This is a genomic window from Nocardia sputorum (assembly GCF_027924405.1).
GTDB lineage: Bacteria > Actinomycetota > Actinomycetes > Mycobacteriales > Mycobacteriaceae > Nocardia > Nocardia sputorum.
The window spans coordinates 4,862,597-4,920,267 of the sequence record NZ_AP026978.1; the positions used below are offsets into that span (position 1 = coordinate 4,862,597).

The following is a 57,671-nucleotide window of genomic DNA, read 5'->3' on the forward strand; positions in this document are numbered from 1 at the left end:
GCGTGGCTCACGCCCTCGCGGATGCCGCGCTCGGTGACGATGAGGTTGCCGCCGCGCAGGATCGGCGAGCTCATCAGGAACCAGCGCATCGCGTCCGAGCCGTCCCGGTCGAACACCTCGTTGACGTCCGGGTAGTTGCCCTTGGACTTGCTCATCTTCAGGCCGTCGTCACCGAGCACGATGCCGTGCGCGGCGACCGTCTTGAACGCCGGGCTGTCGAAGAGAGCCGTCGCCAGCACGTGCAGCGTGTAGAACCAGCCGCGGGTCTGCCCGTTGTACTCGACGATGAAATCGCCCGGGAAGTGGCTGTCGAACCACTCCTTGTTCTCGAACGGGTAGTGCACCTGGGCGTACGGCATCGAGCCCGACTCGAACCAGCAATCCAGCACCTCCGGCACCCGGCGCATCGTCGACTTGCCGGTCGGGTCGTCGGGATTCGGCCGGGTGAGCTCATCGATCATCGGGCGGTGCAGATCGGCCGGGCGCACGCCGAAATCGCGCTCCAGCTCGTCCAGCGAGCCGTACACGTCGACGCGCGGATAGGCCGGATCGTCGGACACCCACACCGGGATCGGGCTGCCCCAGTACCGGTTGCGGCTGATGTTCCAATCCCGCGCGCCTTCCAGCCACTTGCCGAACTGGCCGTCGCGGATGTGCTCGGGCACCCAGGTGATCTGCTTGTTCAGTTCGACCATGCGGTCGCGGAACTTGGTGACCGCGACGAACCAGGACGGCACGGCCATGTAGATCAGCGGCTGCCCGGAGCGCCAGCTGTGCGGGTAGGAGTGCTCGATCGTCTCGTGCCGCAACAGCTTTCCCGCGGCCTTGAGATCCTTGATGATCACCGGGTTGGCGTCGAACACCATGAGGCCCTCGTAGGGCGGCACCATCGAGGTGAACCGGCCGCCCGCATCCAGCGGCTGCACCAGCTCGATGCCGTGCGCGGAGGCGACGTCCATGTCCTCCTCACCGAAAGCCGGTGCCAGATGCACGATGCCGGTGCCGGAGTCGGTGGTCACGTAGTCGGCGGTGAGCACCCGGTGCGCGTTGTGGTGGCCGGCGAAGAAGTCGAACGGCGGCGCGTAGGACAGCTCGGCCAGCGCGGCGCCGTCGAACTCGGCGAGCACCTCCGGCTCCTCGCCGAACTCCCGCGCGTAGTGCGAGACCCGCTCGGTCGCGAGCACATAGCGTTTGCCGTCGGCGGCGCGCAGGTGCACGTAGCGGACGTCGGGGTGCACCGCGATCGCCAAGTTGGACGGCAGCGTCCACGGCGTGGTGGTCCAGATCAGCGCGTTGGCGCCGTCGAGTTCGTGCAGCGGATGCTCGGCGGGCACGCGCAACGCCATGTCGACGGTCACCGCCGGGTCCTGGCGCATCTTGTAGGCGTCATCGAGGCGGGTTTCCTGATTCGACAACGGCGTCTGCTCGTACCAGCTGTAGGGCAGCACCCGGAAGCCCTGATAGATCAGCCCTTTGTCGTACAGCGACTTGAACGCCCACATCACCGACTCCATGAAGTCGGTGTCCAGCGTCTTGTAATCGTTGTCGAAGTCGACCCAGCGGGCCTGGCGCGTCACGTAGTCGCGCCATTCCCCGGTGTAGCGCAGCACCGACGTTTTGCAGGCCGCGTTGAATTCCGCGAGGCCCATCGCATCGATCTGTGATTTGTCCGTGATACCGAGCTGCTTTTCGGCTTCGATTTCGGCGGGCAATCCGTGGCAGTCCCAGCCGAATCGCCGGTCGACCCGCTTGCCGCGCATGGTTTGGAAACGCGGAACGAGGTCTTTGACGTATCCGGTGAGCAAATGTCCGTAATGCGGCAGACCGTTGGCAAAGGGCGGCCCGTCATAGAAGACGAATTCAGCTGCGCCGGAACGGTTTTCGATGCTCGCGCGGAAGGTGTCGGCGGCCGCCCACGCGTCGAGCACGCGGCGCTCCATCTCGGGGAACGACGCCCCGTTGCCGACGCTCAGGTCGACGCGCGGGTACGCGCTGTTGCTGGAAGTCTGGTCCGCCATGGCGGATACGTCTCCTCGTGCCGAGTCGTTGGCACGGGGACGATGCCGGCGCCCGGTGCGCCGAAACCGCGGTACCACCCCGCTTGTCCGGTGTGGCGGACACCGGACCTCTCATTCGCGAGCTGTGACGGGCTCACCCGTTCGGTTCTACTGAGCGCCCGGCCCGCAGGCCGTGCCGCCGTTCTTCCGAAGGCTCCCCGGTGATAGCCGGATCGACGCCGCATTCATGTTTGATTCTAGCCGGAGCGGTCAACTCACTTTGTGAGGCAGGTCAGCGTTTGGCATGACGACCAGGAGGCGGCGGGGAATCACCATCCGGACTCCGCATGGACAAAGCACTCACCAGCAAGAGCATCGCGCCGATGACGCACACCACGATGCAACCCCACGCCCAGATCACCGATCCGGTGGTGAGCGCGGCCACGAGCAGGGCGAAGCCGATCGCGGCAAGGACGAGTGTCAAGACGAGCATGGTGACCCCCAAGGCATGCCGGGCGGCTCGACAGTTCCTCTAACGGTATGCGAACTGCTGTGCTGGGGCGCGACGCGTTACTTGCCACCCTTGGCGAAGGACGCCGGCGCGAGGTTGTTCGCCGTGTTGGCATCCACGAAGGCGTCGCCGCCGTCGACGGGGACGGCCGAGCCGCGGTTCTCCAGCTCCTCGAGCTGCGACTCCAGGTACGACTTCAAGCGCACCCGGTACTCCCGCTCGAACGTCTTGAGCTGCTCGATCCGGCTCTCCAGCACACTGCGCTGCTGCGTGATGGTCGCCATGATCTCGGTGTGCTTGCGCTCGGCGTCGGCCTGCAGCGCATCGGCCTTCTCCTTGGCCTGGCGCAGCTGGTTGTCCGAGCGGGTCTGCGCGTCCGACAGCATCGCGTCCGACTTCTGGCGGGCGTCGGCGATCATGGCCTCCGACCGTGTCCTGGCGTCTCCGACCAGTCGCTCGGAATTCGCCCGGGCATTCGACAGCAAGCTCTCCGCCTCGGCCTTGGCGTCGCTGGTCAGCCGGTCCGCCATCTCCTGGGCGAGGCTGAGCACCTTGGCGGCCTGCAGGTTGGCGTCCGCGCCGGGCGCGTCCTTGGCCACCGGCGCGGCGGGCATCGGAGCGGGCGGCGCGGCGGGCACCGGGGGCTTGATCGGTTCCGGCGGAGGCGGCGGGGCCTGCGGAATCGGCGCTTTCACGGTGTTCGCCACGGCCGGGCCGCGGTTCTTCTTGGCGTCGGCCAGTTCCGCGTCGAGTTCGGCGACCCGCTGACGCAGATCGGCGTTCTCCTCGATGAGGCGCGAGAGCTCCTGCTCCACGAGATCCAGGAACGCGTCGACTTCGTCCTCGTTGTAGCCACGCTTCCCGATCGGGGGTTTGCTGAACGCGACGTTGTGCACATCGGCTGGGGTCAGCGGCATGGAAGGATCCCTTCACGCGTCTTTTGGAGATCTAGCAGATCTAGCAAGCTGTCTTCACGGCCCATTCTGTCACACCGGAGCTACCGGTTGCCCGAGCCTGCCCACGATCGACATCAGGATGAAGACGATGAAAAGCAGGACCATAATCGACAGATCCAGGCGAATTCCGCCCAGTGACACCGGGGGTATCAACCGCCGCAGCAGTTTCACCGGGGGATCGGTGATCGTGAAGATCACCTCCAGGACGACGACCACGACACCGGTAGGACGCCAGTCTCGGGCAAAGCTACGGATGAACTCGACGATCACCCGGCTGATCAGCAACAGCCAGAAGATGAACAGTACGAAGTACAGCACCGCGAACAAGGCCACCAGTTCACTCTGCCGTAAAAATCGCTTCGCGCAAAATGACCGCGCCGCACAACCGGCGCCAGGTCTGCTCCGCCCCCCAGATCACGACCTTATTTCTGGTTGTAGAAGCCGGTTTCCGCGATGCGCCTGCGTTCTTCCGCTGATACGTCGACATCGGCCGGTGAGAGCAGGAACACTTTCGTCGCGACCTTGTCGAACGATCCGCGCAGCGCGAAGGCGAGACCCGCGGCGAAGTCGACCAGCCGCTTGGCGTCGGCGTTGCTCAGATCCACCAGATCCATGATCACCGGATTGCCCTCACGGAAGCGTTCGCCGATGATCCGAGCCTCGCTGTAGTCGCGCGGGCGCAGCGTCGTGATCTTGGACAAGGGGCCTCCGTCCTCGAAGATCCCGGGCCGCCGCACCGGGGCGGGCTCGGGACGCACGCGCTCCTCCAGCCTGCGCTCCTCGGCGTCGGGATCGACGGCGAGCGCGCCTCGGGTCGCACCGCGCAGCGGCGGCGCGCTCCCGCCCGCCCGGAACCGGCCCGACGGGGCGGACTCGATCCGGGTGGGACGCCGGGGCGCGTCGTAGTCGCCGTAGGGCTCGTCGACGTAGTCGTCGCGGCGCGACACCGAGTAACCCGGCTTGTACGGGGACTTGTAGGCGGGCTCGGGGTAGTCGACATCGTCGAAACGGCCTGCGCCGTATCGATCCTCGCCGTAGCGGTCGACGTAGCCGTCGCGGTCGGAGTAGTCACGGGGCCGGGGCCGGCGAGCACCACGCTCGTCCACGCCTCGGGGGGCGCGATCGTCGACGTAGTCGTCTTCGTAATCCTCGAGCGGAACCATGCCGAAGTACGCCTTGAACTTGTGCAGCGTGCTCATTGGTCGACCTTCCTTCGGCCCCGGTGGCGGCCGGGTGTTGAAGTCTTGCTCAGCCCTCGTCAGATCCCAGCATATGTGTCGAATGTGACTGATGAGGTTTCTTTGCTAGCCCGAGGTTATCGGTCGCATACCCATCAAGGCGGTACCGACACGCACAACCGTCGAACCGTGTTCGATCGCGGATTCCAGATCGCCCGACATTCCCGCGGAAAGCTCTGTCGCGTCCGGATGATCGGCGAGCAACAACGTGTGCAACGTCGCAAGTCGCGCAAATGCGGCATCGGCCTTCGCGTCCAACGGAGGAATGGCCATCAGACCCGACAAACGTAATCCCGGAGCGTCCGCAATCCGTTCGGCGAGCGCGGGAAGATCGCCTGCCGGGACACCGCCTCGGGCGGGGTCGTCATCCAGGCTCACCTGGAGCAACACCCGCAGCGGTTCGGTGCGCTCGCCCGCCTCCAGCGCGGCCACGGCACCGGCGTCCAGAGCGGTTGCCAGACGTTCGCTGTCGACCGAGTGAACGGTGTGCGCCCAGCGGGCGACAGCGCGCGCTTTGTTCCGCTGCAACCGCCCGATCATGTGCCAGCGGATGCCGGTGAGGTCTTGCTCACGCAGGGCCGTCACCTTCGCCGCGGCCTCCTGCTCGCGCGACTCGCCGAACTCCCGCCGGCCCAGCCGGTGCAGGATCGCCACGTCCGAGGCGGGGAAGAACTTCGTCACCGGCAGCAGCCGCACCGAATCCGGCGCGCGCCCGGCCGCGCGACATGCCGCGTCGATGCGAGCGAGCAGCCCCGCCAGGTTGTCCGACAGTTCGGCGGTCCGGGCCGCGAGCGTGCCGTCCACGGCGGTCTCGGCATCGGCGCTCATGCCCGCACCTCGGCGACGCTCCGCGGCATCGGCTCTGCGGCGGCTCGCGCGCTCATGCTGTATCTGTTGTCGGCATGAGCGGGGCCCTGCGTGGTCACGCTGCGCTGCCGCCTCCGGGCCTGACCGCTCATGCCGTATCTGTTGTCGGCATGAGCGGGGCCCTGCGTGGTCACGCTCCGCTGCCGCCTCCGGGCCTGACCGCTCATGCCGTATCTGCTGTCGGCATGAGCGGGGCCCTGCGTGGTCACGCTCCGCCGCCGCCTCCGGGCCTTACCGCTCATGCCGTGGCCTCCATCCAGATCACGCCGCCGATCCGGCCGGTCGGCGCGCCACGGCGATGACTGAACAGGGTGTGGTCCTCGATGGTGCAGCGCGGGTCGACCGCGATCGCCCCGACGCCCGCCTCGGTGAGCTGCCGGGAGATGCCCGCGCGCAGATCCAGCCCGGGGGTGCCGCGGAGCGTGGTGGTCGCGCTGCCGGGCAGGTGGGCTTCGACGTCGGCGCGCATGGCAGCCGGGACCTCGTACTGACGGCCGGAGGCAGCGGGCCCGAGCAGGGCGCCCACCCGATCCAGCCGGGCGCCGGCCGACACCATCGCCTCGAGCACGCGCGGCACGATGCCGATGCGAGCGCCGATCCGCCCGGCGTGCACGGCGGCGATCACGCCCGCCTCGTCGTCGGACAGCAGGATGGGCACGCAGTCGGCGGTGAGCACGACCAGCGCGAGCCCGGGCACGGTGGTCACGAGCGCGTCGGTGGCCGGGACCGGTTCGGCGCGTGGGCCGTCGACGATCTCCACGTTGCGGCCGTGGATCTGTTCCATCCAGACCAGGCGCTCGGGCGGCAGGCCGATGCCCTCGGCCAGCCGGTCGCGGTTGCGCCGCACGGCCGCCGGATCGTCGCCGACGTGGTCACCCAGATTGAACGAGTCGTAGGGGGGCGCCGAGAAGCCTCCGGACCTGGTCGTGGTGACCCGTCGGACAGTGATGGTCGGCGCGATAGTCATGGCGACGAGCGTAGTGGCGCTCCGCGAACAGCGTCGAAATGCCCAGGTAGAAAGCGAATTTTCGCCCGGGGGCGGGACAGTTGCGTCGCATCGGGCGCCCGGAGCCCGGTCCCGGCCGGCCGGCCCCCGCGCCGGCGTCCCCCGTATTCATCGATCGACAGTCGTACTCCGGGACACCACTCCCCCGTGTCCTCCGACGCGTCCCGGCGCGGGCCGGGATCGCTCTTTCCAGCTCGGTCCCGGCCTGCGCCGGAACCGGACTCCAGCGCTCAACCCCTCCGCATGAACGACGGCACGTCCACGTCGTCGTCATCGTCGTCGGCGTCCGGCGGCGTGATGTGCGATCGCGTGTTGCTCGTCACCGTCGGCTCGCCCAGCGTCCGCGGCCGTTCGGTGTCCCGGTAGCTCGGCAGCGCGCCGCGGCCCGCAGTACCGGTAGGAGACGTGCTCGGAGTGCTGTCGCTGCCGCGCGCGGCGATCTCACTGGCTCGGCTCTGCCCGATCTCGCCCGATCTCGCCGTGCCGATGGTGCCGCGGCCCGCGCTCTCGAAGGTGCGCCGGGCCGGGCCGCCGCCGTCGAAGCCCGCCGCGATCACGGTGACCCGCACCTCGTCCCCCAGCGAATCGTCGATCACCGTTCCGAAGATGATGTTGGCCTCGATGTGCGCGGCCTCCTGCACGAGCGAGGCGGCCTCGTTGATCTCGAACAGGCCGAGATCGGATCCGCCCGCGATCGACAGCAGCACGCCGTGCGCGCCGTCCATCGACGCCTCCAGCAGCGGCGAGTTGATCGCCGACTCGGCCGCTTTCACCGAGCGGCCCTCGCCGCGCGCCGAGCCGATGCCCATCAGCGCGCTGCCCGCGCCGGACATCACGCTCTTGACGTCGGCGAAGTCGACGTTGATCAGACCGGGGGTGGTGATCAGGTCGGTGATGCCCTGCACACCGTTGAGCAGCACCTCGTCCGCGGAGCGGAAAGCGTCCATCAAGCTCACCGCCGCGTCGCCGAGCTGCAGCAGCCGGTCGTTCGGGATGACGATCAGCGTGTCGCACGACTCGCGCAGCAGGTTGATGCCGACCTCGGCCTGGTTCCCGCGCCGCTTGCCCTCGAAGGAGAACGGGCGGGTCACCACGCCGATGGTGAGCGCGCCGAGCTTGCGCGCGATCTGCGCGACGACCGGTGCGCCACCGGTGCCGGTGCCGCCGCCCTCACCCGCGGTCACGAAGACCATGTCGGCGCCCTTGAGCACCTCTTCGATCTCGTCCTTGTGGTCCTCGGCGGCCTTGCGCCCCACCTCGGGGTCCGCGCCGGCGCCGAGACCGCGGGTCAGCTCACGGCCGACGTCGAGCTTGACGTCGGCATCGCTCATCAGCAGCGCTTGGGCGTCGGTGTTGACCGCGATGAACTCGACACCTTTGAGTCCCTGCTCGATCATCCGGTTGACGGCATTCACACCGCCGCCGCCGATACCGACGACCTTGATCACCGCAAGGTAGTTGTGCGGGGGCGTCATGGGCTCTCGCCTTCCTTCGATCTAAAGCCTGTCGTTTCCGGATTCTCGGCACACGCTCATGGGCCCGTTCCGGAGTCGGGTCGCTGCGAGGAGCGAACCGCGGCTCGGGCAAACTCTAAAGCTCAACCATAGGGTTAGCGTTATGTCAAGTATCCGACTGGTGCGGAACGCTATTCGCAGCCGACGCGATACGCGCGCAGGCGCGCCGAAACGAGAGCCAGAATCTTGCGTGATCCCGCTCGTCTCGCCGCTCCACACGTCGTATGGTGAACGGTTGCCCCCCGGCCCCCTTCTCCGCGCCGGAACTACTCCCGGACCGCCGAAAAATACCTGGGCGCAATGGGTGTGGATCACTTTACCGTGACCAGATTGGGACTCGACACATCGAACACCGTTCCGGGGCGCGTCAACAACGGCAACACCACCGCCGCCTTTCGTTCGGCGTCGTCGCTCCCGCCCCAGAGTACCGTGCGGCCGTCCTTCAGATTCAGCGAAATGTCCGAAAGGGACCGCGCCGCAACCTCACTCACCTGAACTGCCAGCGCAGGCGGCACGATGGCGAGGATCGCGACCGCCGCCCTGGTCACCGGATCGGCGCCGCCGGGATGATCGGTGATCAACTTCGGCACGCCGATCGGCGCGGGCTCGACGGCGAATTCCACGCCGTCGGCGTCCAGCAGATGCGCGCCCTCCTGGCTGTCGTAGAACAACACCGCCGCACGCTCGACGACGGTCACCCGGATCGTGGACGGGAATATCCGCTGCACCCGCGCCGTGCGCACCTTCGGAATGCTCGCCACCCGCCGGGCCATCGCATCGGTGTCGATCCGCAGAATCGAGCGGCCGGAAGGAATTTCGAGCAGATCCCGCACTTGTTGCTCGGGCACCGCCACCGCCCCGTCGATCCGCACCGTGCGCACCGACAGCGCCGGGGTGAACCAGGCGATGGCGGCGACCACTGCAAGGACGCACACGCCCAGCAATCCCCACAGGCGAATCCGGCGCCATTCGATCTCGCCGAACCGATCGCCCGCGCGACGCCCGGCCGCGCGCGCCGACCCGACTCCGCGCACCCCCGGTCACCGTCCGTGCTGGGGACGCGCCCGTAATCCGTCGAGAATCTGGCTGCCGAGCATCGTCACGTCGCCCGCGCCCATGGTGATCACCACGTCGCCGGGCAACGCCAGCCCGGCGACCTGGCGCCCGACCCGCGACATATCCGGTTGGTAGTGCACCGGCTTCGTCACCGACTGCGCGACCAGCGCTCCGTTCACGCCCGGCAGCGGTTTCTCCCGCGCGCCGTAGACGTCGAGCACGACGACCTCGTCGGCCAGGCTCAGCGCGGCGCCGAAGTCCTGCGCGAAGGTCGCGGTCCGGCTGTAGAGGTGCGGCTGGAAGACCACGATCACCCGGCCCTGCCTGGAGCGGGCGCCGTCGCGGGCCTCCTGCTGGACCAGTTCGGCGGCGGCGCCGAGCACGGCACGTACCTCGGTGGGATGGTGGGCGTAGTCGTCGAACACGCGCACGCCGTTCTCCCGCCCGGCGAACTGGAACCGGCGGTGCACGCCGCCGAACCCTTCCAGGCCCTGGACGATCTCGCCCACGTCGGCACCGGTGGCCCGGGCCGCGAGCAGCGCCCCGAGCGCGTTGAGCGCCATGTGCCTGCCCGGCACCGACAGGCGCAGCGTGCGCGGCGCGGCCTCGTCGGCGAGCTGGAATTGCGCGAGGCCGCCGACGTCCCGCGGCTCCCAGCTGTGCAACCGGGCGCCCACCGGGACCGGCGCGTCCGCGAGGTCGCCGGAGCCGTAGCCGAGGACGCGCACGTTCCGCTCGGCCAAGCGCGCGCCGACCCGCTCGGCCAGCGCCCGCGAGCCCGGATCGTCCAGGCACACCACCAGCAGGCCGCCCGCGGCCAGCCGATCGGCGAAGTCGTCGAAGACCTGCACGTAGGCCTCGTCGGAGCCGAAGAAATCCAGGTGATCGGATTCGATGTTGGTGACCACGGCGACGTCCGGGTCGTACTGCAGCAGCGAGCCGTCGCTCTCGTCGGCCTCCGCCACGAAGATGTCGCCGGTGCCGTGATGCGCGTTGGTGCCCGCCTCGTTCAGCTCGCCACCCACCGCGAAGGACGGATCGAGCCCGCAGTGCTGCAACGACACGATGAGCATCGAGGTGGTGGAGGTCTTGCCGTGCGTGCCGGAGACGAGCAGGGTGCGATGGCCCTGCATGAGCGAGGCCAGCACCGTGGGCCGCAACAACACCGGGATCTCCCGGCGCGCGGCCTCGACCAGTTCCGGATTGGTCTTCGGGATGGCCGCGTACGTGGTGACCACCGCGGTCGGGCCGCCTGGGAGCAGGTCCAAGGCGGTGGCGTCGTGGCCGATCCGCACCTGCGCGCCCCGAGCGCGCAAGGCGAGCACGCCCCGGCTCTCCTTCGCGTCCGAGCCCGACACGGCGCCGCCGCGCGCCAGCAGGATCCGCGCGATGCCGGACATCCCGGCCCCGCCGATGCCGACCATGTGCACACGCTCCAGCTCCGGGGGCAGCCCGGTCCGTTCGGCGCCGGTGTCCGGGGCCACCCGGTCGGCGGTGGTGTCGCTCATCGGCGCGCCACCTCCATCGCGATCCGCGCCACCTCGTCGGCGGCGTCGCGGTGCCCGGCGCCTGCGGCGGCCCGGCCCATCTCGATCAGCCGTTCGGAGTCCATGAGCAGCGGAATCACCTCATCGATCACGTACTTCGGCGTCAACTCGGAATCGGGGACAATTCTGCCACCGCCCTGGCGCACCACGGGCCGGGCGTTGAGTTCCTGCTCCCCGTTGCCGTGCGGCAGCGGCACGTAGAACGCGGGCAGCCCGACCGCGGAGACCTCCGCGACGGTCATCGCGCCCGATCGGCAGACCACCGCGTCGGCGGCGGCGTAGGCGAGGTCCATCCGGGACAGATACGGCACCGCCACGTACCGGGCGCCGTCCCTCTCGGCCTGGTCCACCTCGAGGGTGTTCTTGGGGCCGTGCGCGTGCAACACCGAGATACCCGCGGCGGCGAGCTGCGCGGCGGCGCCGGAAACCGCCTCGTTCAGCGTCCGAGCACCCTGGGAACCACCGAAGACCAGCAGCACCGGCCCGTCGGCCGGGAGGCCGAAGTGCGCACGTGCCTCGGCGCGCAGCGCGGCGCGGTCCAGTGTGGTGATCGAGGCGCGCACCGGGATGCCCACCACCCGCGCGTCCGGCAGACCGGAGTCCGGGACCGCCGCGAGCACCCGCGCGGCGCGGCGAGCGCCGACCTTGTTCGCGATACCGGCCTTCGCGTTCGCCTCGTGCACCACCACCGGGACCGGGCGTCTGCGGCGCAGCACGCCGGCGCCCGCCGCCAGATACGCCGGAAGCGCCACGTAGCCGCCGAAACCGATGATCACGTCGGCCTCCACCGCATCGATGATCGCCCGGGTGGCGGCCACCGAGGCCCGCACCCGGCCGGGCAACCGCAGCAGATCGGCGGTGGGTTTGCGGGGCAACGGGACCGGAGGGATGAGCTCGAGCGGATAGCCGCGTTCCGGGACCAAGCGGGTCTCCAGGCCGCGTTCGGTGCCCAGTGCCGTCACTCGGATGCCATCGTCGAGCCGCCGCAACGCGTCGGCCACCGCCAGCGCCGGTTCGATGTGGCCCGCCGTGCCGCCGCCCGCGACGATTACCGAGATCACCTGGATCTTCCCCGTTCTCTTGCGTGATTGACCGGATAGCTGGGTTCCCAAGCCCGGGTGGCGCGCGCCGAGCTGGTGCCGCGGCTCTCCGGCGAGCGGCGCCGCGCCGGTTCCGCGCCGAACCGGCCGCCCCGCCCCCGCGGGAGCGCCGACGGTCCGCGGTCGGCCTGCCGCGGCGCCCGGCCGCGGCGGGCCGCGCTCGCCCGAGCCGGGGCGTACACCTCGGGTTTGGGCAACCGCAACAGCCTACTGAAACGGCCGTCCTGTCCGGCGTGCAGCGCCGCGACGGCCTCCGGCTCGTGTCGCGCGGCATTGGCGATGAGCCCGAACATGAGCAGGGTGATCGCGAGCGACGAGCCACCGGCCGACACCAAGGGCAGCTGCAACCCGGTGACCGGCAGCAGACCTACCACGTACCCGATGTTGATCATGGCTTGTCCGGCGATCCACGTCGTCGCGGAGGCGGTCAGCAATTGCAGGAACGGATCAGCCGACCGGGCGGCGATGCGCAGTCCGGTGTAGACGAACAACGCGAACAGCCCCAGCACCAGCGCGCAGCCCAGGAAGCCCAGCTCTTCGCCGATGATCGCGAAGATGAAGTCGTTGTGCGCGTTCGGCAGGTAGCTCCACTTGGCTCGGCTCTGTCCCAGCCCTCTGCCCCAGATCCCCCCGTCGGCAAGCGAATACAGGGCTTGTCGCGCTTGGTAATTGTCGCCCTGCGGATCGGAGCCCGGATTGAAGAAGGACCGGACCCGATTCGACCGATAACCGGCCGACATCGCGAGCACGCCCGCGGCCACCACACCGGAGATCGCGATCGTCACGAACAGCCGCACCGGCAGACCGCCGAACCACAGCAGGGCGCCGAGGATGATGCCCACCGCGACCGTGGTGCTGAGATTCGGCTGGACCACGATCAGCAGGCACACCAGCACGCCCGCCGGGACGAGCGGCACCAGGATGTCCCGCAGACTCGAACCGATCGCGCGCCGGGAGACCAGCAGGTGCGCGCCCCAGACGATCAAGGTCACCTTCACGACCTCCGACGGCTGCACCGAGACGGGGCCGAAGATCAACCAGCGACGCGCACCCTGCACCTGCGTGCCGATCCCCGGGATGAGCACCAGGACCAGCGCCAGCACCGACATCGCGAACAGCGGGAACGACGCCTGGCGCAGCAGGCGCAGCGGAACCCGCAGGGCCAGGTAGAACAGGACGGCGCCGATCGCCGCGAACAACGTCTGCTGGATGAACAGGGAGTACGCCGACCCGCCCTCCGCGTACTCAACGACTCCGGATGCCGACAGGACCATGACCAATCCGAGCGCCGTCAGCAGCGTGGCGATCGTCACGACCAGATGGAACGACGCGAGCGGCCGCGCCAGCCACGACGCGGGACCTCGTCCCGCCCCGCCGACGCGCGGCGCTTGCGGGCCGGCTTTTCGCGCGGCCGAGGTCCGGGCCGCCCTACCGGTCCAACGCCTGCCGTTACCCGAAGTCACGAAACGTTCTCCCGCCCTGCCCTCTGTCGTCGCTCTCGGAGGGCGTCCTGGCCGCGGCGACGGCGTGCACCGGTGTGGCTGCCGTCCGATCCCGGGGAGATGACTGGGCCGACCGGGGCGGGCCGCCACACCGCCCCGCCCCGGTCGGCAGTCACCGCAAACCCCCGGCGTCGGTGGTCCCCAGGTCACCGTCTTCCAGGGCGTGCACCGCCGCGGCGAAGCTGCGGCCCCGATGGGTGTAATCCTCGAACATGTCCAGCGACGCGGCGGCGGGGGCCAGCAGCACGGTGTCGCCGCGGCGGGCGAAACCGGCGGCCGCCCGCACCGCACGCGCCATGACCGCGTCGGCCGCGGCGGCTCTCGACGCTTCGTCACCCATCCGTGCATCGTCTCCCGCGATCAGCTCCACCACGGGGACCTCGGGCGCGTGTCGCGCCAGCGCCGCCGCGATCACCGGCGCGTCCGCGCCGAGCAGCACCGCGGCGACCAGCCGGTCGGCGACCTCCTCGACGAGGTCCTCGACGTGCGCGCCCTTGAGCTGGCCACCGGCCACCCAGACCACCTGCTGATGCGCCAGGATCGATGAACGCGCGGCGTGCGGATTGGTGGCCTTGGAGTCGTCGACGAACTCGACGCCGGCCAGCTCGCGCACGAACGCCGACCGGTGCGGGCCCACCTTGTGCTCGATCAACCCTTCCCGGACGAACTGCGGCGCCACATCGATCGCCCTGGTCAACGCGGACGCGGCGAGCGCGTCGGCGACCCCGGCGGGGCCGGGCGGGCTGATGTCGCCGACCTCGGCGAGGATGGCGGCCTTGGTGAACGCGCGGTCGAGCAGTTTGCCGTCCACGACGCCGAGTTCGCCGTCGGCGGGCACACCGACGCGGAAACCCACGGTCCGGCGTGCCTTGGACTTGCGGCCCAGCGAGGCCGCGACCGGATCGTCCAGACCGACCACGCCGACCCGGCCGACCAGCGCCCTGGCCTTGGCCGCGGCGTAGGCGTCCAGGCCGCCGTGCCAATCGAGGTGATCCTCGGCCACGTTGAGCACGACCCCGGCCTCCGGGCGCACCGACGGCGCCCAGTGCAGCTGGAACGACGACAGCTCCACCGCGAGCACCTGCGGACCGGGGTTGCGCCGCAGGGCGTCCAGGATGGGAAGGCCGATGTTGCCGCAGGCGACGCTGGCGATGCCCGCGGCGCGCAGGATCGCGTGGGTCATCTGGGTCGTGGTGGTCTTGCCGTTGGTGCCGGTGACGACCAGCCATTTGCGGACCGGACCGTAGATCCTGGCCTGGTCGACCCACCAGGCGAACTCCACGTCGCCCCACACCGGCGTGCCCTCGGCCACCGCCGACGCCAGCACCGGCGAGTCCGGCCGCCAGCCCGGGCTGGTGATCACCAGCGCGAACCGGCTCCAGTCCGTGTTCTCCAGCTCCGTGGTGGTGGCCACGTCGAGCCCGAGCCCGGCCGCCTCGGCCAGGGCGGCGGCGCCGCCGTCGGTGACCACCGGGCGCGCGCCGATGTCGAGCAGCGGTTCGACCAGCGAGCGTCCCGACACTCCCCAGCCGGCGACCAGGACGTCGCGGCCGCGCAGGAATTCCAGCATCGGCCCCGGTGAGCGCAGGGCGCGCGGCGAATGTTCGACCATCTCGCTCACCCGACCGCGGAGAGGTATTCGCTGTAGAACAGCCCGAGCCCGACGGCGGACGCCATCGCGGCCAGCAGCCAGAACCTGATGATCACCGTCGTCTCGGCCCACTTGCTGAGTTCGAAGTGATGGTGGAACGGCGCCATCTTGAACAACCGGTTGCGCGTCGTGCGGAAGACCGCGACCTGCAACACCACCGACGCGGTCTCGGCGACGAACAGCGCGCCGATCACGATCATCAGCAGTTCGGTCCGGGTGGTGATGGACAGGCCCGCCAGCAGGCCGCCGAGCGCGAGCGAACCGGTGTCGCCCATGAAGATCTTGGCCGGGGCGGCGTTCCACCACAGGAACCCGACGCACGCCGCCGCGCCCGCGGCGCAGACCAGCGCGAGGTCCAGCGGATCGCGCACGTTGTAGCAGCCGGTCTCGGGCTTGGTCTCGCAGGCGTGGTAGTACTGCCAGAACGTGATGATCACGTATCCGCCCAGCACCAGGCTCATCGATCCGGCGGCCAGCCCGTCGAGTCCGTCGGTGAGGTTCACCGCGTTGGACCAGGCGACCACCACGAAGCAGACGAACACCAGGAACACGACCACGCCCATGGTGACCGTGCTGATGTCGCGCACGTAGGACAGGTGCCTGCTGGCGGGGGTCAACCCGCTCCCGCCGCGGAACTGCAGTGCGAGAAAGCCGAAGATCACGGCCGCGGACAGCTGGCCGATGTACTTGCCCGCCGCGGTCAGGCCCAGGTTGCGTTGCTTGCGGATTTTGATGAAGTCGTCGACGAAACCCACCGCGCCCAGAGCCGTGGCCAGTCCGAGCACCAGCAACGCGGACGCCGACGGACCGTCGGCGTCGTAGCCGATGCCGATCAGATGGGAGCCGAGGTAACCGGCCCACATGCCGACCAGGATGGCGACGCCGCCCATCGTGGGTGTACCGCGCTTGGCCTGGTGGCTGGCGGGTCCGTCGACCCGGATCTCCTGCCCGAAGCCCTGCTTGGCGAACAACCGGATCAGCAGCGGGGTGAGCAGGATCGAGACCGTCAGCGCGATCGCCGCGGCGAAGAGAATCTGCCTCATCCTGCTGCCTCCGTGTCCTGTCCCACCCCGCTGTTCGCCGCGCCGCCGCGTGCGGCCGGGTCGGTCAGATGCTCGGCGACCGCCCACAAGCCGACCGACTTCGATGCCTTCACCAGCACCACGTCGCCGGGCGCGACTTCCCGTTCGAGCAGCGCGATCGCCGCGTCGATGTCCGGTACCAGGACCGATTCCTCACCCCATGACCCTTCCATCACCGCGCCCTGGTGCAGCGCGCGGGCGGGCCGCCCGGTGCCGACGACGACCACCCGGCTGACGTCCAACCGCACCGCGAGCCGCCCGATGGCGTCGTGCTCGATGACGGATTCCTCGCCGAGTTCGGCCATTTCGCCGAGCACCGCCCAGCTGCGCCGCGGCGACTCGCCCGCGCGCGCCATACTCACCAGCGCCTTGAGCGCGGCGCGGACCGAATCCGGATTCGCGTTGTAGGAGTCGTTGACGACGGTGACGCCGTCCGCGGTTGTCCGTACGTCCATCCGGCGCGCGGACGCGGCGCGCGCACCCGACAGCGCCGCGATGACGGTGTCCAGATCGGCGCCGCACTCCAGCGCGACCGCGATGGCCGACAGCGCGTTGCCGACCTGGTGCTCGCCGTGCACGGCCAGGCGCACCGGCGCGCTGCCCGCGGGGGTGTGCACCGTGAACGCGGCCCTGGCCTGGTCGTCGAGCCGGATATCGGTGGCCCGCACGTCGGCGGTCGCGGCTTGCCCGACGGTCACCACCCGCGCCGACGTCCGCGCGGCCATCGCGGCGACCTGCGGATCGTCGGCGTTGAGCACGGCGAGCCCGGTGGGCGGCAACGCCTCGACCAGCTCGCCCTTGGTCTTCGCGATGGCCTCGCGGCTGCCGAACTCGCCGAGATGCGCGGTGCCCACGTTGAGCACCACGCCGATGCCCGGGGGCGCCACCTCGGCCAGCGCGGCGATGTGCCCTGGTCCGCGCGCGGACAGCTCCAGCACCAGGAACCGGGTGCCCGCGTCGGCGCGCAACGCCGTCCACGGGTGCCCGAGTTCGTTGTTGAACGATCCCGGCGGGGCCACCACCGTGCCCAGCGGCGCCAGAACGGCGGCCAGCAGGTCCTTGGTGGAGGTCTTGCCGGACGAGCCGGTGACGCCGACGACGGTGAGCCCGCCCGCGGCGACGAGACGCGACACGCTGGCGCGGGCCAGCGCGGCGAGCGCGGTCAGCACCGCGGCGCCGGAACCATCCGAATCATGGCTGAGCGCAACCGACTTCGACGGTACGGCGCCGCGGGTGGGGGTGACCACGATGGCGGGCACGCCGACCGGGCGCGCCGCGAGCACCGCCACCGCACCCGCGGCGATCGCCGCGCCCGCGTAGTCGTGACCGTCGGAGCGCTCGCCCGGCAGCGCCAGGAACAGGTCGCCGGAACCGATTCGGCGCGAATCGAATTCGACCGCGCCGGTCACTCGCACCTCCGGGTCTGCGACGTCGTGCAGCGTGCCGCCGACGACCTCCGCGATCTCCCGCAGTGTCATCTCGATCATGAAACCGTCAAGTCCTCCGCGTGGTTACCTTGCGGACTGCGTCTTTCCAATGCGGCCGCGAGTACGTCGCGGTCGTCGAAGGGGTGCTTCACGCCCTGGATCTCCTGCCCTGCCTCATGTCCTTTGCCCGCGATCAGCACCACGTCACCGGGGCGCGCCCACGCCACCGCCGCCGCGATGGCTTCCGCTCGGTCACCGATCTCCCGCACCTCGCCGCGCTCGGCCTCCGGGACCGCCAGCGCACCGGAGCGCACGGCGGCGCGAATGGCCGCCGGGTCCTCGGTGCGCGGATTGTCGTCGGTGATGACCAGCAGGTCGGCGCCGCGCGCGCTCACGGCGCCCATCAGCGGCCGCTTCGCCGCGTCCCGGTCACCGCCCGCGCCGACCACCACCGCGAGCCGTCCCGCGGTGTCCGCCGCGAGATGCCCGCGCAGCGTGGCGATCACGGACTCCAGCGCCGCGGGCTTGTGCGCGTAGTCGACGATCGCCAGGAAGTCCTGTCCGCGCTCCACCCGCTGCATCCGGCCGGGCACGTCCACGGTCGCCAGCGCGGGCGCCGCGACCGACGGCTCGACGCCCGCCGCCGCGCACACCGCCACCGCCAGCAGGCCGTTGGCGACGTTGTAGTGGCCGGGGAGCCGCAGCCGCACCGGGATCTCCCCGTGCGGACCCGCAGCGGTGAAGTCTTGCTCGCCGCCGTGCGCCGCCACCGGGCCGGTGACGCTCCAGGCGGCGGTCCGGGTGGTCGCCACCGTGACGGGGTTCGGCAGACCGGCGGCCAGCCGCTGCCCCCACTCGTCGTCCACGCAGACCACGGCGGTGCGCGCCGCGACCGGCGAATCAGGTTCGAACAGCTTGCGTTTGGCGGCGAAGTAGTCCTCGAAGTCGGCGTGGAAGTCGAGGTGGTCCTGGGAGAGGTTGGTGAACGCGCCCACCGCGAACCGCACCCCGTCCACCCGGCCCAGCGTCAGCGCGTGGCTGGACACCTCCATCACCACCGCGTCCACGCCCTGCTCGACCATCAGCGCGAACATCGCGTGCAACTGCGGCGCCTCGGGCGTGGTCAGCGCGCTCGGCACCCGCCTGCCGCCGATCCTGGTCTCGATGGTGCCGATCAGCGCGGTGGACAGCCCCGCCGCGGCCAGGCCCGCCTCCACCAGATAGGAGGTCGTGGTCTTCCCCGAGGTGCCGGTGATTCCCACGATGCGCAGCCGCTCCGACGGATTGCCGTAGATCGTCGCCGACAGCTCGCCCAGCACCGCTCTCGGGTTCTCCCGCACCAGCACCGGCACGTCCAGCGGACCGGCCAGCTCCGCGCCCGCCGCGTCGGTCAGCACCGCGACCGCGCCCTGGGCCACCGCGTCCCGCGCGAAGCGCGCACCGTGCGCGCGGGCGCCGGGCAGCGCGGCGAACAGGTCACCGGGCAGCACGGCGTTCGAGCGCTGCTCGATGCCGGTGACCGACACGCCGCGCACAGCCGATTCGGGACTCGTCGCGGCGCCGATGACGGCGGCCAGCGACGCCAGCGGCGTTGACGGCGAATGCTCTGGCCGCAATGCGCGCGGTTGACCGGACTGCACAGAAACCAGGCTCCTTTCGGGGGCGGCGATCGACGTGTCAGGTTACCGGCGACCGGTCACGGCGGGACCATGCGCCCCATCGCAAGGCCGGGGAGGTCGCCCACCGCACCCTACGGGTTCGCCCGCCCGCTCCGGACCGCGCCACGCGGCATCCGCACGCCACCGCTCGAGGACGCGAGGCGCACGGCGGGCCGCCACGCGTCTTCGCCCCCCGAATACCGCACTCACCTGCAATTTCCTCCGCACAGATCCGATGTTCGCTACCGATCGCAGCCCCGGCACGCCGGGCGGGACAGCTCGCTCAGCCCGCCTGCAGGACGAATTGCCGGGACGGCTGCGCGGACGGCGGAATGCGGTCGCGCTGCAAGGCCCACGAGGCGATGTTGTGGAACAGCGGCGCGACCGAACCGCCGCCGGAGCCGTCGGAACTGCGGACGGGCGCGTCGAGCATGAGCCCGATCACGTACCGCGGATTGTCCGCGGGAACCATGCCCGCGAAGGTGATCCAGAACGACGACGTGGAGTAGCACCGGCACGCGCGATCGACCTTCTGCGCGGTACCGGTCTTGCCCGCCACCTGATAGCCGGTGATGGCCGCGGGCCATCCGGTGCCGTTCTGGTTGGCGTTCATCGGGTCACGCTGCACCACGGCCTGGAACATGGTTCGCAACGTGGCGGCGGTCTGCTTGCTCACCACGCGCACGCCGTCCGGTTGGGTCTCCTCGGCGCGCGTGCCGTCGGGCGCGATCTTCGCCCGCACGATCCGGGGCGGAATCCGCACGCCGTCGTTGGCGATCGCCTGGTACATGCTCGCCATCTGCAGCGTCGTCATCGAAAGACCCTGCCCGATCGGGAGATTCGCGAAGGTGCCGCCGGACCACTGCTCCCGGTCCGGCATCAGGCCCGCGCTCTCGCCCGGCAGGCCGATGCCCGTGCGCTGCCCGAGCCCGAACCGGTGCGCCATGTCGGCGAAGCGGTCCTCGCCCACGCGCTGCGCGAGCATCAGCGTGCCCACATTGGAGGACCGGCCGAAAATGCCCGTGGTCGTGTAGGGCTCGACGCCGTGCGACCACGCGTCGTGCACCGTGACGCCCGCCATCTGGATCGCGCCGGGCACCTGATGCACCTCGTCCGGATCGGTCAGGCCGTAGTCGATGGCCGCGGCCGCCGTGACGATCTTGTTCACCGAGCCCGGCTCGAACACGTCCGTGACCGACGGGTTGCTCAATTGGGCATTGGCCCACTTCTGCGGACCCAGGCTGGGGTTGAAGGTGTTGTCGTTGGCCATCGCCAGCACCTGCCCGGTCTTGGCGTCCAGGACGACGGCCGAGGCGCTGCCCGCACCCGACACGTCCTTGGCTTGCTGCACCTGCTGTTGCACGTAGTACTGCAGGTCCGAGTCCAGGGTGAGTTCGACGGAGGCTCCGTTGACCGCGGGCTGCTCGTCGCGCCAGCTGCCAGGGATGACCGCGCCGTCGGAACCGCGATCGTAGGTGTGCGATCCGTCGGTACCCGCCAGCACCGAGTCCAGCGACGACTCGAGCCCGATCTGCCCGTGGCCGTCCCAGCCGACCGCACCGACGACATTCGCCGCCAGCGACCCGCCGGGATACACCCGCGGACTCTGCTGATCGGCGCCGACTTGTGGGAATTTCTCGGTGATCTCGTCGGCGATGCGCGGGTCGACGTTCTGGGCGAGGAACACGAATTGCTCGTCGCTGTTCAGCTTCGCGAGCAGGTCCGATTCCGCGGGCGCGTCTTTGCCGAGCTTCTCGTGGACGGTGCGCGCGATGTCGCGCAGCCGCTGGTCCGGATCCGGCGCCTTGTCGCTCTTGGCCCTGGCGTCCGCCAATTCCTTCCGGACGGCGACCGGCCGGAAGTGCAGCGCCTTGGCCGACACGGTGAACGCCAGCGCCTTGCCGTTGCGGTCGGTGATCGGGCCGCGGGTGGCCGGATCGGGCTGATGGGTGGTGCGCTGGCTGGCCGCCTGCGCGGACAGCCCCGGCGCCGCGACGCTCTGCACCCACAGCAATTGCAGCGCGACCACCGCGAGCGCGACGAGCATGACCACCCGGCCGACGCCGAGGCGCAACCGGAGCGGACCGTCCGGGACAGCCGCCGCCGATGGCCGCGGCCTGCCCGTGGCACGGGGGGCCGCGGGCCCGCGTCGCCGGCGCGGCGCGGGCCCGGGATGGGTCACTGCGGCACTCCCTGGGGCGCCGGCGCGGCTTCCGGATCGGTCGAGGTCGCGTCCGCCGGTGTCTGCGGCGCGGCGGCGGGCGGTGTGGGCGCGGGCAGTCCCGCCTGGGGCGGAACGACCGGCGCGGGCGCTGCCGGGACCTGGCTACCCGGCGGGGGCGACGCGTTCACCTGGGCGTCGGCCGGCGGCCCGGTGTTCGGCCGGCCCGGTACGGGAGCTCCGGGCGTGGTGGTGACCGGAACCACCCGCTCGCCTTGCGGCGAACGCGCCGAGGGCCCGGCGTTCAGCGGCGGCACGGGAGTGCCCTGAGCCGGGGTGGGCTTGCCGATCACGGTGACCGAGCCGTCCGGTCCGATCAGCAGACGGGCCGGGTCCTTGGCGGGGATCATCCCCAGCTCGCGCGCCCGCAGGGCCAGTTCCGGCGCCGAATCGGCGACCTCGACCTCGCGCTGCAGGGCCGCGCGCTCGTCGGCCAGCCGCCGGTTCGTCGCCCGCGCGTCGCCGAGTTGGTAGCTGTCCTCGGCGGCGCGGGTGGTCAGCAGCAAGGTGAGCGCGAGGCCGCATCCGAGCAAGGCGATGATGGCCGTGACGAACGGGATGCGCGTGGCCATCGCCGAGCGCCGCACGGTAGGCAGGAAGGTGCTGTCCGACCCGGTCTCGGCGCGCATCCGCCGCCGCGCGTAGGCGCGCTGCGCCGCGCCCGATTTCACCCGCTCGGCATCCTGGACCCGCCGGGCGACCCGGCCCGGCGCTTCGACGGTCCGCGTCCGCACGCTCATCGATTCCCCTCCTCTGTCCTCCCGGGACGCCGGAGCGGCACAGCGCGCCGCTGTCTCATCCGGCCTCCGCCGGCTGCGCGGGACATCCGCGCGCGGCCGGCGCGGCGAAGCGCCGGGTACTGCTCGCTCACCGCGCCTCCTCGATCCGCTCGGCGGCACGCATGCGTACCGGGGCCGCCCGCGGGTTGTCCTCGATCTCCTGCTCGGTCGCCTTTTCCGCGCCCCGGGTCAGCATCCGGAACTCCGGTCCCATGCCGGGGAGTTCGACCGGCAGGTCCACCGGGGTTCGGGACGCGGTGCGTGCGGCCAACTCCTGCTTGACCACCTTGTCCTCCAGTGATTGGTAGGACATGACGACGATGCGGCCGCCCACGCGCAGCGCGGCCAGCGCGGCGGGCAGTGCGGCTCGCAGGGAGTCGAGCTCCCCGTTGACCTCCACCCGCAGCGCTTGGAAGGTGCGCTTGGCCGGATGCCCGCCGGTGCGGCGCGTCGCCGCGGGGATCGTGGCGTACAGCAGTTCCACCAGTTCGGCGCTGGTACGAAACGGTTTGACCTGGCGACGGCGGATCACCTCCGCGGCGATCCGGCCGGCGAAACGTTCCTCTCCGTAGGTCTTCAGCACCCGGGCGAGGTCGCCGTGGCTGTAGGTGTTGAGTACGTCGGCGGCGGTGAGCCCGCTGGTCGGGTCCATCCGCATGTCCAGGGGGGCGTCGACGGAATAGGCGAAGCCGCGATCGGCCTCGTCCAGCTGCATCGACGACACGCCGAGGTCCATCAGGATCGCCGAGACCGAACCGGTGGCGGGCAGCCCCGCCTCCCGCAGCGCGTCGGCGATGCCGTCATAGCGGGTGTGCACCAGCGTGATTCGGTCCGCGAAGGGTGCGAGCCGCTCGCCGGCCAACCGCAGCGCGGTGGTGTCACGGTCCAGCCCGACCAGATGGAGGCCGGGGTAGCTGCTCAGGAAGTGCTCGGCGTGCCCGCCGAGGCCGAGCGTCGCGTCGACGTAGACCGCGCCGGGCTCGGACAAGGCCGGGCCGAGCAGCGCGTCGGCTCGCTCGAGCAGAACCGGAACATGGCGGGGACCGCGCTGTTCACGGTTCACCTCGACCTCCCGGAGTCTGCCTCGCGTCGTCGCGCACCGCACACGGGTCGCCTTGATACACAGTGCTTTCGATAGAAGTGCGAATGCCCCGTGGTCTCTGACCGAACTTCGGCACCTGGCGTCGGGGAAGTACGTCAGGGTCCGCGTCCGGGCAGAGACCGCGTGGCACTCGCGCGCCCGCGGCTAGAAGATTCCGCCCAGCGACTCGTCTCTGGCTTGCGAGAAGTCCTCCTCGTGCTCGGCGAGGTAGGACTCCCACGCCTGCTTGTCCCAAATCTCCAGGAAGTCGACCGAACCGATCACCACGCAATCCCTTTGCAGGTTGGCGTAGCGACGATGGTCGGCGGACAACACGATCCGGCCCTGCGCGTCCGGACGCTGCTCGTCCGTTCCGGCCGCGAGGGCCCGGACGAACGCACGGGCCTGCGGATTGCTTCGAGACGCGGCCGCGGCCCGCCGGGCGAGCGCGGTGAACTCCTCTTTCGGGTACACGGCAAGGCTGTGGTCCTGCCCCTTCGTGACCATCAACCCTCCCGCCAGATCGTCTCGAAACTTCGCAGGCAACGTGAGTCGCCCCTTGTCGTCCAAGCGAGGTGTGTAGGTACCGAGAAACATCTCGATACCTCCCTAACGATCACCTCGATGGTCGGCCCTTCAGTACTGCGCGCTCCACATTACCCCACTTTCCCCCACTTTCAATCGAAACAAGCGGTGATCTGGCTCCCGACCCAGACGATTCCGCAGGTCATGCCAGCTATCACCGGCGTGGAGAACTTTCGCGAGTTCTGCCGACACGCGCCACCCCTGCGGACAAACGCCCGAAAACACCCAGCAAACTCCTTGGTGCCGGTTGCGCGGGGGCGCGGTGGGGGAACTTCGTGGGGAGGTGTGGGGGAAGGCGGAAGCGCGGCCCGATGATCATCCACGGCGCGGGAGGCCGCATACGCGAACCGGCGACGCCGCACCATCGCGGTGCGGCGTCGCCGGTCGTGCTGAAGTTGTCCGGCTACGGGCGAGCTACTCCTGCTCGAACCGCCGGCGGAAGCGATCCTCCATGCGCTCGGAGAAACCGCCCGATTTCCGCTGGCGACCCCGGCCGCCCGAGCCGCCGGACGCCGCCTGGCCGCCGGACCGATCATTCTTGGCGATGCTCTTGGAGGTGCCGAGCAGCAGCAGCACGCCGGCGCCGAACATCACGATGAACCCGATCAGGCTGATGATCGGGAAGCCGCCGGGCTTCACTGGTGCGGCGATGCCTGCGACGAGGAGAAAGAGGCCGAGGACGAACAACGCCGCGGCCTGGAGTCTGCGACGACTCGAGGTCGAACGTAGCCGTCCGCCGCGGACGGACGAGGCGAACTTGGGATCCTCAGCATAGAGAGCGCTCTCGATCTGTTCGAGCATGCGCTGCTCGTGCTCGGAGAGTGGCACGGTACCTCCCCCGGCACTAGGACGTGGCTGTCGCCTCCGGGTAGACGACAGATAGCCGACCTTGGCGGCCATCTGACACCAATGATACGAGTTCGATCAGGGCCAGACCACCTAATGTGCGCAGTAGGACGTAGTCCGTCTTCAGCCCGTTAACCAATCGGTCATCCCGCCGGACAATCCGGGGGCGGGCCGCAACCGAGCCGATGCCGCGAGGAGATCTTCCACGTCGTGCAGGAATGCCGCGACCCGGGAAGAGAACTCGTCCGCCTCGTGTTCGTCGACGTTCCGGTCCAGTCCCGCCTCCAGCGCCGCCCTGAGCTCCGAGCGCGCGCTGAAGTAATCCGCCCACATCACGAATTCCGGCGCGGCGCGCTGCATCAGCACCCACGCGTTGCGCGAGCGCGCCCGGGGTGCGGCATCGGCGCCCGTGAGCGCGATCACCGCGCCCGCGCCACGCAACGCCGCCAAGTAGGCGGTGCGGAACCGCTCCCGTGGATCCCGTTCCCCCGCCGCCTGCATGAGCAACCCGTCCGCGCGCTCCAGCAGTTTGCCGGCCCGGCCGGGCCGGCCCGGATGTTCCACTCGACCAGACATCGCCGTCCCTCCACCATCGCGTACCTTGGCCCGTATCCGTGCTGGACGCGGCGTGCCCCACCGCTTTCCAGCACCGCCCGGACCGAACAGGTATTCGAACGTTTGAATTGAGCTTCAATATAAAGACGCCCACCGACAAACTTCCGCGTCCGCGCGACCGACGAGAGCCATGACCGCCGTCAAGCCCAATCACACTCCCGCACCCGCCGTCATCGATCTCTCGGTGGCGGCTCTGCGCTCCCGGCTGCACGACGCGCTGGCGGTCTACGTGGCCGCGATGGACTATCCGCGCGGGACCGAGAACCATCGCGCGCCGATGTGGACCGAGCACACCACCCGGCCCGGCTGGCAGGCGGTGGCCGCGGTGCTGCCCGACGACTCCGGCCGGATCGATCTGCGCACCGCGCCGATCGTGGCGATCGCCTACGGCTATCGCGGCGCCGCGCACCAGTGGTGGCACCAGCAGGTGCACAGCGGGATGCGGCGTTCGGGCTGGCCGGAACACTCCGCGCGGGAGCTGCTCTCGGACTACTTCGAGCTCACCGAACTGCACGTGCATCCCGCCGCACAGGGCCGCGGCATCGGCGGCACGCTGCTGGAACGGCTGCTGCGCGATCGCACCGAGCGCGCCGTGCTGCTGTCGACGCCCGAGGTCGCCGGTGAGGACAATCGCGCCTGGCGGCTGTACCGCAGGCAGGGATTCACCGACGTGGTCCGCAATTTCGTCTTCGCGGGCGACAACCGGCCCTTCGCGATCCTCGGCAGGCGGCTGCCGCTGTGAGGGTCACGTGACGGCGGTCGTCGTCGGCTCGGGTCACAACGCCTTGGTCGCAGCGTGCTATCTCGCCCGCGCCGGTCACCAGGTCGAAGTGCTCGAACGCGACGTGGTCCTCGGCGGGGCGGTCTCGACGGTCGAACGGTTCCCCGGCCATCGCGTCGATCGCGGCTCGTCGGCGCACATCATGATCCGCCACACCGGCATCGTCGAGGAGCTGGAACTCGCCCGCTTCGGCCTGCGGTACATCGATTGCGACCCATGGGGTTTCACCCCCGCGCACGGCGGCCGTCCCGCCCTGGTGTTCCAGCGCGACCTGGAAGCGACCTGCGCGTCGATCGCGGCGGCCTGCGGACCACGCGACGCGGACGCCTACCGTCGCTTCGTGCGGGTGTGGGGCCCGCGCAGCGCCCGGGTGATGCGGGCCTTCGGCGGCGGGCCGACGCCGGGCCGGCTGGTGCGGTCGTTCTGGGGTCTGGAGGCGAAGGACGGCGGCAGCGCCCTGTCCCGGGAGTTCCTGCAATCCGGTGACGCGCTGCTGGACGCCTGCTTCGAGGACGAACGGTTGAAGGCGTCACTGGCCTGGTTCGGCGCGCAGTCCGGCCCGCCGATGTCGGAGCCCGGCACGGCGCCGATGGTGGGGTTCGCCGCGCTCATGCACACGCTGCCGCCGGGGCGCGCGGTCGGCGGCAGCGGGGCGCTGACCACGGCGCTGGTGGCGCGGCTGCGCGCCGACGGCGGGGTGGTGACCGCGGGCGACGCGGTGTCCGCGCTGCGCCGCGACGGCGAGCGCTGGCGGGTGCGCACCGCGTCGGGCCGAGAGCTGCGCGCCGACATCGTGATCGCGGGCTGCCATGTGCTGACCACGCTGGAGCTGCTGCGCGACGGCGGCTTCGACGGCGCGCTGCTCGACGGCTGGCGCAGGCGCATCCGCGTGGGGCCCGGAATCGGAATGGTGGTGCGGGCCGCCACCACGGCACTGCCTCGTTATCCCGGCAGCCCGGCCGACCAGTCCGCCCGCGGCCTGCAATTCCTGGTGTCCGACCGCGCGCAGTTGCGGCGAGCGCACGGCGCGGCGCTGGCCGGGGACCTGCCGCCGCGACCGGTCGTCCTGGCCATGAGCTTCAGCGCGCTCGACCCGACCATCGCGCCGCCCGGCGCGCATCAGTTGTCGCTGTGGGCGCAGTGGCATCCCTACCGCCTGTCCTCCGGTGCCGATTGGGCCGATCTCGCGCAGCGCGAAGGCGAGCGGATCATCGCCGAAGTCGACTCGTACGCGCCTGGTTTCGCCGGCACGGTGACGCACACGCACGTGCAGACGCCGGTGGAGTTGGAGCGCGAGCTCGGGCTCATCGGCGGCAACGTCATGCACGTGGAGATGTCGCTGGACCAGATGATGCTGTGGCGCCCGCTGCCCGAGCTGGCGGGCCAGCGGGTGCCCGGCGCGCGGGGGCTGTATCTGACCGGCGCGTCCACCCACCCCGGTGGCGGCGTCTCCGGCGCGAGCGGCCGCACGGCCGCCGCGCTCGCGCTGCGCGACCTGAACCGGCGCGGCCTGTCGCGGTGGCTGCGCCGATGACGGATGCGGGTGACCCGCCGCCGGCCGCCACGAATCGGACGGCACCCGGCCGCCCCGCGGGCCCCGGGTCCCCGTATCGCTCGGCGACCTTCCTCCTACCGCTGGCCCTCGTCGTCCTGACGGTCGCCGCGCAGATCGGATATCCGCTGGCCACGGGCGGCGCGCGGGACCGCGTCACCGTGGCCGTCGTGCTGCTCTCCGCCGCCGCCGCGCTGGCGCACGCGACCGCGACCAGGGGCTTCCGCTACGCCGCCGGCTTCCTGGTCATCGTCTCCGGCGTCGGGCTCACGGCGGAGGTGATCGGCACCGCGACCGGCATTCCGTTCGGCTGTTACCAGTACGCCACCGACCGGCTCGGGCCCGCGTTGCTCGAGGTGCCGCTGCTCGTCCCGCTGGCCTGGACCGGCGGGATGTATCCGGTGTGGGTGGTGGCCGGGATGGTGTCGCGCCGCACGGCCGCCCGGGTCCTGGCGACGGCGGCGGGCGCGGTGGGCTGGGACCTGTTCCTCGATCCGCAGATGGTGGCCGACGGGCAGTGGACCTGGTGCGACACCAGCTCCGGGCTACCCGGGCTGGAGTGGATTCCGGTGACGAACTACCTGGGCTGGTTCGCCGTCGCGCTCCTGATGGGCGGATTGCTCGCGATCTGGGAGCGCGCGGCGCCGGATCCCGTGCCTGCGCGCAGCCGCGCGATCGCGCTCACCGTGCCGGTGGCCTTGTTCTTGTGGACCTGGCTCGGATCGGCGCTGGCCCACGCGGTGTTCCTGGATCTTCCGTCGTCCGCCGGGTACGGCTTCGCCGGCCTGGGCCTGCTGGGCGTCCCGCTGCTGGTCGCCCTGGCTCGCGCGCGCCGCTGACCGAGCCCGCCTTCCCGCGCGTGGCACGCCGACGCGCGCTGCGACTGGCGCGTTTCATTACCGGCGGTTGGCCTGGCACGATGTCACCCGTGCAGCCGAGTCCCGTCACCACGAAATCCGATGCCACGGCCCTCGCGCCGCGGCGGGCCCGACGCCGCGGCGCGCGCGTCGCTTCGGTCCTCCTGCTCGCGGCGATGCTGGTCCCGATGCTCGCCGGCTGCCTGCGGGTGCAGGTCTCGATGGGGGTCTCGTCCAACGACCGGGTGTCCGGACGCATCGTCGCCGCCGTGGTGCCCACCGACCCCGGGGACAAGGGCCCGCAGTTGAAGGCGCCCGAGACGCTGGCGGCCAAGGTGCGGGTGGAGCCGTACGCCCAGGACGGATACGCCGGCAGCCAGGTCTTCTTCGAAGACCTGTCCTTCGGTGACGTGCAGCAGCTCGGGCAGTTGTCCGAGCAGACCCAGGGCATGTTCCAGTTGCAGTTCCAGCGCACCGGCGACCTGGTCAGCCTGAGCGGGCGGGTCGATCTGAAGTCCGTGCCGCCGCACGGCTCGGACGTGCAGTTCACCGTCGCGTTCCCGGCGCGCGTCGCCAAGACCAACGGCAACCGCGAGGGCGACAACGTCGTCTCCTGGAAGCTGCCGTCCGGTGAGGTCTCCAAGCTGCACGCCGAGGTCAGCTACGCCGACCCGAACACCCGCTCGTTCGCGGGCTGGGCGGGCATCGCGGGCGGCATCACGCTGGCGGTGGCCGCCATCGTCGCCGCGATGGCGTACATGGACCGCAATCCCGCGGCGCCCGGCGCGCCGGAAGTCGGCTTCTCGCTGAGCCGCTGGTGGCGCTCGGTGACGCAGAATCGCTGAGCGGCGGGGCGGTGTGCCGGGATAGCGTGACCCCCATGGTGCATGCCGACCTGCCGAAGACGTTGCGTGCGAACTCGATTCTGCCCAGCACCGCCACCGCGGTGGCGGTGCTCGGCGCGGGCCTCGCGCTATACAACCGAATCACCGTGCGGCGGTTGCCGGATACCCCGACGACAGTGATCGAGCCGGTCACCGTCTGCGTTCCCGCGCGGAACGAAGCCGACCGGCTGCCCGATCTGATCGCCGATCTGCGCGCTCAGGTGGGCGTACCCCGCCTGGCGGTGCGCATCCTCGACGACGCCTCCTCCGACGGCACCGGCGCCGCCGCCCGCGCGGCGATCGACGACGACCCGCGCTTCACCCTGCTGCGCACCGAGTCCGACCCCGTCCCCGGCTGGACCGGGAAGGCCGCGGCCTGCGTCCGTCTGGCCGAGGACGTGTTCACGCCGGTGCTGATCTTCTTGGACGCCGACGTGCGGCTGGCGCCGCACGCGCTCGCGGCGGCGGTCGGCGCGCTGCGCGCAGGACGAGCCGCGCTGGTCTCCCCGTGGCCTCTGCAAGTGGCCGCATCCGTGGCGGAGGCCGTCGTGCAGCCCCTGCTGTGCTGGTCGTGGGCCTCGACGTTGCCGATGGCCGTGGCCGACCGGAGCCTGCGGCCCGCGACGGCGGTGGCCTGCGGCCAGTTTCTCGTGTTCGACAACGCCGCCTACCGCGCGGTGGGCGGTCACACGACGGTGGCCGGGAGCGTCACCGAAGACCTCGACATCGCCCGTACGCTGCGGCGAGCCGGTCATTCCACCGTGCTGGCGGCCGCGGGAGGGCTGGCGCGCACCAGGATGTATCGCGGTGCGGCCGAAGTGGACGCGGGCTACACCCGTTGGCTGTGGTCGGCCTACGACGGCACGATTGCGGGTGGAGCGGCGGTGGGACTCGTTGCGGCCATTGCCTATTGGGTGCCGCCCGTGGCGACGGTAGTCGGCCGGGGCGCGGTCCGCCGGATCGGCCTGATCGGCTGGCTCGCCGCCGTCGCCGGGCGGCTGCTGGCCCGCTCGACCGAAACCGGCGGCCCCTTGAGCCGCGCGGATGTCGCGGCCGCCGTGGCGCATCCGGTGTCGGTGGCGGCCTATCTGCTGCTGTGGGCGCGTTCGCATCGGGCCCGCCGCCGCGGCACGGCGCGCTGGAAAGGTCGTTCGCTCACCTGAGCGACCGCGCCGCGGCCGGCGGAACTCACGGCACCGCGGTGATTCCGACCGTCGGCAAGAACATGCACGACTTCGCGCCGTTCTGCACCGTGCCGAAGACCGCGGCGAGAACGGTGCCCTTGCCGGTGTCCACCGGGACCGCGCGCACCCCACCCATCGGGAGGGACGCGACGAGGAAGTCCCGGATGGCCTGCTCGGCCGTGGGCCGCAGGTCCGCGGGAACAGCCGCGGGAATCATCGAGCGGGCGACCTCCGGCAGCGGCCCCATGGCGGCCGTGCCGCCGCGGCCGGTGCTCAGGTTGAGCCAGGCCACCTGCATGCCTCCGGTGTTCGAGCCGTCCGGCCCGAGACCGTAGGGCACGAAGGTGAACATGGCCTGCCCCGCTTTGACGGCGCTGAGATCCTGGCCGGGAATCTGCACGCTGTTCTTCGGCCAGGGCCCCGGAATGGCGCCCGCCACGGCAGGCGCCAGACCGGCCGTGGTGTTGTCGAGACAGAACGCCGACGCGCTCGGATAGGCGAAGGGCTGGATACCGAGCGCGCGCAGCGCGTCGATCGCGGCTTGGTAGGCGCCGAACAGGTCACCTGGGGCGGCGACCGGCACGGAGTGCTCGGAGAACGCGGGAATCGTGGCATCCGGAGCCGCGAACGCGGTGGCCGGGCCGGCGAGCGCGAAGGCGATGGAACTGGTCGCGACAGCGGACAACTGGGTCAGACGGCGCAATATGGTCACGAAACCTCCTCATCGGCGGAACGATCGAGGGGCACAGTACTCCGGCAAACGCCTCCAACAGCCTGGATTGGGCATAGCAATTTCTTGGCGAGTCCTGTTTGCCCGGAACGGACTTCCGCTCGGCCGACCGGCGTTCCCCAGCCCCGGCGATAGCCGTATGCTGCATCGGGCCGCCGGATTCCCGCCGCCGCGCACTCGCCCTCCGCGAGGCGCCCGGGCCCACGCCGCCCACGAGCGAGCAGCGCATCCCTGGTTACTACAAGGATCCGAGGCATCGGCGTCGACAAGGTCTACGCTCACGCTGATTACTTCTCTTGTTCCAGGCTTCCCTTGCTGGGCATCATGATTCGGCTCGCCTCCGACATCCGTCGCCGGGGGTCGGCGCCAACCATCCAGAGCGACCGAGAGACCTGGCTCGTCGACGTCGCAGCAACCCCCCGGTCATCGGGTGCGGGTGCTTCCGCCGGGACCGATGGAGGAACCGAAGTGATCATCGAGGACCCGTCGTGAGTGCGTCCACGGCACCTGACGCCGCCCCCGAAACCGTCACGCACACCGAAGCGGACCCGATCGGCGCCCCCGTCCCCGTGCCCGTGCCCGCCGATTCCGGCGCGACGCCCACCGTGGCCAAGACCCGGCACCCGTGGCGCTGGGTGGTCAGCGCCGTCGCGCTGATCCTGCTCGCCCAGTTCGCGCACGGTCTGGCTACCAATCCCGGCTGGGACTGGCCGACCTTCGCGCAGTACATCACGGCGAGGTCGGTGCTGTCGGCGTTGCGGGTCACCTTGGAGCTGACCGTCTGGGGCACCGCGCTCGGCTTTCTGCTGGGCACCGCCCTGGCGATCGCCCGGTTGTCGAACAATCCCGTGCTGCGCGTGATCTCGTGGGTCTACATCTGGGCGTTCCGTTCGATCCCGCTGATCGTGCAGCTGCTGTTCTGGTTCAACATCGCCTACCTGTATCAGACCCTCTCGATCGGCGTGCCGTTCGGGCCCACGCTGTTCACTTTCGAGGTGAACGGGGTGATCAGCGGTTTCACCGCCGCCGTGATCGGCTTGGCCCTGCACCAGGCGGCCTATTCGGCCGAGATCATCCGGGCCGGATTCATCGCGGTGGACGCCGGCCAGCTGGAAGCCGCCGCCGCGCTGGGGATTACCCGGCTGCGGCAGTTCCGCACGGTGGTGGCGCCGCAGGCCATGCGCTCGATCCTGCCGAACGCGACCAACGAGGTGATCAGCCTGTTCAAGGGCACCTCGATCGTGTCGGTGATGGCGATCGCCGAACTGTTCTACCAGGTCCAGGTGATCTACGGACGCAATGGGCGAGTCGTGCCGCTGCTGATGGTCGCGACGGTCTGGTACATCGTGCTCACCACCGTGCTGTCGGTGGCGCAGCACTACATCGAGCGCCACTACGCCAAGGGGGCGCACCGCACGCCGCCGCCGACTCCGCTGCAACGCGCCTGGCGGAAGCTGCGCGAGGTCGCCGAGGCCGGTCCCGCCGCACCGCGCGGAGCCACCCGATGAGCGCCACACCCGCCGTCGAGGTCCGCGGCGTGCGCAAATCCTACGGCGCGCATCCGGTGCTGCGCGGCATCGATCTCACCGTGCGCTCCGGCGAGGTGGTCGCCGTCATCGGCCCGTCGGGCTCCGGTAAGTCGACGCTGCTGCGCGTGGTGAACCACCTGGAGACCCTCGACGCGGGCACCGTGCACATCGACGGGGAACTGATCGGCTACCGGCTGCGCCGCGACCGCCTGCACGCGCTGCCCGATCGCGAGGTGCGCAAGCAGCGTTCGCGGATCGGCTTCGTCTTCCAGCAGTTCAATCTGTTCCCACACCTGACCGTCCTGGAAAACGTCACGCTGGCCCCGCTTTCCGCGCAACGGCGGGACCGGGCCGAGGTGGAGCGCGAGGCGCACCGCCTGCTGGAGCGGGTCGGCATCGGACAGCTGGCCGGCGCGTATCCGCGCACGCTGTCGGGCGGACAGCAGCAGCGGGTGGCGATCGCCCGCGCGCTGGCGCTGCGGCCGCGCGTGATCCTGTTCGACGAGCCCACCTCCGCCCTGGACCCGGAACTGGTCGGCGAGGTGCTCGACGTGATCCGCGATCTCGCGCACGGCGGCACCGCCCTGGTGATCGTCACCCACGAGATCGGTTTCGCCCGTGAGGTCGCCGACACCGTGGTGTTCCTGGACGAGGGCGTCATCGTCGAGCAGGGGCCGCCCTCGGCCGTCCTCGATCACCCCGAACACCCGCGCACCCGCGCTTTCCTTTCCCGAGTCCGCTGATGAACAGGTTCCCGATGAAGTTCTCCGCCCTGGTCACCGCCGCCGCGACGGCGGTCGCGCTGCTGGCCACCGGCTGCACCGAACCCGAGGCGGACAACGCCGCGCAGCCCGCCGGTTCGATCACCTTCGACCTCTCCCCCGCCCAGTCCGGTCGCGTCCGGGCCGCCGAGGTCGACGCCATCGCCGCCGAAGTGCCGCAGGCGATCCGCGACCGCGGCACGCTGATCGTGACCGGCGCGTCCGGCGCCGCGCCGCCGCTGCGGTTCTACGCCACCGACGACAAGACCGTGGTCGGTTCCGAGGTCGACTTCGCCTCGCTGATCGCCGACATCCTCGGCCTGAAACTGGATGCGCGGGTGGCCGATTGGTCGCAGAACTTCGTGCGGGTGGACTCCGGCGAGGTGGACGCGTTCATCTCCAACGTCACCGTCACCGAGGAACGCAAGGAGAAGTACGACTTCGCGACCTACCGCAGGGACAACGTCGCGCTGGAGGTGCCGATCCAGAGCAAGCTGGAGTACAAGGACCGGAGGAGCCTGGCGGGCAAGCGGATCGGCGTCGGCAGCGGCACCAACCAGGAGCAGCTGCTGGTGAAGTGGAACGAGCAGAACCGGGCCGAGGGCCTGCCGCCGATCGACATCGCCTACTTCCAGCAGGTCACCGACTACTACCTGGCGCTGGCCTCGCAGCGGCTGGACGGCTACCTCGGCCCCAACCCGACCGCGATCTACCACGCGGCCACCGCGAAGCAGACCAGGATCGTGGGCACCTTCTCCGGCGCGGGCGAGGCGTTGCAAGGCGAGATCGCGGTGCTCACCAAGAAGGACAACGGGCTGATCACCGCCGTGCAGCACGCGCTGGCCTACGCCATCGAGCACGGCACCTATCAGCAGGTGATCGACCGCTGGGGCCTGCAGAGCGAGACGGTCACCGAATCGCGGATCAACCCGCCCGGCCTGCCGAAGAAACGGTGAGCCGATGACACCCCGCCCAGGGCGAGCAGTTCGCCCGCCCCGAAGTATCTGGAGTTGCCCCGTGACCCGAACCCGCCACCGAATCGTCGCGCTGGCCGGCGCGCTCGCCGCGGCCACCACTGTGGCCGCCTGCGGCAGTGATTCGGCCGCGCCCGGCGGCGACGCGGGCCCGCCCCAGCCCGGCGGCACCCTGCGGTACGGCCTTTCCCAGGCGCCGACCTGCTCGGATCCCGCCCAGGCGGGCACCAACCAGACGCTGTACGTCGCCCGGCAGATCGTGGATTCGCTGACCGACCAGGACCCGGCCACCGGCGAGCTGAAGCCGTGGCTGGCCCAGAGCTGGGAGGCGAGCCCCGACGCGAAGGTCTTCACCTTCCATCTCGTCGACGGCGTCACCTTCAGCGACGGCACGCCGCTCACCGCCGAATCGGTGCGCAACACCTTCGACTCGGTCGTGAAACTGGGCTCGGGCAAGGCTCCGCTGGGCAGCAGTTATCTCACCGGCTACGTCGGCACCACGGCCGTGGACCGGCTCACCGCCCGGGTCGAGTTCAGCAAGCCCAACGCACCGTTCCTGCAGGCGTCCTCGACCGCCGCGCTCGGTATCCAGGCCGACGTGACCACCGCCAAGCCGGCCGAGCAGCGCTGCCTCGGCGACAACGTGGGCAGCGGACCGTTCACCTACGCGGCCTACCGCCAAGACGCCTCGGCGACGCTGGTCAAGCGCACCGGCTACCACTGGGGTTCGGCGGTGTTCGCCCACCGCGGCGAGGCCTACCTGGACAAGATCGAGTTCACCGTCGTGCCCGAATCCGGAGTGCGCACCGGCAGTCTCGCCTCCGGGCAGCTGGACGCGATCAGTGACGCGCTGCCGCAGGACGCCCCGCAGATCGAGGCGGCGGGCGGCCGGGTGCTCAGCACCGCAAACCCGGGCGTGCCGTTCGGCTTGCAGGTGAACGTCACCCGCGGGCCGCTGCGCGATCCCGCGGTGCGCCAGGCGCTGCTGCCCGCGATCGATCGCAAGCAGCTGGTGGACACCGTCCTCGGCCCGCAGTTCAAGCCCGCCACCAGCACGCTGGCCAGCACCACCCCCGGCTACACCGACCTCTCGGCGCGCCTGGCCTACGACCCGGCGAAGGCGCGCACCATCCTCGACCAGGCCGGGTGGGTCCCAGGCGCGGATGGCATCCGGGCGAAGAACGGCGAGCGGTTGTCGTTCTCGGTGCTGTTCAGCCAGGTGTTCGCGGGCAACCAGGCGATCCTCGAACTGGTGCAGCAGCAGCTGCGGCAGGTCGGCGTCGAGCTGAAGCTGGACCTGGTGTCGGTGGCCGAGACCACGGCGCGGCAGAACAGCAAGGACTTCGACACCTCCTACGGCAACACCACCCGCGCCGACGGTGACATCCTGCGCACCTCCTTCGGTCTCGACGGACGCAATCTCAACGCGCGCGGCCCCGTCCCCGCGCTGGACGACGCGCTGAACGGCCAGGTCAGCACCATCGACACCGTGACACGCAACGGGCTCATCCGTACCGCGCAGGAACAGGTGCTCGACGCCGGACTGCAGATCCCGACCGTCGAGCTGTCCCAGGCGATCGGGGCGGGCGCGAACACGCGGGATCTGAAGTTCGAAGCCTCGGCGCGATTGCAGTTCTTCGACACCTGGCTGAGCGGACGCTAGTCATGGCGCGCTATCTGGCCCTGCGGGCCCTGCAGGCGGTCTGGGTGCTGTGGGCGGCGTTCACGCTGTCGTTCGTGGTGCTGTACCTGCTGCCCGCCGACCCGGTCTCGATCGCGGCCGACGGCGGCGGCGCCGGCACACCGGTGGACAAGGCCGCCATCGCCGAGTTGCAGGCTCGCTACGGGCTGGATCGGCCGCTGTGGGACCAGTATTGGACCGCGCTCGGGCACGCCGTGCGCGGCGATCTCGGGCATTCCATCGCCACCGGGCAGCCGGTCACCGGCGCGATCGGCGACGCGCTGCCCGCCACACTCGCGTTGACCGGCGCGGCGCTGCTCTTCGCGGTCGCCGGAGGCGTGGCGCTGGCGTTCGCGGCCACCCAGACCCGGCGGCCGTGGCTGCGCAACGCCGTGGCCGCGCTGCCGTCGCTGGGCGTCTCGGTGCCGACCTTCTGGACCGGACTGCTACTGCTGCAAGTGTTCTCGTTCCAGTTGCGGCTGGCGCCCGCGTTCGGCGGGCACGGGTTCGCGGGCACGGTGCTGCCCGCCCTCACCCTGGCCCTGCCGATCGGCGCGGTCATCGCGCAGGTGCTCACCGCCGGGCTCGAAGCCACCTGGCGGCAGCCGTTCGTGGACGTGGCGCTGGCCAAGGGCGGATCGCGCTGGTGGGTGCAACGCAGGCACGTGCTACGGCCGGCCAGCGTGCCCGCGTTCACCATCGCGGGAGTCCTGGTCGGCAACATGCTCGCCGGATCGGTGGTGGTGGAAACCGTCTTCGCGCGCCAAGGCGTCGGCCGGCTGACCCAGACCGCGGTGCTCGCGCAGGACATCCCGGTGGTGCAGGGCATCGTGCTGCTCACCTCGGTGGTGTTCGTCAGCGTGAATCTGGCGGTCGACCTGCTGTATCCGCTGCTCGACCCGAGCATCGCCGCCCGCTCCGCGGCCGTGAGCGGCGAGTCGGAGCAGGCCGTCGCCGACGCCGCCGAGGAGGCGATCACCGCCGGATCCTTGCCCGGCGCGCCGTTCGCCGAGGAGGTGCGGACCCGTGGTTGACGTGACCGAGGAACAGCGCCGAGCCGTGCTGCCCGGCCTGCGGCGGCCCACCGTGAGCTGGAAGCGGGTGCGCGGCAACGCGGGCGTGCTGGTCGCGGCCGCCGTCGCACTGCTGGCCCTGGGGTGGGCGCTCGCCCCGTCGGTCTTCGCCGGCGGCGACCCGCTGACCGGCGTGCCCGCGCAGAAGTTGCAGGGTCCCAGCGCCGCACACTGGTTCGGCACCGACAATCTCGGACGCGATCTGTACACCCGGATGGTGCACGGAGCCGGTCTCTCGCTGACCGCCACCCTGGCCGCCGTCGGCATCGCGCTCGTCGCCGGGTCGCTGCTCGGGCTGCTGGCCGGCGCGGTGGGCGGCGTGGTGGACGCCGTCGTCATGCGGCTGGTCGACGTGCTGCTGTCGGTACCCGCGCTGTTGCTGTCGCTCGCGCTGGTCACCGCGCTCGGCTTCGGTACCGGCAACGTGGCGGTCGCGGTGGGCGTTTCGCTGGTGGCCAATTTCGCGCGCGTGATGCGCTCGGAAGTGCTGCGAGTCCGTCAGGCGGTGTACGTGGAGGCGGCCCACGCCGCGGGCGTGCGCTGGTACACGGTGCTCGCCAGGCATGTGCTGCCCAATTCCGTCCAGCCCGTCCTCGCCCTGGCCGCGGTCGAGTTCGGCATGGCGGTGCTGGCCGTGTCGGCGCTGAGCTTCCTCGGTTACGGCGCGAAACCGCCCACGCCCGAGTGGGGCACGCTGATCTCCGAGGGCCGCAACTACCTCGCGACCGCGTGGTGGATGACCACCCTGCCGGGCTTCGTCATCATCGCCGTCGTGCTCGCCGCCCAGCGCCTCGGCCGCGCCATCGGGAACGGAACGCCCGCATGAGCGCCCCGGCGGCACCGCTGCTGCGCGTCGAGGATCTGCGGGTGCGATACCGGTCCGACGCCGGCGCGGTCACCGCGCTCGACGGTGTGTCGCTCACCGTGGCCCGCGGCGAGGTGGTGGCGCTGGTCGGCGAGTCCGGCTCCGGCAAGTCCACGCTCGCCCACGCCGTGATCGGCCTGCTCGGCGCGCATGCCGAGATCACCGGCGGAACCGTGACCTTCGACGGCGCCGTGGTCGACACCGGCTCCGAACGCGCGCTGCGGCGGCTGCGCGGCGCCCGCATCGGATTCGTCCCGCAGGACCCCGGTCTGTCGCTGAACCCCGTCCGGCGCGTCGGCGACCAGGTGGCCGAAGCGCTGCTGGTGCACGGGCTGGCCGACCGCAAGACGGCGCGGGCGCGGGCGATCGAACTGCTGGCCGACGCGGGGCTGGACCGGCCGGAACTGCGCGCCGCCCAGTATCCGCACGAACTGTCCGGCGGGCAGCGCCAGCGGGTGCTCATCGCCGCGGCCCTGGCCTGCGCACCGGACCTGATCATCGCCGACGAGCCGACCAGCGCCCTGGACGCGACCGTCGCGCGCCGGGTGCTGGACCGGCTCGCCGAGCAGATCGCGGCACGCGGCACGGCGGTGCTGTTGATCACCCACGATCTGGCCGTCGCCGCCGAACGCGCGGACCGGCTCGTCGTACTCAACGGCGGCGAGCTGGTGGAGACCGGCCCGACCGCCGAACTGCTGGCCGCGCCGCGGCACCCGTACACCAAGCGGCTGCTCGCCGCCTCGCCGAGCCTCGCCCCGGCGGGCGGTTACCGTGCGCCCAAGCCCCGGGACGGCGAACCGCTACTGGTTCTGCGCGAGGTGCACAAGACATTCCGGGCGCATGGAGGCGACAGCGTGACCGCGGTGGCCGGAGTCGGCTTCGAACTCGGCCGTGGCGAAACCCTCTCGCTGGTCGGCGAATCCGGATCCGGGAAGTCCACCACCGCGCGGATCGCGTTGCGGCTCACCGAACCCGACCGCGGCGAGGTCGTCTTCGACGGGCAGCCGCTGTCGCAGGCCCGGGGGTCGCGACTACGCGCGCTGCGCAAACGCTTCCAGGTGGTGTACCAGAACCCTTACGCCTCTTTGGATCCGCGCTGGCGGGTGGGCGCGATCGTCGAAGAACCGCTGCGCGCGTTCGGCGTCGGAAATCGCGCCCAACGGCGCGACCGGGTGGCGGAGCTGCTCGCGCAGGTCGCGCTTCCGGCGGGGTTCGCTCAGCGCAGGCCGGCGGAGTTGTCCGGCGGACAACGTCAGCGCGTCGCCATCGCCCGCGCGCTGGCGCTGCACCCCGAGCTGCTGGTGCTCGACGAACCGGTCTCCGCGCTGGACGCCTCGGTGCAAGCGCAGATCCTCGAACTCCTGGATCGCCTGCAGGACGAGCTGTCGCTGAGCTATCTGTTCATCTCGCACGACCTGGCGGTGGTGCGCCGCATCAGCGACCACGTCGCGGTGCTGCGGCACGGCCGCATCGTCGAATACGGCCGCACCGCCGCGATCTTCGGCGACCCGCGGCACGAGTACACCCGCGAGCTGTTGTCGGCCATCCCGGCCCCCGCCGTCGCGAAAGGCGTGTCCTGATGCCGAATCCGACCTACCGGCACAGCCGGGTGCTGAACCGGCGGCAGCGCCGGTCCCCGTGCCGTAGCCACCCCGAACCCGTCCCGTCCTCCGCGATCACCCCTCTCCGCTCACCGGAGCCCACCACCGGCCACAAGCCGACCACGTGGTGGCACCGACCGAAAAGGATCGTCCTGATGGTGTACTCCGCCTTCAACCGGAAACCGGCCGCTGACGCCGAACCGTCCTCGGCGCCGGAGGTTCCCGCCGCCCCCGTCGCCTTCGGACCGGACCCGGCCCGATGGTGGCGCACCCGACTGCGCGCCCCGCGCGCCGCCGATACCTCCGGTAACACACGGGTGCACGCCGTCGCCCCAGGCCGCGGCGAGCGCGACCGCCGCGTCATCCGATCCTCGCCCGGCGCGCACGCCGAGCTGTGGCGACAGGCGCTGCTCTTGGCGCCCGACGTCGCCACAGCGGGAACGCACCCAGCGCTGCGGGCGCACATCGATGCTGAGGGAACCGCCTGATGCCGCCCTCCGCCCGCTCGCACGACCACCCCGGCCTGCGCCGTCCCCACCGTCGCACCACCGCCCACGAAGGAGCCCGAGCGTCATGACCACGAGCATCACCAGCGTTTTCGAGACCGAGTGGGCGCACTGGCACCACGCGCGAGAAGACCAGATGCGCGATCCCCTCGGCTTTCTCAGCCTGACCGGGCTGCACTGGCTCACCGACCGCCCCGAGCGGCTGCCGGACGTGCCCGGCACCTGGTGGGTCACCGACGAGAAGGTGTTCATCACCGCCCAGCCCGCCGACCGGCTGGAATTCGACGGGATCGGCATCGCGGGCGTGCAGATCGTCACGCCGGCCGAAGGCGCGCCCGGGCTGCACGTCCGGCAGGAGCGGCGGGTGCTCGAGGTGATCCGCCGCACCGGCCGCTACGCCGTCCGCGTGCACGACCCGGCCGCCCCCGCCCTGCTGACCTTCGACGGCATCCCGGCTTACCGGCCGGACCCGCGCTGGGTGGTCCCCGGGCGGTTCACGCCGTTCGAGCAACAGCAGACCGTGGTCACCGGGGCCGTGCTGGCGGGCCTCGAACACCACCACACTGCCGCGGGCACCATCGAATTCCGTATCGGGGAGGTGACCGAGCGCGTCGTCGCCTTCGGCGAGCGGGACGACCTGCGGGTGCTGTTCACCGACGCGACCAGCGGCGTGACGACCTACCCGGCGGCGCGTTCACTCGCCGTCGGCGCACCGGACGCGGACGGCACGGTGCTGCTCGACTTCAACCGCGCCGCGAATCTGCCCTGCGCCTTCACCGATTTCGCGACCTGCCCGGTGGCGCCCGCGCAGAACCGGCTGCGCGTCGCGATCGAAGCGGGCGAGCAGGATCCGCGGCAGGGGCGGGTGGCATGAGCGGCCGGTCGGTTCCCCTCTCGATTCTGGATCTGTCGCCGATCAGCGCCGGCTCGACGGCGCAGCAGGCCCTGCGCAACACCGTCGACCTGGCCCAGCACGCCGAACAGTGGGGCTACCACCGCTACTGGCTGGCCGAACACCACTTCGTGTCGGTGGCCAGCTCCTCCTCGATCACCCTGATCGGCTTGGTCGCCGCGGCCACCAAGCGCATCCGGGTGGGTTCGGCGGCCGTGCAGGTGGGCCATCACACCTCCGCCTCGATCGTGGAAGCGTTCGGCACCATCGATGCGCTGTACCCGGGCCGGCTCGATCTCGGTCTCGGCCGGTCGGGCCATCGGCGCGGCCAGTTCGGGGCGGAAGCCGCGCGGCCGGAGAGCGGCAAGCCGGTGGCCGACGTGGTGACCGGGCGCACCGAGATCCGGGACGGCGTGGTGGTTCCGCCGCCGTTCGACCCCGGCCGCATCACGGACAAGTCGCGGTTCATCGCCTCGGTGAGCGCGTTGCAGCAGCGCGGCGCGCAGCCACTGGACTTCGCCGAACAGGTCGACGAGGTGCGCGACCTGCTCGCGGGCACCTTCGTCAGCCCGGAAGGCGTTGCGCTGCATGCGGTCCCGGGTGAGGACGCGCAGGTGCGGTTGTGGCTGTTCGGCAGCACCGCGGGCGAGAGCGCGGAGCTGGCCGGACGGCTGGGGCTGCCGTTCGCCGCGGCCTACCACGTCTCGCCCGGCACCGCGCTGGACGCGATCGAGGCGTATCGCGCGGCGTTCCGCCCCTCTGCCGAGCTGGCCGAACCGTACGTGGTGATCTCCGCCGACGTGGTCGTCGGCGCGGACGACGCGACCGCGCGGCGGCTGGCCGCGGGCTACGGTCACTGGGTCTACAGCATCCGCAGCGGCGCGGGCGCGGTCGAGTACCCCGATCCGGCCGCCATCGCTCCACTCACCGCGGAACAGCGGCGACTCGTCGACGATCGCCTGGCCACCCAGTTCGTGGGATCGCCCGGCACCGTCGTGGACCGCCTGGCCGCACTGCAACGCGTCAGCGGGGCGGACGAACTGCTGGTCACCACGATCACCCATCGGCACGCCGACCGCCTGGAATCGCACCGACTGCTCGCCGAGGCGTGGGGGTTGCGCGCCGCCCGCGCGGCCTGACCCGAGTCCGGCCGGTGCACCCTCGCACCGGCCGACGGGCACCGACGTGCTCGTCGGCAAGCCCTGCCACCGATCGGCGGCGTGCTCGTCGTGGTCTCGCCGGAGGTACCACTCCCGACGAAGGAACGAAACTGCCACCGGTCACGTCGTCGGAGCAGCACCCCGCGCCGCGCGTGACCGGAGAGTTCAGACGCCGACCGGTGTGGCCGTGACGCCGTAACCGAGGTTGGTCAGCACCTCGCTGGTCGCCTTGGCGAAGTTCAGCGTGATGAAGTGCAGGCACGGCGCGCCCTCGTCGATCAGCCGCTGGGCGATCTCGGTGGCGATCTCGATACCCGCCGCGCGCACCGACGCGGTGTTCTCCTCGCCGCCGTCGCCCGCCGCCTTGCGCAGCCGCTCCAGGACGGCGGCGGGCAGCGGCCTGCCGCACAGCTCCTCGGCGCGCTGCACCGTGCGCAGCGACGTGATGGGCATCAGCTCCGGGATGATCGGCTTGGCGCCTTCGATCGGGTCCAGCGCCACGAGCCGATCCCGCAGGCGCAGGTAGTGCTCCACGTCGAAGAACATCTGGGTGATCGAATACTCCGCTCCCGCACGCAGTTTCGCGGCGAGGAACGCGGTGTCGGTGGCCAGGTCCGGCGAGCGGTGATGCCCCTGGGGGAACGACGCCACGCCGACGTGGAAATCGCCGAGATCGCGCACGATGCGCACCAGTTCCTCGGCGTAGGACACGCCCTCGGGATGCTTCGTCCACTCGCCCAGGGGATCACCGGGCGGGTCGCCGCGCAGCACCAGGATGTTGCGGATCCCGGAGTCGGCGTACGCGCCGACCAGCGAGCGCAGTTCGGCGACGCTGTGCCCCACCGCGGTCAGGTGGGCGACCGGCAGCAGCGTGGTCTCCTGCGCCAGTTCCCCCGTGACCCGGACGGTGCGGTCGCGCGTGGAACCGCCCGCGCCGTAGGTCATCGACACGAACGCGGGATGCATGCACTCGAATTGCCGCACGGCGCGCCACAGCCGCGCCTCGGCGGCTGCGTCGCGGGGCGGATTGAACTCCACGGAGAAGGGCACCGCGTGCCCCGTGTGAGCCCGCAGACTCTGTACGACCGAAGGTGTGCCAGAGACGTTCGGGTGCGTCCGGGACGGCCGGCCAGGGGTCGAGCTTCCCCGCACGTTGTCGAAAGTCACCGGTTCAGTGTAGAGGTGGCCGGTGGCGGCCCCGTCGGGTCGCTCGGACGCCCCGCGTATTCTTCGCATCGGGCGACATGGTCGCCACGCCGAGCGACACGCGCGACAGCCCCCGCTCGGCCCCGAATCACCCGCAGCGCCCGGGCACCGTCGCGACCCCGTGCGTCCACCATCCGCACGACCTTGGAGGCTCCTCTGTCCGCCGCAACCGGGACTCAGACGCCGCGCCCCGCGGTGCCGCAGCCGGGCACCCCCGCCTTCGTCACCGCCGTGGAAGACGCCCTGACCAGTTTCTTCGCCACCCGCCGTCCGACGACCGAGCGCCTCGGCCCGGTCTTCGTCGAGGCCACCGACGCGCTCGAGCAGTTCGTGCTGCGCGGCGGGAAGCGCACCAGGCCCGCGTTCGCGTGGACCGGGTGGCTCGGAGCCGGCGGCGATCCGCACGCGCCCGAGGCCGCAGCGGTGCTCACCGCGTGCTCCGCGCTCGAGCTCGTGCAGGCCTGCGCGCTGATCCACGACGACATCATCGATTCCTCGCGCACCCGCCGCCGCTTCCCGACTGTGCACGTCGACTTCGAGCAGCGGCATCGCGACCGCGGGTGGTCAGGGGACGCGACGCACTTCGGCACCAGCGTGGCCATCCTGATCGGCGATCTGGCGCTGTCCTGGGCCGACGACATGGTGCACGGGTCCGGCTTGGCGCCCGCGGCCATCGCCCGATTCGCGCCGGTGTGGGCCGACATGCGCACCGAGGTGCTCGGCGGCCAGCTGCTCGACGTCAGCGGCGAGGCGGGCGGCGACGAATCGGTCGAGGCCGCGCTGCGCATCAACCGCTACAAGACCGCCGCCTACACCGTCGAACGCCCGCTGCACCTCGGCGCCGCCATCGCCGCCGCCGACCAGGGGCTGATCGAGGCGTACCGCCGGTTCGGCACCGCCATCGGGATCGCCTTCCAGCTGCGTGACGACCTGCTGGGCGTGTTCGGTGATCCGGCGGTGACCGGCAAACCTTCCGGCGACGACTTGCGCGAAGGCAAGCGCACCGTGCTGCTGGCCGAGGCGCTGCGCCGCGCCGACGAGACGGATGCCGCCGCGGCCGCGCTGCTGCGCTCCAGCATCGGCACCGACCTGGACGCGCAGCAGGTACAGCGGCTGCGCGCACTGCTCGTCGAACTCGGCGCGGTCGACGAGGTGGAACGCCGGATCGCCGAGCTCACCGACAGCGGCTTGGCCGCCATCGAGACCAGCTCGGCGACCGCGGTCGCCAAGGAACGGCTGCGCGCCATGGCGCTGGCCGCGACCGAACGCGCGGCGTGAACGCGGCGTCGCGCGCCGTGCGCCGGACGGCGAGGAGGTGAATCGGGTGCGAACTGTCGCGGGACCGACCGATCGGGTCGTGGTGGTCGGCGCGGGATTGGCCGGCCTCTCGGCCGCCCTGTACCTGACCGGGGCGGGTCACACGGTGACGCTGCTCGAGCGCGCCGATCATCCCGGCGGCCGGGTGGGGCGCTATCGGGGCGCGGACTACGAGATCGATTCCGGCGCCACCGTCCTCACGCTGCCCGAGCTGATCACCGACGCGCTCGCCGCCGTCGGCCGCGCCCCGGAGACCTGCGTGCCTCCGCTGCGCATCCACCGGATGGCGCCGGGCTATCACGCCCGCTTCGCCGACGGCGCCGAGATCAGGGTCTTCGCCGATCCGGACGCGATGGCCGCGGAGGTCGAGCGGACCTGCGGCCCGGCCGAGGCACAGGGATACCGGCGCCTGCGCGACTGGCTGGCGCGCATCTACGCGGCCGAGTTCACCGAGTTCATGGACGCCAACTTCGACTCGCCGCTGGATATGGTGCGCAGCCCCGAAAAGCGCCGCGCGCTGGCCGAATTGGCGCGCCTCGGCGGCTTCGGCAGGCTCGGGCCCCGGGTGCGCGAGTTCCTGCGCGATCCGCGCCTGGCGCGGCTGTTCACCTTCCAGGCGCTGTACGCGGGCATGCCGCCCGCTCAGGCGCTCGCCGTCTACGGCGCGATTCCGCACATGGACACCTCGCTGGGCGTCTACTTCCCCGAGGGCGGTATGCGCGCGATCGCCGCGGCGCTGGCGCAGGCGTTCACCGAAGCGGGCGGCACGCTGGAACTGAGCACCGAAGTGGTCGGGATCGACTACGCGGGTCGCCGCGCCCGGCGCGCGCGCACCGCCGACGGGCGCTCGTTCGACTGCGACGCGCTCGTGCTCACCGCCGACCTCGGCTCGCTCGACCGCTTCGGGGTGCGCACCCGGCGCGGACTGCGCGCTTCGCCATCGGCGGTCGTGGCGCACGGCACCATCCCCGCCGTCGTCGCGGCGGACTGGCCGGTGCGGGCGCACCACACCATCGAATTCGGGCAGGCGTGGGATCGGACATTCACCGAGATCACCGCCCGCCGGGGCCGCGGCAGGCTGATGAGCGACCCTTCGCTGCTACTGACCCGGCCCGCCCTGACCGATCCGAGCCAGTTCATCGAACGTCCCGACGGACGCCATGAGCCGTTCTCGTTGCTGGCGCCGTGCCCGAATCTCGCGGCGGCTCCGCTGGACTGGCCGCGGCTGGGACCGGCCTATCTCCGGGAGCTGCTCAGCGTGCTGGAAGCGCGCGGCTACCGCGGCATCGCCGAGCACTTCGCCGTCGACCGGCTCGACACGCCGCGGACCTGGCATGACCGCGGCATGCTGGCGGGCACACCGTTCTCCGCGGCCCATCTCTTCCGCCAGACCGGCCCCTTCCGGCCGAGCAACTTCCCCCGCTCCAGCGACAATGTGGTTATCGCCGGTTGCGGCACCACGCCAGGTGTGGGCGTGCCGACCGCCCTGCTTTCCGGGAAACTGGCGGCAAACCGTATCGCGGGCGAGCTCGGGCGCGCTCCGCGTGCGACCCCGCGCACCAGCCGGATAGTGTTCGAGGCGACGCCGTAAACTAAGCGCCGACCTATTCGCTCGCGGTTGCGACCGCCGACCATTCGGGGGGACCGACACCAGATGGCATCCCCCGAAACGCGCACCGCAGAGGCCGCCTCCGCCGGTAACACCCGCACCTCGTCACTCGCCTCCGCACGTCGCGAATCGGCCGCGCCCCGTGGTTTCCTGTGGTGGATGCGCACCTGCGCCGACTTCGCCAGGAGCCCGGAGGGCCATGCCGCCCTGCTCGGCTTCTTCGGCGCGATCATGATCATGTTCGGCGGCTTCGGCGCGGGCAGCGTCCGCAAGCGCGATCCGCTGCTCGAGGCCATGCACCTGTCCTGGCTCCGGTTCGGGCACGGTTACGCGCTGTCGACCATCTGCATCTGGATCGGCGTGCTGCTCATGATCACCGCCTGGGTCCGGCTCGGGCGCGCCACGATCGGCACGGGTGACCGGATCGGCGCCGAGGTGACGCTCAACGAGCTGCGCGCCATCGTCGGCATCTGGATCGCGCCGCTGCTGTTCGCGGTGCCGATGTTCAGCCGCGACGCCTACTCCTATCTCGCCCAGGGAGCGCTGCTGCGCGACGGCTTCGACCCCTATCAGGTCGGACCGGTCGCCAATCCCGGTGTGCTGCTGGACAACGTCAGCCCCGTGTGGACCACCACCACCGCCCCCTACGGGCCGGTCTTCCTGCTGCTCGGACGCGCGATCACCGCCGTCACCGGAGACAACGTGGTGGCGGGCACCATCGCGATGCGCCTGGTCATGCTGCCCGGCCTGGCGCTGATGATGTGGGCGGTGCCGTACCTGACCAAGCACCTCGGCGGCAAGCCGACCGTCGCGCTGTGGCTGGCGGTGCTCAACCCGCTGGTGCTGATCCATCTGATCGGCGGCGTGCACAACGAGATGCTGATGGTCGGCCTGATGTGCGCGGGCATCGCGCTGGTGCTGGAGCGCCACCACGTGGCGGGCATCGTGGTCGTCGCGATCGGCGTGGCCATCAAAGCGACCGCGGGCGTGGCGCTGCCGTTCCTGGTCTGGATCTGGATGCTGCACGAACGCGAGCGCCGCGCGGCGCAGCGGGTCGGACGCGATCCGGCGCACCTGCCCGCGGGCGAGCGACCCGGCGACGCCGCGGAGCCCACCGAGGACATGCCGCATCCCGCTCTCGTGTTCGGCAAGATCGCCGGGCTCGGTCTGAGCGTGTTCGCCGTCGTCTTCGTCGCCGCCTCCGCCATCGCGGGCGTCGGCATCGGCTGGCTCACCGCGCTGTCCGGGTCCAAGAAGATCATCAATTGGCTGTCGCTGCCCACCGTGATGGCGCACGCCGTCACCTGGATCACCCCGCTGCGCCTCGAATCGGTGCTCGAGGTGACCCGCGCCCTGTGCGCGCTGGCTCTGGTCGCGGTGCTGGCGTGGACCTGGTGGCGGTTCCGGCACAGCGAGCGGGAGGCGGTGCTCGGCATCCTCATCGCGTTCGTCGCGATCGTCATCCTCTCGCCCGCCGCACTGCCCTGGTACTACTCCTGGCCGCTGGCGCTGGCCGCCGGGTTCGCGCTGTCCACCACCACGCTGATGGCGCTGGTCGGCGTGTGCACCTGGCTGATGCTGGTCTTCCAGCCGGACGGCTCGATCGGCCTGTACAACTTCTGGCACGTCGTCGCCGCCACCTTCGCCGCGGGCGTGGCGGCGCTGTCGCTGCGCACGGTGGACCCGCTGCGCCTGCGCACCACGCCGCCGAGCACTGTCGCGGCCACGCCCGGCGAGGCCACCGCTTCGCCCGCCGCCCCATGACCGGAGATCGGCTGCCCGATTCCGTCCTGCTTCCGCTCGCCTACCGCGAGTGCAGGCAGATCGCCGCCACGCACGGCCGCACCTATTTCCTGGCCACCCGGCTGCTGTCGGCCGAGCGACGGCCCGCCGTGCACGCGCTGTACGCGTTCGCGCGCATGGTGGACGACGTAGTCGACCGGGCGGACCGTCCCGCCGCAGCGCCCGATCAGGACCCCGCCGCGGAGCTCGACCTGATCGAGCGGGACCTGCGGGCCGCACTCGAATCACCCGTCGGCCGGACCGCGAGCCCACAGCCTCGTGCCCTGGTGCTGGCCGCCGTCACCCACACCATCCACCGCTACGGTATTGCGGCACAGCACTTCTGGACGTTCCTGGATTCCATGCGCATGGACGCGCCCGGCACCCCCGCCTTCCGCAACCGCTACGCCACCATGGCTGAGCTGCGCGCATACATGCGCGGCTCGGCGGCCGCGATCGGATTGCAGCTGCTACCCGTGCTCGGCACGACCGTCCCGGTGCGTGAGGCCGAGCCCGCCGCCGCCGCGTTGGGCGAGGCGTTCCAACTGACCAATTTCCTACGCGACGTCGCCGAGGATCTCGACCGCGACCGGGTCTACCTGCCCGCCGACGCCCTCGCCGCGTTCGGCGTCGACGACGACCTGCTGTTCGAGTGCCGCCGCACCGGCCGGACCGATCCGCGCGTGCGCCGCGCCCTCGCCCACCTCATCGCGGTCAACCGGGACCTCTACCGCCGCGCCGAACCTGGCATCGACCTGCTCGACCCCCGGGTCCGCCCCGCCATCCGCACCGCGGCCACCCTGTACGCCGACATCCTCCGGCATATCGAACGCAGCGACTACGCCGTCTTCGGTCACCGCGCCGTCGTCCCCCGCCACCAGCGCCTCCGCGTCGCCGCCACCGAATTCACCACCGCCACCCTCCGCAGCCGCCTCCCCCGCTGACGGGTGTGACTGGCTCGGTCCCCCATCCGACCGGCGGAACTCGCGTCACCACCAGCCCTCCAGCGGGCCGAATCTGCGAACCCTATCGGCGCAGCCGACACCTGGAACGCTCTGTGACCGGCCCGCAGCCAGAACAGTCAACCCGTCAGCCGGACGACACCTCCAAGCGGCCATCACGCGTTCACAGCCGCCCCAGCTCCCGGTTACACCGGTTGGGAACGAGCGAAATCGACCATCCCGTTAGCAGCGCGAAGCTGCGGCCGCCCGAGAAAAGCTGACGAACCGCGCCCCGAATCCGGACCCGCGCTCAGCGCACCGCAACCACGTCTTTCGAGCGAAGCGAGACCGAGCATCCGCCATTCGCGGCCCGGCTCACGTCCGAGTGGCCGCCGCGCAAGCGACGAAGAAACAAGGCGACCGCCACCGCGAAGGAGCCTCCGAAACGGCACGCTACGGGCCGCAAGGTTCATCTCCGACGCGCCCAGCGCACCGCCACCACGACTTTCGAGCGAAGCGAGACCGAGCATCCGCCGTTCGCGGCCCGGCTCACGTCCGAGTGGCCGCCGCGCAAGCGACGAAGGAGCAAGCGGCGGTCACTCGGACGTGAGCCATAAGAGGGCCGCGAACACGCCGCGCCCGCGCGGCCAAAAACTCAGAACGGGTCCGCGGCTGCCCGGCGCAGGACTTCCCGGGCCAGCGGCCCGTGCAGGGCGTCGATCGGCTTGCCGGGCAGGGTCTCGTCTTCGGTGAAGATCCACTCCAGGATCTCCTCGTCGGTGTACTTGGCATCGCGCATCACGGTGATCAGGCCCGGCAGCGGCTTCACAACCGCGCCCGTGTCATCGAAGAACCGCTCGGGGACGCCCGCCACGCCGCCTCGGCGGACGGCGATCAGCTGGTGATCGCGCAGCATCTGGTGCACCCGGGTTACCACCAGCCCGAGCCGCTCGGCCACCTCCGGCAGCGGCACCAGGGCCACCGACTGCGGAAGGACGTCGTCACTGCAGGGAAATGCACTCACCCGGACAACGGTAGACGGTCGGGCGCCGCACGTCGTGAGACACCCGGGATGGTGGGAGTCGATACCATCGTGGGGGCCGCACGGAGCGGCTGACTATGTGAAAGCCGGAGGACTTCTCTTGATCGGCCAGATGCTGGAAGGGCGCTATCGGATCGATGCGCCGATCGCCCGCGGCGGAATGTCGATGGTCTTCCGCGGGGTCGACACCCGCCTGGACCGGCCGGTCGCCATCAAGGTGATGGATCCGAAGTTCGCCGGCGATCCGCAGTTCCTCTCGCGGTTCGAGTTCGAGGCGCGCGCGGTCGCCAAACTCAAGCATCCTTCGCTGGTCGCGGTGTACGACCAGGGCGTCGACGGCGATCACCCCTTCCTGATCATGGAACTGGTCGAGGGCGGGACCCTGCGTGAGCTGCTGCGCGAACGCGGCCCGATGCCCCCGCACGCGGTACGCGCTGTAGCCGAGCCGGTCCTCGCGGCGATTGGCGTCGCCCATTCCGCGGGACTGGTGCATCGGGACATCAAACCGGAGAACGTGCTGATCTCGGATGCGGGCGAGGTCAAGATCGCCGACTTCGGCTTGGTGCGCGCGGTGGCGGCGGCGAACACCACGTCGGCGAGCGTCATTCTCGGCACCGCCGCCTACCTCTCTCCGGAGCAGGTCACCAGCGGCTCCGCCGACTCTCGCAGCGACGTCTACTCCTTCGGCCTGCTGATCTTCGAACTGCTCACCGGCCGGGTGCCGTTCACCGGCGACACGTCGATCTCGGTGGCGTATCAACGCATCGAGAACGATGTGCCCAGCCCGAGCGGTTTCATCTCCGGGGTGCCACCGGAATTCGACGAACTGGTCGCCAAGGCCACCGCGCGCGAACCCGCGCACCGGTTCGCTGACGCGAACGAGATGGCCGCCGCGCTGCGGCAGATCGGCGCCGCGCTGCGCCTGCCCCCGTATCGGGTGCCTGCGCCGCAGGAGTCCGCGGAGCATCTGAGCGCGAGTTACCGGGCCGTCGCGCCGGCTCCCGACGACCGGCCGGGCTTCGCCGGGGCCGCGGCCCATGAGCCGCATGCGCCGCAGCCGGTGCAGCACACCAGGGTGGTCACTGCCCAGCGGCCCCGCCTCGATCACGGCCCGGAGGCTTACGACCCGCCGCAACCGGTGCGGCAGGCCCACCCCGCGCCGCCGTACCCGCCCTACGCGGACGACCTCACCCGTTCCCGGCGCACCGTGTGGGTGTGGGTGGCCATCGTCGCGGTTCTCACGTTGCTGGTGGGCATCGGCGGCTGGTGGCTGGGTGTCGGCCGTTACTCGCCGGTGCCGCCGATCGCCGGTCTGGACACCGACAAGGCGGTCGCCACGTTGCAGAACGCCGGGTTCGAGACCGAGATCCGGCAGAAGGCGTCGGACACGATCCCGGTCGGCGGCGTGGTCGGCAGCGACCCGTCCGCCGGTTCCAAGATCACCAAAGGGTCCACGGTCGCCGTCCTGGTCTCCAACGGCAAGCCCAAGGTGCCGGACGTCAAACCCGGTGACCAGGTGTCGAAGGTCAACCAGTTGGTCCGGGACAACGGCCTGCAACCGGTGGACGCCGGTGAAGAGGGCAGCACCGCGCCGAAGGGAACGGTCGCCCGGGTGGAGCCGAGGCCAGGCACCGTGCTGCCGCTCGGCGCGCAGGTGAAGGTCTACCGCAGCAAGGGATCCCAGCCGGTGAAGGTTCCCGACGTCCGCGGTAAGACGACCGACGAAGCCACCAAGATCCTGAGCGACGCCGGCATCGCGATACGCGAGACCAAACCCCAGTTCGACCGCACGATCGAGGCGGACAAAGCCATCGGCACCCAGCCGGGCGCGGGCGCCACCATCCAATCCGGCGACGGCGTCGTCCTGCTGATCTCCAACGCGTTGAAGATGCCGGACGTGCGCGGGTGGACCGTGGCCAACGCCCGCGCCAAACTGGAGAGCCTCGGCCTGCAGGTCGAGGTGAAGCAGCTGGCCCGGGCGGACAGCTCGCTGGTGGTCTCGCAGACCCCGGCCATCGGGGTCAACCTCGAGGCGGGCGACACCGTCACCATCGTGGCCCTCCCCTAGCGGTCCGGCCCGCGGATCGGCGACGACCACGCGGCCCGGACGCGGGAACTCAGCGCAGCATCTCGGCGACGAGGAACGCCAGCTCCAGGGACTGCTGGGTGTTCAGCCGGGGATCGCAGGCCGTCTCGTAGCGGCCGGACAGGTCCAGGTCGGAGATGTCCTGGGCGCCGCCGAGGCATTCGGTGACGTCCTCGCCGGTGAGCTCGATGTGCATGCCGCCGGGGTGCGTGCCGAGCGCGTGGTGCACCTCGAAGAAGCCCTGCACCTCGTCGACGATCCGATCGAAGTGGCGGGTCTTGAAGCCGGTGGACGCCTCGTGGGTGTTGCCGTGCATCGGGTCGCACTGCCAGATCACCTGGTGGCCCGTGGCCTGCACCTTCTCGATGATGGGCGGCAGCACGTCGCGGACCTTGCTGTGCCCCATGCGGGACACGATGGTCAGCCGGCCCGGCTCGTTGTTCGGGTCGAGCCGCTCCACGTATTCCACGGCTTGCTCGGGCGTGGTGGACGGGCCGATCTTCAAGCCGATCGGGTTGGCGACCAATTCCGCGAACGCGATGTGCGCGCCGTCGAGCTGGCGGGTGCGCTCGCCGATCCAGAGGAAGTGCGCCGACAGGTCGTAGAGCACCGGCTCGCCGATCGCGTTCTCGCTCAACCGCAGCATGGCGCGCTCGTAGTCCAGCACGAGCGCCTCGTGGCTGGCGTAGATCCGCGCCGCTTTCAGGCTCGGATCGTTGACCCGGCACGCGGTCATGAACGCCAGGCCGCGGTCGATCTCCTCGGCCAGCGCCTCGTAGCGGGCACCGGCGGGCGACTTGGCCACGAAGTCGCGGTTCCAGTCGTGCACTTTGTGCAGGTCGGCCATGCCCGCGCCGGTGAGCGCGCGCACCAGGTTCATCGCGGCGCTCGCGTTGGCGTAGGCCCGGACCAGGCGCGACGGGTCGTGCTCGCGCAGCGCCGCGTCGGCGGCCAGCGAGTTCACCATGTCGCCGCGGTAGGACTTGAGGCCGAGCGAATCCGTGTCGGAGGAGCGCGGCTTGGCGTACTGGCCCGCGATCCGCGCGACCTTCACCACCGGCAGGCTCGCACCATAGGTGAGCACGACCGCCATCTGCAGCAGCGTGCGAATGTTGCCGCGAATGTGCGGCTCGGTGTTGTCGGCGAAGGTCTCCGCGCAGTCGCCGCCCTGCATGAGGAACGCCTCACCGCGCGCGACCTCGGCCAGCTGGGAGCGCAGCTCCTCCACCTCGGCGGGCACGCAGATCGGCGGCACGCTCTCCAACACCGTGCGCATTTTGGCCGCCTGCTCCGGATCCCAGGACGGCTGCTGCAGCGCAGGTCGCGCGAGCGCGTCGTCCAGCCGCCTGCGCAGCTCGGCGGGCAGCGGCGGCAGTTCCGGCAGGCGATCGATGGGTACGTCGACGGTCCAGTTCACGACTTCAGAATACGGACCGCCCGCCCCGTGGGGATACCCGGTGGCAGTGGTCGAGTCCGGCACCAAGGTGTCGAAAATCTCCACCGTATGGACCCTTGCGCGACGCTCGGCACACGTCACCATAGGGTTGCCGGGGAACCCTTCACCTGCCGCGACGGCACCGGAAGCCGAGGAGAGACCGATCTCGCTGCGATATTTTTATGACTGCGAATTCATCGAGGACGGTGTGACCATCGATCTGGTCTCCATCGGCGTCGTCTGCGAGGACGGCCGGGAGTACTACGCGGTGTCCACCGAATTCGATGCCCGACGCGCGGGGCCCTGGGTGCGCAAATTCGTGCTGCCCCAGCTGCCTTCGCCTTCCTCGCCGCTGTGGCGCAGCCGCGACCGGATCCGGGACGAGCTGTACGCGTTCCTGGTGCCGCGGCCGACGGTGCAACCGGAACTGTGGGCTTGGGTCTCCGCCTACGACCACGTCGCCCTGTGTCAGCTGTGGGGTTCCATGGTCGACCTGCCCAACGCGCTGCCGCGCTACACCAACGAGTTGCGTCAGCACTGGGAGGCGCACGGCCGCCCGGAACTCCCGCCCGTCCCGCCGGACGCGCACGACGCGCTGGCCGACGCCCGGCACAATCTGGCCAAGTTCGAAGCCATCGAGGCCGCACGACGGGCCACTCCCCGCCTGTGACACCCGCGATATGACGCACGACGGCCCCGAGTCGAATCGACTCGGGGCCGTTCGCGTGACGAGCGTCAGTGGCCGTTCTTGCCGTTCGCCGCCTCTTGTACGCGCTGCAGCACCTTCAGCTGCTTGTGCTCTTCCGCGTGATCGATCTCGAAGTGCCGGTCGCTCTCCTCCTGCGGGTCGGGACGCAGGAAGCTGCCGGTGCCGGGGCTACCGGCCGAACCGAGCTGGTTCATCTTCTTCGGGACCGGAGCACCCTGGTACTCCAGCGGGATCGGGTGACCGTGGTCGTCGACCGGACCGAGCGGCTGGTGCACCTCGATGTACTCACCGTGCGGCAGACGCTTGATCACGCCGGTCTCGATGCCGTGCTCGAGCACCGCGCGGTCGCTGCGCTGCAGGCCGAGGCAGAACCGGTAGGTGAGGTAGTACGCCACCGGCGGCGCGATCAGCAGGCCGATGCGTCCGATCCACGTGGTCGCGTTCAGCGAGATGTCGAACTTCAGCGCGATGATGTCGTTGACACACGACAGCGTCAGGACCAGGTAGAACGCGATGGCCATCGCGCCGATCGCGGTCCGGACCGGGACGTCGCGCGGACGCTGCAACAGGTTGTGGTGCGCGCTGGTGTCGCCGGTCAGCCGCTTCTCGATCCAGGGGTAGGCGATCAGCACGGTGAACACCAGACCCATGATCAACGCGACCCAGAACACCGCCGGGACCGTGTAGTTGCCCAGGTACAGCTCCCACGGCGGCATCAGCCGGGCCATGCCGTCGGTCCACATCATGTAGAAGTCCGGCTGCGAACCCGCCGACACCTGCGACGGGTTGTACGGACCCAGGTTCCAGATCGGGTTGATCTGGAACACGCCGCCCATGATGCCCACGATGCCGAGGGTGAAGGCGAAGAACGCGCCCTGATCGGCGGCGAACACCGGCACGATCCGCGCGCCCACCACGTTGTTCTCGGTACGACCCGGACCGGGGAACTGAGTGTGCTTCTGGTACCACACCAGCGCCACGTGCGCGGCGATCAACGCCAGGATGATGCCGGGGAACAACAGCACGTGCGCGATGTAGAGCCGCGGGATGATGATGTCGCCGGGGAAGTCGCCGCCGAAGATCAGCCAGTGCATCCAGGTGCCGATGATCGGGATGCTCATCGTGATACCGCCGAACGCGGCCCGCAGGCCGGTGCCGGAGAGCAGGTCGTCGGGCAGCGAGTACCCGAAGAACCCTTCGAACATCGCCAGGATCAGCAGCAGCGAACCGATCACCCAGTTCGCCTCCCGCGGCTTGCGGAACGCGCCGGTGAAGAAGATCCGGAACAAGTGGATGATGATCGACGCCGCGAACAGCAAGGCCGCCCAGTGGTGCACCTGCCGGACGAACAGGCCGCCGCGCACCTCGAAGGTGATGTTCAGCGCCGTCTCGTACGCCCGGGACATGGTCACGCCGCGCAGCGGCTGGTAGGCGCCGTTGTAGACGACCTCGCTCATCGACGGATCGAAGAACAAGGTCAGGTAGACGCCCGACAGCAGCAGGATGATGAAGCTGTAGAGCGCGATCTCGCCGAGCAGGAACGACCAGTGCGTCGGGAAGACCTTGTTGATCGACCGCTTCATGAAGGCGGCGGCGCGGTACCGCTCGTCCGCCTCGCTGGCTTGGGCTGCGACTGAAGGACTCATGAACGGCGCTCCCAGTAGGCCGGGCCGAGCGGCTCGATGAAGTCGCCGTTGGCGACCAAGAAGCCCTCAGCGTTGACGGTGATCGGCAGCTGCGGCAGCGCGCGAGCGGCGGGACCGAAGATCGGCTTGCCCCACTCGGTCGCGGAGAACTGCGACTGGTGGCAGGGGCACAGGATCCGGTTGGTCTGCTGCTCGAACAGCGAGGTCGGGCAGCCGAGGTGGGTGCAGATCTTCGAGTAGGCGAAGTAGTCGCCGTAGTTGAAGCTCTCCTGGCCCTTGCGCTTGATCGCCTTCTGCGCGTCTTCGGTGCGCAGGCGGATCAGCATGACCGCGTTGCGGATGCCGCGCAGCGACTGCAGGGTCGCGTGCTCGTCACCGCGCCACTTCTCCTTCCACGGGAACACCGTCTCCATGGCGCCCGCGTCCAGGTCCTCCGGGCGCACCAGCACCACGTCCTCCGGGCGACCGGTGTCGCGGCGGATGTAGATGGTCTCGCCCGGGAAGTCCGGCGTCCAGCCGGAGACCCACAGCGGCGACTTGTCGCCCTTGGCCCACGGGTTCTTGATCAGGCCGCCGACGAACACCAGCAGCGCACCGACGCCCAGCACGCCGACGCCGGCGCCCGCGGTGCGGGTGATCATTTTGCGACGCCCCAGCGTGGAGGTATCCAGCGCGTCCTGCAGTTCGGCGACCAGGGTGCGTCGCTCGACTTCCGGCGACGGACCGTCGTGCCGCTCCTGGATGGACAGCTCGGCGGGGATGAACAGCTTGCGGATCAGCACCACCGCGACGCCGATGACCAGCACCGAGATGCCGAAGGTGAGGCCGACCAGCGGGGTGAACAGCGAGTAGAGCCCGTGCCCCTCCTCGTCCTTGCCCTTGAACTCCCACGGCCAGAACAGGAACACGCCGACCAGCGCCGCGGCCGCGATGCCGGACACGGCGAACCAGAAGGTCACCGCGCGCTCGGCGCGCTTCTCCGCCCGGGTGCCCGGGATCGGGAACCGCTCGCGGCGGTAGGCGACGTCGACGCCGTCGCGCTCGGTACCGAGTTTGACCAGCTCGTCGCGTGACATCTTGTCGAGGTCCGCCTCGGTCGGCTCGGCCGGGTTGGCGTTCACCGACTGCTCCTTCGACAGATGCGCGTCGTGGCCTTCATCCGGCCGACCCATGTCGTCTCGCTCCTTCTCGCTATTGCTCATGACCGGGATCCGATCCACATCGCCGCGCCGACCACGAGCGTGATGCCGACCACCCAGATGGCCAGGGCCTCGGTCGCGGGACCGAACCCGCCGAGATCCCAGCCGCCGGGGGCGTGCTCCTCGGTCGCGTTCTTCACGTAGGCGATGATGTCGCGCTTTTCCTCCGGGCTCAGCTGGCGGTCGGAGAACTTCGGCATGTTCTGCGGGCCGGTGAGCATCGCGGCGTAGATCTGCTGTTCGCTGGCCGGTTCCAGCGGCGGCGCGAACTTACCGGAGGACAGCGCGCCGCCACGTCCGGTGAAGTTGTGGCAGGACGCGCAGTTCATCCGGAACAGCTCCGAACCGCGGGCGATGTCGCCACCGCGCAGCGACTCCTGGGCGATCTCGCCGTCGGCGTCGCGGATCACGGTCGGGCCGCCGCCGTTGG

At 70.7% G+C, this 57,671-nt stretch carries 50 protein-coding genes and 1 riboswitch (2 of these 51 running past the window's edge); of the genes, 21 read left to right on the forward strand and 29 right to left on the reverse strand.

The genetic code is table 11. The features are described from left to right. The 22 genes from ileS to QMG86_RS22050 form a co-directional block, all read right to left on the reverse strand. Positions 1 to 2,018, reverse strand: partial view of an isoleucine--tRNA ligase gene (ileS, locus tag QMG86_RS21945; RefSeq protein WP_281874566.1) — the 5' portion only. 1,117 nt of this gene lie to the left of the window's left edge; the window shows 2,018 of its 3,135 coding nt (coding positions 1–2,018); it begins with the start codon at positions 2,016 to 2,018; the stop codon falls past the left edge of the window. 271 nt (positions 2,019 to 2,289) lie between these two features. Continuing rightward, on the reverse strand, positions 2,290 to 2,490 hold the full coding sequence (locus QMG86_RS33615; protein WP_084488747.1) for a hypothetical protein: 201 nt from the start codon (positions 2,488 to 2,490) through the stop codon (positions 2,290 to 2,292). 77 nt (positions 2,491 to 2,567) lie between these two features. After that, positions 2,568 to 3,425: a DivIVA-like cell division protein Wag31 gene (gene wag31 / locus QMG86_RS21955; protein WP_281874567.1), complete on the reverse strand. Its 858-nt coding sequence runs from the start codon at positions 3,423 to 3,425 to the stop codon at positions 2,568 to 2,570. 69 nt (positions 3,426 to 3,494) lie between these two features. Beyond that, complete coding sequence (locus tag QMG86_RS21960; RefSeq protein ID WP_039797136.1) at positions 3,495 to 3,797, reverse strand: YggT family protein; 303 nt, start codon at positions 3,795 to 3,797, stop codon at positions 3,495 to 3,497. Positions 3,798 to 3,886: 89 nt separating this feature from the next. Further along, positions 3,887 to 4,663, reverse strand: coding sequence for a cell division protein SepF (locus QMG86_RS21965; RefSeq protein WP_281874568.1), 777 nt, complete (start codon positions 4,661 to 4,663; stop codon positions 3,887 to 3,889). 105 nt (positions 4,664 to 4,768) lie between these two features. Continuing rightward, a complete protein-coding gene (locus QMG86_RS21970) occupies positions 4,769 to 5,530 on the reverse strand; it encodes a YggS family pyridoxal phosphate-dependent enzyme (protein ID WP_281874569.1) in 762 nt (253 codons plus the stop codon). A gap of 277 nt (positions 5,531 to 5,807) precedes the next feature. Further along, positions 5,808 to 6,536, reverse strand: coding sequence for a peptidoglycan editing factor PgeF (gene pgeF / locus QMG86_RS21975; protein ID WP_281874570.1), 729 nt, complete (start codon positions 6,534 to 6,536; stop codon positions 5,808 to 5,810). A 269-nt stretch (positions 6,537 to 6,805) separates the two neighbouring features. After that, positions 6,806 to 8,050: a cell division protein FtsZ gene (gene ftsZ, locus QMG86_RS21980; RefSeq protein ID WP_281874571.1), complete on the reverse strand. Its 1,245-nt coding sequence runs from the start codon at positions 8,048 to 8,050 to the stop codon at positions 6,806 to 6,808. 350 nt (positions 8,051 to 8,400) lie between these two features. Then, positions 8,401 to 9,123: a cell division protein FtsQ/DivIB gene (locus QMG86_RS21985; RefSeq protein WP_434085518.1), complete on the reverse strand. Its 723-nt coding sequence runs from the start codon at positions 9,121 to 9,123 to the stop codon at positions 8,401 to 8,403. Positions 9,124 to 9,129: 6 nt separating this feature from the next. Then, positions 9,130 to 10,653: a UDP-N-acetylmuramate--L-alanine ligase gene (gene murC / locus QMG86_RS21990; RefSeq protein ID WP_434085517.1), complete on the reverse strand. Its 1,524-nt coding sequence runs from the start codon at positions 10,651 to 10,653 to the stop codon at positions 9,130 to 9,132. Beyond that, on the reverse strand, positions 10,650 to 11,753 hold the full coding sequence (gene murG / locus QMG86_RS21995; protein WP_281874572.1) for an undecaprenyldiphospho-muramoylpentapeptide beta-N-acetylglucosaminyltransferase: 1,104 nt from the start codon (positions 11,751 to 11,753) through the stop codon (positions 10,650 to 10,652). The genes murC and murG overlap by 4 nt, the downstream gene beginning before the upstream one ends. Further along, the gene (gene ftsW / locus QMG86_RS22000; protein ID WP_434085516.1) at positions 11,750 to 13,255 is read right to left on the reverse strand and encodes a putative lipid II flippase FtsW; all 1,506 of its coding nucleotides are present in this window, start codon (positions 13,253 to 13,255) and stop codon (positions 11,750 to 11,752) included. The genes murG and ftsW overlap by 4 nt, the downstream gene beginning before the upstream one ends. Positions 13,256 to 13,406: 151 nt before the next feature. Beyond that, positions 13,407 to 14,864, reverse strand: coding sequence for a UDP-N-acetylmuramoyl-L-alanine--D-glutamate ligase (gene murD, locus QMG86_RS22005; protein ID WP_281881067.1), 1,458 nt, complete (start codon positions 14,862 to 14,864; stop codon positions 13,407 to 13,409). Positions 14,865 to 14,911: 47 nt separating this feature from the next. Next, complete coding sequence (gene mraY / locus QMG86_RS22010; RefSeq protein ID WP_159840394.1) at positions 14,912 to 15,988, reverse strand: phospho-N-acetylmuramoyl-pentapeptide-transferase; 1,077 nt, start codon at positions 15,986 to 15,988, stop codon at positions 14,912 to 14,914. Next, positions 15,985 to 17,514, reverse strand: a complete 1,530-nt coding sequence (locus QMG86_RS22015; protein ID WP_281874573.1) for a UDP-N-acetylmuramoyl-tripeptide--D-alanyl-D-alanine ligase — start codon at positions 17,512 to 17,514, stop codon at positions 15,985 to 15,987. Before QMG86_RS22015 ends, mraY begins: the two co-directional genes overlap by 4 nt. Continuing rightward, a complete protein-coding gene (locus QMG86_RS22020; protein ID WP_281874574.1) occupies positions 17,511 to 19,094 on the reverse strand; it encodes a UDP-N-acetylmuramoyl-L-alanyl-D-glutamate--2,6-diaminopimelate ligase in 1,584 nt (527 codons plus the stop codon). Before QMG86_RS22020 ends, QMG86_RS22015 begins: the two co-directional genes overlap by 4 nt. A 301-nt stretch (positions 19,095 to 19,395) precedes the next feature. Next, positions 19,396 to 21,294 carry a peptidoglycan D,D-transpeptidase FtsI family protein gene (locus QMG86_RS22025; RefSeq protein WP_434085515.1) on the reverse strand — a complete coding sequence of 633 codons (1,899 nt, stop codon included), beginning with the start codon at positions 21,292 to 21,294 and terminating at the stop codon, positions 19,396 to 19,398. Continuing rightward, complete coding sequence (gene ftsL / locus QMG86_RS22030; protein ID WP_281874575.1) at positions 21,291 to 22,073, reverse strand: cell division protein FtsL; 783 nt, start codon at positions 22,071 to 22,073, stop codon at positions 21,291 to 21,293. The genes QMG86_RS22025 and ftsL overlap by 4 nt, the downstream gene beginning before the upstream one ends. 127 nt (positions 22,074 to 22,200) lie before the next feature. Further along, the gene (gene rsmH / locus QMG86_RS22035) at positions 22,201 to 23,175 is read right to left on the reverse strand and encodes a 16S rRNA (cytosine(1402)-N(4))-methyltransferase RsmH (RefSeq protein ID WP_281874576.1); all 975 of its coding nucleotides are present in this window, start codon (positions 23,173 to 23,175) and stop codon (positions 22,201 to 22,203) included. Between the two features lie 183 nt (positions 23,176 to 23,358). Then, complete coding sequence (gene mraZ / locus QMG86_RS22040; RefSeq protein WP_039797118.1) at positions 23,359 to 23,790, reverse strand: division/cell wall cluster transcriptional repressor MraZ; 432 nt, start codon at positions 23,788 to 23,790, stop codon at positions 23,359 to 23,361. A 402-nt stretch (positions 23,791 to 24,192) separates the two neighbouring features. Further along, entirely contained in the window at positions 24,193 to 24,606 is a 414-nt protein-coding gene (locus QMG86_RS22045; protein ID WP_281874577.1) for an SCO2097 family morphological protein, read from the reverse strand. Positions 24,607 to 24,747: 141 nt separating this feature from the next. Next, the gene (locus tag QMG86_RS22050) at positions 24,748 to 25,200 is read right to left on the reverse strand and encodes an SAV_6107 family HEPN domain-containing protein (RefSeq protein WP_281874578.1); all 453 of its coding nucleotides are present in this window, start codon (positions 25,198 to 25,200) and stop codon (positions 24,748 to 24,750) included. Between the two features lie 169 nt (positions 25,201 to 25,369). Between QMG86_RS22050 and QMG86_RS22055 the strand changes: the two genes are divergently transcribed. From QMG86_RS22055 to QMG86_RS22075, 5 genes are all read left to right on the forward strand, one after another. Next, complete coding sequence (locus QMG86_RS22055) at positions 25,370 to 25,981, forward strand: GNAT family N-acetyltransferase (protein ID WP_281874579.1); 612 nt, start codon at positions 25,370 to 25,372, stop codon at positions 25,979 to 25,981. A gap of 7 nt (positions 25,982 to 25,988) precedes the next feature. After that, a complete protein-coding gene (locus QMG86_RS22060) occupies positions 25,989 to 27,554 on the forward strand; it encodes a phytoene desaturase family protein (protein WP_281874580.1) in 1,566 nt (521 codons plus the stop codon). Then, positions 27,551 to 28,411 (forward strand): carotenoid biosynthesis protein, encoded by an 861-nt coding sequence (locus QMG86_RS22065; RefSeq protein WP_281874581.1) that lies wholly within the window; start codon positions 27,551 to 27,553, stop codon positions 28,409 to 28,411. The genes QMG86_RS22060 and QMG86_RS22065 overlap by 4 nt, the downstream gene beginning before the upstream one ends. A gap of 80 nt (positions 28,412 to 28,491) precedes the next feature. After that, positions 28,492 to 29,274, forward strand: a complete 783-nt coding sequence (locus QMG86_RS22070) for an LppM family (lipo)protein (RefSeq protein WP_434085514.1) — start codon at positions 28,492 to 28,494, stop codon at positions 29,272 to 29,274. Between the two features lie 35 nt (positions 29,275 to 29,309). Next, on the forward strand, positions 29,310 to 30,476 hold the full coding sequence (locus QMG86_RS22075) for a glycosyltransferase family 2 protein (protein ID WP_281874582.1): 1,167 nt from the start codon (positions 29,310 to 29,312) through the stop codon (positions 30,474 to 30,476). 25 nt (positions 30,477 to 30,501) lie between these two features. Here the strand turns inward: QMG86_RS22075 and QMG86_RS22080 are convergent, their stop codons facing one another. Next, positions 30,502 to 31,209, reverse strand: a complete 708-nt coding sequence (locus QMG86_RS22080; protein ID WP_281874583.1) for a hypothetical protein — start codon at positions 31,207 to 31,209, stop codon at positions 30,502 to 30,504. A gap of 385 nt (positions 31,210 to 31,594) precedes the next feature. Then, a riboswitch (SAM riboswitch) is annotated at positions 31,595 to 31,688 on the forward strand. 90 nt (positions 31,689 to 31,778) lie between these two features. Between QMG86_RS22080 and QMG86_RS22085 the strand changes: the two genes are divergently transcribed. From QMG86_RS22085 to QMG86_RS22130, 10 genes are all read left to right on the forward strand, one after another. Next, the gene (locus QMG86_RS22085; RefSeq protein WP_434086211.1) at positions 31,779 to 32,735 is read left to right on the forward strand and encodes an amino acid ABC transporter permease; all 957 of its coding nucleotides are present in this window, start codon (positions 31,779 to 31,781) and stop codon (positions 32,733 to 32,735) included. Next, positions 32,732 to 33,499, forward strand: a complete 768-nt coding sequence (locus QMG86_RS22090) for an amino acid ABC transporter ATP-binding protein (protein ID WP_281874584.1) — start codon at positions 32,732 to 32,734, stop codon at positions 33,497 to 33,499. Before QMG86_RS22085 ends, QMG86_RS22090 begins: the two co-directional genes overlap by 4 nt. Positions 33,500 to 33,513: 14 nt before the next feature. Continuing rightward, complete coding sequence (locus QMG86_RS22095; RefSeq protein WP_434086116.1) at positions 33,514 to 34,473, forward strand: ABC transporter substrate-binding protein; 960 nt, start codon at positions 33,514 to 33,516, stop codon at positions 34,471 to 34,473. Positions 34,474 to 34,534: 61 nt separating this feature from the next. Beyond that, positions 34,535 to 36,154, forward strand: coding sequence for an ABC transporter substrate-binding protein (locus QMG86_RS22100; RefSeq protein WP_281874586.1), 1,620 nt, complete (start codon positions 34,535 to 34,537; stop codon positions 36,152 to 36,154). 2 nt (positions 36,155 to 36,156) lie between these two features. After that, positions 36,157 to 37,206: an ABC transporter permease gene (locus tag QMG86_RS22105; RefSeq protein ID WP_281874587.1), complete on the forward strand. Its 1,050-nt coding sequence runs from the start codon at positions 36,157 to 36,159 to the stop codon at positions 37,204 to 37,206. 67 nt (positions 37,207 to 37,273) lie between these two features. Then, positions 37,274 to 38,071 carry an ABC transporter permease gene (locus tag QMG86_RS22110; RefSeq protein WP_434085656.1) on the forward strand — a complete coding sequence of 266 codons (798 nt, stop codon included), beginning with the start codon at positions 37,274 to 37,276 and terminating at the stop codon, positions 38,069 to 38,071. Then, positions 38,068 to 39,690 carry a dipeptide ABC transporter ATP-binding protein gene (locus QMG86_RS22115; RefSeq protein ID WP_281874588.1) on the forward strand — a complete coding sequence of 541 codons (1,623 nt, stop codon included), beginning with the start codon at positions 38,068 to 38,070 and terminating at the stop codon, positions 39,688 to 39,690. The genes QMG86_RS22110 and QMG86_RS22115 overlap by 4 nt, the downstream gene beginning before the upstream one ends. 176 nt (positions 39,691 to 39,866) lie before the next feature. After that, complete coding sequence (locus tag QMG86_RS22120; RefSeq protein WP_281874589.1) at positions 39,867 to 40,199, forward strand: hypothetical protein; 333 nt, start codon at positions 39,867 to 39,869, stop codon at positions 40,197 to 40,199. Between the two features lie 85 nt (positions 40,200 to 40,284). After that, positions 40,285 to 41,091: a DUF1684 domain-containing protein gene (locus QMG86_RS22125; protein WP_281874590.1), complete on the forward strand. Its 807-nt coding sequence runs from the start codon at positions 40,285 to 40,287 to the stop codon at positions 41,089 to 41,091. Beyond that, the gene (locus tag QMG86_RS22130) at positions 41,088 to 42,248 is read left to right on the forward strand and encodes an LLM class flavin-dependent oxidoreductase (RefSeq protein ID WP_281874591.1); all 1,161 of its coding nucleotides are present in this window, start codon (positions 41,088 to 41,090) and stop codon (positions 42,246 to 42,248) included. The genes QMG86_RS22125 and QMG86_RS22130 overlap by 4 nt, the downstream gene beginning before the upstream one ends. A 186-nt stretch (positions 42,249 to 42,434) precedes the next feature. On the opposite strand, the gene QMG86_RS22135 is transcribed toward QMG86_RS22130, so the two are convergent. Then, a complete protein-coding gene (locus tag QMG86_RS22135; RefSeq protein WP_281874592.1) occupies positions 42,435 to 43,436 on the reverse strand; it encodes a methylenetetrahydrofolate reductase in 1,002 nt (333 codons plus the stop codon). A gap of 183 nt (positions 43,437 to 43,619) precedes the next feature. On the opposite strand from QMG86_RS22135, the gene QMG86_RS22140 reads away from it, so the two are divergent. The 4 genes from QMG86_RS22140 to QMG86_RS22155 all read left to right on the forward strand — a co-directional run bounded on the left by QMG86_RS22140 (position 43,620) and on the right by QMG86_RS22155 (position 49,127). After that, positions 43,620 to 44,753 carry a polyprenyl synthetase family protein gene (locus QMG86_RS22140; protein ID WP_434085512.1) on the forward strand — a complete coding sequence of 378 codons (1,134 nt, stop codon included), beginning with the start codon at positions 43,620 to 43,622 and terminating at the stop codon, positions 44,751 to 44,753. A gap of 46 nt (positions 44,754 to 44,799) precedes the next feature. After that, positions 44,800 to 46,383 (forward strand): phytoene desaturase family protein, encoded by a 1,584-nt coding sequence (gene crtI, locus QMG86_RS22145; protein ID WP_434086117.1) that lies wholly within the window; start codon positions 44,800 to 44,802, stop codon positions 46,381 to 46,383. A 63-nt stretch (positions 46,384 to 46,446) separates the two neighbouring features. Then, complete coding sequence (locus tag QMG86_RS22150; RefSeq protein ID WP_434086118.1) at positions 46,447 to 48,165, forward strand: alpha-(1->6)-mannopyranosyltransferase A; 1,719 nt, start codon at positions 46,447 to 46,449, stop codon at positions 48,163 to 48,165. Next, complete coding sequence (locus QMG86_RS22155) at positions 48,162 to 49,127, forward strand: phytoene/squalene synthase family protein (RefSeq protein ID WP_281874594.1); 966 nt, start codon at positions 48,162 to 48,164, stop codon at positions 49,125 to 49,127. The genes QMG86_RS22150 and QMG86_RS22155 overlap by 4 nt, the downstream gene beginning before the upstream one ends. A 652-nt stretch (positions 49,128 to 49,779) precedes the next feature. On the opposite strand, the gene QMG86_RS22160 is transcribed toward QMG86_RS22155, so the two are convergent. Then, a complete protein-coding gene (locus QMG86_RS22160) occupies positions 49,780 to 50,148 on the reverse strand; it encodes an Rv2175c family DNA-binding protein (protein WP_281874595.1) in 369 nt (122 codons plus the stop codon). Positions 50,149 to 50,266: 118 nt separating this feature from the next. On the opposite strand from QMG86_RS22160, the gene pknB reads away from it, so the two are divergent. After that, the gene (pknB, locus tag QMG86_RS22165; protein WP_281874596.1) at positions 50,267 to 52,234 is read left to right on the forward strand and encodes a Stk1 family PASTA domain-containing Ser/Thr kinase; all 1,968 of its coding nucleotides are present in this window, start codon (positions 50,267 to 50,269) and stop codon (positions 52,232 to 52,234) included. Positions 52,235 to 52,283: 49 nt separating this feature from the next. Here pknB and QMG86_RS22170 read toward each other — a convergent pair whose 3' ends face one another. Further along, positions 52,284 to 53,669, reverse strand: a complete 1,386-nt coding sequence (locus QMG86_RS22170; protein ID WP_281874597.1) for a class II 3-deoxy-7-phosphoheptulonate synthase — start codon at positions 53,667 to 53,669, stop codon at positions 52,284 to 52,286. Positions 53,670 to 53,856: 187 nt separating this feature from the next. Between QMG86_RS22170 and QMG86_RS22175 the strand changes: the two genes are divergently transcribed. Then, positions 53,857 to 54,357, forward strand: a complete 501-nt coding sequence (locus tag QMG86_RS22175) for a polyadenylate-specific 3'-exoribonuclease AS (RefSeq protein ID WP_281881077.1) — start codon at positions 53,857 to 53,859, stop codon at positions 54,355 to 54,357. A 65-nt stretch (positions 54,358 to 54,422) separates the two neighbouring features. Here QMG86_RS22175 and qcrB read toward each other — a convergent pair whose 3' ends face one another. From qcrB to qcrC, 3 genes are all read right to left on the reverse strand, one after another. Then, positions 54,423 to 56,042 (reverse strand): cytochrome bc1 complex cytochrome b subunit, encoded by a 1,620-nt coding sequence (gene qcrB / locus QMG86_RS22180; RefSeq protein ID WP_281874598.1) that lies wholly within the window; start codon positions 56,040 to 56,042, stop codon positions 54,423 to 54,425. Then, a complete protein-coding gene (gene qcrA / locus QMG86_RS22185; RefSeq protein ID WP_228830480.1) occupies positions 56,039 to 57,118 on the reverse strand; it encodes a cytochrome bc1 complex Rieske iron-sulfur subunit in 1,080 nt (359 codons plus the stop codon). Before qcrA ends, qcrB begins: the two co-directional genes overlap by 4 nt. A gap of 122 nt (positions 57,119 to 57,240) precedes the next feature. Further along, on the reverse strand, positions 57,241 to 57,671 hold the end of the coding sequence (qcrC, locus tag QMG86_RS22190; RefSeq protein ID WP_281874599.1) for a cytochrome bc1 complex diheme cytochrome c subunit. It continues 433 nt past the right edge of the window; the window shows 431 of its 864 coding nt (coding positions 434–864); its start codon lies off the right edge, out of view; its stop codon occupies positions 57,241 to 57,243.

Coding starts and splice junctions, on each gene's coding strand:
- wag31 (WP_281874567.1), bottom strand. CDS start 3,425: ATGCCGCTGACCCCAGCCGATGTGCACAACGTCGCGTTCAGCAAACCC.
- mraZ (WP_039797118.1), bottom strand. CDS start 23,790: ATGTTTCTCGGTACCTACACACCTCGCTTGGACGACAAGGGGCGACTC.
- QMG86_RS22050 (WP_281874578.1), bottom strand. CDS start 25,200: ATGTCTGGTCGAGTGGAACATCCGGGCCGGCCCGGCCGGGCCGGCAAA.
- QMG86_RS22090 (WP_281874584.1), top strand. CDS start 32,732: ATGAGCGCCACACCCGCCGTCGAGGTCCGCGGCGTGCGCAAATCCTAC.
- mraY (WP_159840394.1), bottom strand. CDS start 15,988: ATGAGGCAGATTCTCTTCGCCGCGGCGATCGCGCTGACGGTCTCGATC.
- QMG86_RS22120 (WP_281874589.1), top strand. CDS start 39,867: ATGGTGTACTCCGCCTTCAACCGGAAACCGGCCGCTGACGCCGAACCG.
- QMG86_RS33615 (WP_084488747.1), bottom strand. CDS start 2,490: ATGCTCGTCTTGACACTCGTCCTTGCCGCGATCGGCTTCGCCCTGCTC.
- QMG86_RS22130 (WP_281874591.1), top strand. CDS start 41,088: ATGAGCGGCCGGTCGGTTCCCCTCTCGATTCTGGATCTGTCGCCGATC.
- QMG86_RS21970 (WP_281874569.1), bottom strand. CDS start 5,530: ATGAGCGCCGATGCCGAGACCGCCGTGGACGGCACGCTCGCGGCCCGG.
- qcrA (WP_228830480.1), bottom strand. CDS start 57,118: ATGTCACGCGACGAGCTGGTCAAACTCGGTACCGAGCGCGACGGCGTC.
- murC (WP_434085517.1), bottom strand. CDS start 10,653: ATGAGCGACACCACCGCCGACCGGGTGGCCCCGGACACCGGCGCCGAA.
- ftsZ (WP_281874571.1), bottom strand. CDS start 8,050: ATGACGCCCCCGCACAACTACCTTGCGGTGATCAAGGTCGTCGGTATC.
- QMG86_RS22055 (WP_281874579.1), top strand. CDS start 25,370: ATGACCGCCGTCAAGCCCAATCACACTCCCGCACCCGCCGTCATCGAT.
- QMG86_RS22095 (WP_434086116.1), top strand. CDS start 33,514: ATGAAGTTCTCCGCCCTGGTCACCGCCGCCGCGACGGCGGTCGCGCTG.
- QMG86_RS22105 (WP_281874587.1), top strand. CDS start 36,157: ATGGCGCGCTATCTGGCCCTGCGGGCCCTGCAGGCGGTCTGGGTGCTG.
- QMG86_RS22155 (WP_281874594.1), top strand. CDS start 48,162: ATGACCGGAGATCGGCTGCCCGATTCCGTCCTGCTTCCGCTCGCCTAC.
- pgeF (WP_281874570.1), bottom strand. CDS start 6,536: ATGACTATCGCGCCGACCATCACTGTCCGACGGGTCACCACGACCAGG.
- ftsL (WP_281874575.1), bottom strand. CDS start 22,073: ATGAGCGTGCGGACGCGGACCGTCGAAGCGCCGGGCCGGGTCGCCCGG.
- QMG86_RS22150 (WP_434086118.1), top strand. CDS start 46,447: ATGGCATCCCCCGAAACGCGCACCGCAGAGGCCGCCTCCGCCGGTAAC.
- murD (WP_281881067.1), bottom strand. CDS start 14,864: ATGCTGGAATTCCTGCGCGGCCGCGACGTCCTGGTCGCCGGCTGGGGA.
- QMG86_RS22070 (WP_434085514.1), top strand. CDS start 28,492: ATGTCACCCGTGCAGCCGAGTCCCGTCACCACGAAATCCGATGCCACG.
- QMG86_RS22075 (WP_281874582.1), top strand. CDS start 29,310: ATGGTGCATGCCGACCTGCCGAAGACGTTGCGTGCGAACTCGATTCTG.
- QMG86_RS21965 (WP_281874568.1), bottom strand. CDS start 4,663: ATGAGCACGCTGCACAAGTTCAAGGCGTACTTCGGCATGGTTCCGCTC.
- QMG86_RS22015 (WP_281874573.1), bottom strand. CDS start 17,514: ATGATCGAGATGACACTGCGGGAGATCGCGGAGGTCGTCGGCGGCACG.
- QMG86_RS22065 (WP_281874581.1), top strand. CDS start 27,551: ATGACGGATGCGGGTGACCCGCCGCCGGCCGCCACGAATCGGACGGCA.
- QMG86_RS22115 (WP_281874588.1), top strand. CDS start 38,068: ATGAGCGCCCCGGCGGCACCGCTGCTGCGCGTCGAGGATCTGCGGGTG.
- qcrB (WP_281874598.1), bottom strand. CDS start 56,042: ATGAGTCCTTCAGTCGCAGCCCAAGCCAGCGAGGCGGACGAGCGGTAC.
- QMG86_RS22125 (WP_281874590.1), top strand. CDS start 40,285: ATGACCACGAGCATCACCAGCGTTTTCGAGACCGAGTGGGCGCACTGG.